The 57671-nt window shown below is 44.7% G+C and carries 52 protein-coding genes and 3 pseudogenes (1 of these 55 running past the window's edge); 24 read left to right on the forward strand and 31 right to left on the reverse strand.

What is annotated here, in order from left to right; all coding sequences use genetic code 11:
* Positions 1 to 122: 122 nt before the first annotated feature.
* Positions 123 to 365: pseudogene (locus H6F66_RS15215) on the reverse strand (IS701 family transposase); the annotation flags it as partial.
* A gap of 1088 nt (positions 366 to 1453) precedes the next feature.
* Here H6F66_RS15215 and H6F66_RS15220 point away from each other — a divergent pair.
* From H6F66_RS15220 to H6F66_RS15255, 8 genes and pseudogenes are all read left to right on the forward strand, one after another.
* Complete coding sequence (locus H6F66_RS15220; protein ID WP_190422744.1) at positions 1454 to 2737, forward strand: response regulator; 1284 nt, start codon at positions 1454 to 1456, stop codon at positions 2735 to 2737.
* A gap of 132 nt (positions 2738 to 2869) precedes the next feature.
* A complete protein-coding gene (locus tag H6F66_RS15225; RefSeq protein WP_190422746.1) occupies positions 2870 to 3235 on the forward strand; it encodes a response regulator in 366 nt (121 codons plus the stop codon).
* A gap of 34 nt (positions 3236 to 3269) precedes the next feature.
* On the forward strand, positions 3270 to 3857 hold the full coding sequence (locus H6F66_RS15230; RefSeq protein ID WP_190422748.1) for a chemotaxis protein CheW: 588 nt from the start codon (positions 3270 to 3272) through the stop codon (positions 3855 to 3857).
* A gap of 112 nt (positions 3858 to 3969) precedes the next feature.
* Positions 3970 to 9777 carry a GAF domain-containing protein gene (locus H6F66_RS15235; RefSeq protein WP_190422756.1) on the forward strand — a complete coding sequence of 1936 codons (5808 nt, stop codon included), beginning with the start codon at positions 3970 to 3972 and terminating at the stop codon, positions 9775 to 9777.
* 197 nt (positions 9778 to 9974) lie between these two features.
* Positions 9975 to 13928, forward strand: coding sequence for a response regulator (locus H6F66_RS15240; RefSeq protein WP_190422758.1), 3954 nt, complete (start codon positions 9975 to 9977; stop codon positions 13926 to 13928).
* A 54-nt stretch (positions 13929 to 13982) separates the two neighbouring features.
* Positions 13983 to 14465 carry a chemotaxis protein CheW gene (locus tag H6F66_RS15245; protein ID WP_190422760.1) on the forward strand — a complete coding sequence of 161 codons (483 nt, stop codon included), beginning with the start codon at positions 13983 to 13985 and terminating at the stop codon, positions 14463 to 14465.
* 147 nt (positions 14466 to 14612) lie between these two features.
* Positions 14613 to 15113, forward strand: a pseudogene (locus tag H6F66_RS29355) (flagellar assembly protein H); the annotation flags it as partial.
* Positions 15114 to 15172: 59 nt separating this feature from the next.
* On the forward strand, positions 15173 to 15745 hold the full coding sequence (locus tag H6F66_RS15255) for a thermonuclease family protein (protein ID WP_190422762.1): 573 nt from the start codon (positions 15173 to 15175) through the stop codon (positions 15743 to 15745).
* A gap of 259 nt (positions 15746 to 16004) precedes the next feature.
* Here H6F66_RS15255 and H6F66_RS15260 read toward each other — a convergent pair whose 3' ends face one another.
* On the reverse strand, positions 16005 to 16259 hold the full coding sequence (locus H6F66_RS15260; protein ID WP_190422764.1) for a LapA family protein: 255 nt from the start codon (positions 16257 to 16259) through the stop codon (positions 16005 to 16007).
* Positions 16260 to 16420: 161 nt separating this feature from the next.
* Positions 16421 to 17860 carry a phosphoglucomutase/phosphomannomutase family protein gene (locus H6F66_RS15265; protein ID WP_190422766.1) on the reverse strand — a complete coding sequence of 480 codons (1440 nt, stop codon included), beginning with the start codon at positions 17858 to 17860 and terminating at the stop codon, positions 16421 to 16423.
* A gap of 293 nt (positions 17861 to 18153) precedes the next feature.
* Between H6F66_RS15265 and H6F66_RS15270 the strand changes: the two genes are divergently transcribed.
* Genes H6F66_RS15270 through tsaB form a run of 3 tightly spaced genes read left to right on the forward strand, consistent with a single transcriptional unit; the run spans position 18154 to position 20167 of the window.
* Complete coding sequence (locus H6F66_RS15270; protein WP_190422768.1) at positions 18154 to 18714, forward strand: Npun_F5560 family protein; 561 nt, start codon at positions 18154 to 18156, stop codon at positions 18712 to 18714.
* Entirely contained in the window at positions 18707 to 19453 is a 747-nt protein-coding gene (locus tag H6F66_RS15275; RefSeq protein WP_190422770.1) for a hypothetical protein, read from the forward strand. Before H6F66_RS15270 ends, H6F66_RS15275 begins: the two co-directional genes overlap by 8 nt.
* Positions 19454 to 19489: 36 nt before the next feature.
* Positions 19490 to 20167, forward strand: coding sequence for a tRNA (adenosine(37)-N6)-threonylcarbamoyltransferase complex dimerization subunit type 1 TsaB (tsaB, locus tag H6F66_RS15280; RefSeq protein ID WP_190422771.1), 678 nt, complete (start codon positions 19490 to 19492; stop codon positions 20165 to 20167).
* Positions 20168 to 20250: 83 nt separating this feature from the next.
* Here the strand turns inward: tsaB and H6F66_RS15285 are convergent, their stop codons facing one another.
* From H6F66_RS15285 to H6F66_RS15315, 7 genes are all read right to left on the reverse strand, one after another.
* Complete coding sequence (locus H6F66_RS15285) at positions 20251 to 21396, reverse strand: ABC transporter permease (RefSeq protein WP_190422773.1); 1146 nt, start codon at positions 21394 to 21396, stop codon at positions 20251 to 20253.
* 322 nt (positions 21397 to 21718) lie between these two features.
* On the reverse strand, positions 21719 to 22591 hold the full coding sequence (locus H6F66_RS15290) for an Npun_R2479 family HD domain-containing metalloprotein (RefSeq protein ID WP_190422775.1): 873 nt from the start codon (positions 22589 to 22591) through the stop codon (positions 21719 to 21721).
* Between the two features lie 320 nt (positions 22592 to 22911).
* Positions 22912 to 23802: an alpha/beta hydrolase gene (locus tag H6F66_RS15295; protein WP_190422777.1), complete on the reverse strand. Its 891-nt coding sequence runs from the start codon at positions 23800 to 23802 to the stop codon at positions 22912 to 22914.
* Positions 23803 to 23916: 114 nt separating this feature from the next.
* The gene (locus H6F66_RS15300) at positions 23917 to 24261 is read right to left on the reverse strand and encodes a DUF1815 family protein (RefSeq protein ID WP_190422779.1); all 345 of its coding nucleotides are present in this window, start codon (positions 24259 to 24261) and stop codon (positions 23917 to 23919) included.
* A 503-nt stretch (positions 24262 to 24764) separates the two neighbouring features.
* Complete coding sequence (locus H6F66_RS15305; protein ID WP_190422781.1) at positions 24765 to 24977, reverse strand: DUF2839 domain-containing protein; 213 nt, start codon at positions 24975 to 24977, stop codon at positions 24765 to 24767.
* A gap of 160 nt (positions 24978 to 25137) precedes the next feature.
* Entirely contained in the window at positions 25138 to 26757 is a 1620-nt protein-coding gene (locus H6F66_RS15310) for an ATP-dependent DNA helicase (protein WP_190422783.1), read from the reverse strand.
* An 87-nt stretch (positions 26758 to 26844) separates the two neighbouring features.
* Positions 26845 to 28416, reverse strand: a complete 1572-nt coding sequence (locus H6F66_RS15315) for a pentapeptide repeat-containing protein (protein ID WP_190422785.1) — start codon at positions 28414 to 28416, stop codon at positions 26845 to 26847.
* Between the two features lie 300 nt (positions 28417 to 28716).
* Here H6F66_RS15315 and H6F66_RS15320 point away from each other — a divergent pair, with 300 nt between their 5' ends.
* Positions 28717 to 29553: a prephenate/arogenate dehydrogenase gene (locus H6F66_RS15320; protein ID WP_190422787.1), complete on the forward strand. Its 837-nt coding sequence runs from the start codon at positions 28717 to 28719 to the stop codon at positions 29551 to 29553.
* Between the two features lie 63 nt (positions 29554 to 29616).
* Here the strand turns inward: H6F66_RS15320 and H6F66_RS15325 are convergent, their stop codons facing one another.
* Entirely contained in the window at positions 29617 to 30435 is an 819-nt protein-coding gene (locus H6F66_RS15325) for a methyltransferase domain-containing protein (RefSeq protein WP_190422789.1), read from the reverse strand.
* A 497-nt stretch (positions 30436 to 30932) separates the two neighbouring features.
* Between H6F66_RS15325 and H6F66_RS15330 the strand changes: the two genes are divergently transcribed.
* Positions 30933 to 31190, forward strand: coding sequence for a hypothetical protein (locus H6F66_RS15330; RefSeq protein WP_190422791.1), 258 nt, complete (start codon positions 30933 to 30935; stop codon positions 31188 to 31190).
* A 129-nt stretch (positions 31191 to 31319) separates the two neighbouring features.
* On the opposite strand, the gene H6F66_RS15335 is transcribed toward H6F66_RS15330, so the two are convergent.
* Positions 31320 to 32327 carry a hydroxyacid dehydrogenase gene (locus tag H6F66_RS15335; RefSeq protein ID WP_190422793.1) on the reverse strand — a complete coding sequence of 336 codons (1008 nt, stop codon included), beginning with the start codon at positions 32325 to 32327 and terminating at the stop codon, positions 31320 to 31322.
* A gap of 184 nt (positions 32328 to 32511) precedes the next feature.
* A complete protein-coding gene (locus H6F66_RS15340) occupies positions 32512 to 33750 on the reverse strand; it encodes an HhoA/HhoB/HtrA family serine endopeptidase (protein WP_190422795.1) in 1239 nt (412 codons plus the stop codon).
* Between the two features lie 364 nt (positions 33751 to 34114).
* On the opposite strand from H6F66_RS15340, the gene H6F66_RS15345 reads away from it, so the two are divergent.
* The 4 genes from H6F66_RS15345 (at position 34115) to H6F66_RS15360 (ending at position 38308) form a co-directional block, all read left to right on the forward strand.
* Entirely contained in the window at positions 34115 to 34864 is a 750-nt protein-coding gene (locus H6F66_RS15345; protein WP_190422797.1) for a hypothetical protein, read from the forward strand.
* A 339-nt stretch (positions 34865 to 35203) separates the two neighbouring features.
* Positions 35204 to 35347, forward strand: coding sequence for a hypothetical protein (locus tag H6F66_RS15350; RefSeq protein WP_347269392.1), 144 nt, complete (start codon positions 35204 to 35206; stop codon positions 35345 to 35347).
* 169 nt (positions 35348 to 35516) lie between these two features.
* Complete coding sequence (locus H6F66_RS15355) at positions 35517 to 35906, forward strand: hypothetical protein (RefSeq protein WP_190422798.1); 390 nt, start codon at positions 35517 to 35519, stop codon at positions 35904 to 35906.
* Between the two features lie 152 nt (positions 35907 to 36058).
* Positions 36059 to 38308: a fused MFS/spermidine synthase gene (locus H6F66_RS15360; RefSeq protein WP_199294978.1), complete on the forward strand. Its 2250-nt coding sequence runs from the start codon at positions 36059 to 36061 to the stop codon at positions 38306 to 38308.
* 277 nt (positions 38309 to 38585) lie between these two features.
* Here H6F66_RS15360 and H6F66_RS15365 read toward each other — a convergent pair whose 3' ends face one another.
* Positions 38586 to 39668, reverse strand: coding sequence for an AI-2E family transporter (locus H6F66_RS15365; protein WP_190422802.1), 1083 nt, complete (start codon positions 39666 to 39668; stop codon positions 38586 to 38588).
* 196 nt (positions 39669 to 39864) lie between these two features.
* On the opposite strand from H6F66_RS15365, the gene pdxH reads away from it, so the two are divergent.
* The 3 genes from pdxH (at position 39865) to H6F66_RS15380 (ending at position 42178) form a co-directional block, all read left to right on the forward strand.
* A complete protein-coding gene (gene pdxH / locus H6F66_RS15370; RefSeq protein ID WP_190422804.1) occupies positions 39865 to 40509 on the forward strand; it encodes a pyridoxamine 5'-phosphate oxidase in 645 nt (214 codons plus the stop codon).
* Positions 40510 to 41091: 582 nt separating this feature from the next.
* Positions 41092 to 41601 carry a hypothetical protein gene (locus H6F66_RS15375; protein ID WP_190422806.1) on the forward strand — a complete coding sequence of 170 codons (510 nt, stop codon included), beginning with the start codon at positions 41092 to 41094 and terminating at the stop codon, positions 41599 to 41601.
* A 151-nt stretch (positions 41602 to 41752) separates the two neighbouring features.
* Positions 41753 to 42178, forward strand: a complete 426-nt coding sequence (locus H6F66_RS15380; RefSeq protein WP_190422808.1) for a translation initiation factor — start codon at positions 41753 to 41755, stop codon at positions 42176 to 42178.
* A 116-nt stretch (positions 42179 to 42294) separates the two neighbouring features.
* Here H6F66_RS15380 and H6F66_RS15385 read toward each other — a convergent pair whose 3' ends face one another.
* The 4 genes from H6F66_RS15385 to H6F66_RS15400 all read right to left on the reverse strand — a co-directional run bounded on the left by H6F66_RS15385 (position 42295) and on the right by H6F66_RS15400 (position 45998).
* A complete protein-coding gene (locus H6F66_RS15385; protein WP_190422810.1) occupies positions 42295 to 42963 on the reverse strand; it encodes an HAD family hydrolase in 669 nt (222 codons plus the stop codon).
* Positions 42964 to 43102: 139 nt separating this feature from the next.
* The gene (locus H6F66_RS15390) at positions 43103 to 45115 is read right to left on the reverse strand and encodes a hypothetical protein (protein WP_190422812.1); all 2013 of its coding nucleotides are present in this window, start codon (positions 45113 to 45115) and stop codon (positions 43103 to 43105) included.
* 282 nt (positions 45116 to 45397) lie between these two features.
* Positions 45398 to 45760: a hypothetical protein gene (locus H6F66_RS15395; protein ID WP_190422813.1), complete on the reverse strand. Its 363-nt coding sequence runs from the start codon at positions 45758 to 45760 to the stop codon at positions 45398 to 45400.
* A gap of 7 nt (positions 45761 to 45767) precedes the next feature.
* Positions 45768 to 45998 carry a hypothetical protein gene (locus tag H6F66_RS15400; protein WP_190422815.1) on the reverse strand — a complete coding sequence of 77 codons (231 nt, stop codon included), beginning with the start codon at positions 45996 to 45998 and terminating at the stop codon, positions 45768 to 45770.
* A 189-nt stretch (positions 45999 to 46187) separates the two neighbouring features.
* On the opposite strand from H6F66_RS15400, the gene H6F66_RS15405 reads away from it, so the two are divergent.
* The 3 genes from H6F66_RS15405 (at position 46188) to H6F66_RS15415 (ending at position 48128) form a co-directional block, all read left to right on the forward strand.
* Complete coding sequence (locus H6F66_RS15405) at positions 46188 to 46454, forward strand: helix-turn-helix transcriptional regulator (RefSeq protein ID WP_242019038.1); 267 nt, start codon at positions 46188 to 46190, stop codon at positions 46452 to 46454.
* A gap of 162 nt (positions 46455 to 46616) precedes the next feature.
* On the forward strand, positions 46617 to 47441 hold the full coding sequence (locus tag H6F66_RS15410; RefSeq protein ID WP_190422817.1) for a hypothetical protein: 825 nt from the start codon (positions 46617 to 46619) through the stop codon (positions 47439 to 47441).
* Between the two features lie 204 nt (positions 47442 to 47645).
* Entirely contained in the window at positions 47646 to 48128 is a 483-nt protein-coding gene (locus H6F66_RS15415; RefSeq protein ID WP_190422819.1) for a hypothetical protein, read from the forward strand.
* A gap of 174 nt (positions 48129 to 48302) precedes the next feature.
* Here the strand turns inward: H6F66_RS15415 and H6F66_RS15420 are convergent, their stop codons facing one another.
* Both H6F66_RS15420 and H6F66_RS15425 read right to left on the reverse strand, forming a co-directional pair.
* Positions 48303 to 48629 (reverse strand): transcriptional regulator, encoded by a 327-nt coding sequence (locus H6F66_RS15420; RefSeq protein ID WP_190422821.1) that lies wholly within the window; start codon positions 48627 to 48629, stop codon positions 48303 to 48305.
* Positions 48601 to 48945: a type II toxin-antitoxin system RelE/ParE family toxin gene (locus tag H6F66_RS15425; protein ID WP_190422823.1), complete on the reverse strand. Its 345-nt coding sequence runs from the start codon at positions 48943 to 48945 to the stop codon at positions 48601 to 48603. The genes H6F66_RS15420 and H6F66_RS15425 overlap by 29 nt, the downstream gene beginning before the upstream one ends.
* A 3-nt stretch (positions 48946 to 48948) precedes the next feature.
* Between H6F66_RS15425 and H6F66_RS15430 the strand changes: the two genes are divergently transcribed.
* Positions 48949 to 49098 carry a hypothetical protein gene (locus H6F66_RS15430; RefSeq protein WP_190422825.1) on the forward strand — a complete coding sequence of 50 codons (150 nt, stop codon included), beginning with the start codon at positions 48949 to 48951 and terminating at the stop codon, positions 49096 to 49098.
* 43 nt (positions 49099 to 49141) lie between these two features.
* On the opposite strand, the gene H6F66_RS15435 is transcribed toward H6F66_RS15430, so the two are convergent.
* The 11 genes and pseudogenes from H6F66_RS15435 to H6F66_RS15485 all read right to left on the reverse strand — a co-directional run.
* Positions 49142 to 49348 (reverse strand): hypothetical protein, encoded by a 207-nt coding sequence (locus H6F66_RS15435; protein WP_190422826.1) that lies wholly within the window; start codon positions 49346 to 49348, stop codon positions 49142 to 49144.
* A gap of 365 nt (positions 49349 to 49713) precedes the next feature.
* On the reverse strand, positions 49714 to 50589 hold the full coding sequence (locus tag H6F66_RS15440) for a manganese catalase family protein (protein WP_190422828.1): 876 nt from the start codon (positions 50587 to 50589) through the stop codon (positions 49714 to 49716).
* 338 nt (positions 50590 to 50927) lie between these two features.
* Positions 50928 to 51269: a cupin domain-containing protein gene (locus H6F66_RS15445; RefSeq protein ID WP_190422830.1), complete on the reverse strand. Its 342-nt coding sequence runs from the start codon at positions 51267 to 51269 to the stop codon at positions 50928 to 50930.
* A 154-nt stretch (positions 51270 to 51423) separates the two neighbouring features.
* On the reverse strand, positions 51424 to 51606 hold the full coding sequence (locus tag H6F66_RS15450) for a hypothetical protein (protein ID WP_190422832.1): 183 nt from the start codon (positions 51604 to 51606) through the stop codon (positions 51424 to 51426).
* 9 nt (positions 51607 to 51615) lie between these two features.
* On the reverse strand, positions 51616 to 52785 hold the full coding sequence (locus H6F66_RS15455) for a zinc-dependent alcohol dehydrogenase (RefSeq protein WP_190422834.1): 1170 nt from the start codon (positions 52783 to 52785) through the stop codon (positions 51616 to 51618).
* A gap of 250 nt (positions 52786 to 53035) precedes the next feature.
* Positions 53036 to 53464, reverse strand: coding sequence for a hypothetical protein (locus H6F66_RS15460; RefSeq protein ID WP_190422836.1), 429 nt, complete (start codon positions 53462 to 53464; stop codon positions 53036 to 53038).
* A 72-nt stretch (positions 53465 to 53536) separates the two neighbouring features.
* The gene (locus H6F66_RS15465) at positions 53537 to 54706 is read right to left on the reverse strand and encodes a zinc-dependent alcohol dehydrogenase (protein ID WP_190422838.1); all 1170 of its coding nucleotides are present in this window, start codon (positions 54704 to 54706) and stop codon (positions 53537 to 53539) included.
* Positions 54707 to 55095: 389 nt separating this feature from the next.
* Positions 55096 to 55500 carry a hypothetical protein gene (locus H6F66_RS15470; RefSeq protein ID WP_190422840.1) on the reverse strand — a complete coding sequence of 135 codons (405 nt, stop codon included), beginning with the start codon at positions 55498 to 55500 and terminating at the stop codon, positions 55096 to 55098.
* A gap of 81 nt (positions 55501 to 55581) precedes the next feature.
* Positions 55582 to 56298 carry an SRPBCC family protein gene (locus tag H6F66_RS15475; RefSeq protein ID WP_190422842.1) on the reverse strand — a complete coding sequence of 239 codons (717 nt, stop codon included), beginning with the start codon at positions 56296 to 56298 and terminating at the stop codon, positions 55582 to 55584.
* Between the two features lie 88 nt (positions 56299 to 56386).
* Positions 56387 to 56614, reverse strand: a pseudogene (locus H6F66_RS15480) (SDR family oxidoreductase); the annotation flags it as partial.
* A gap of 95 nt (positions 56615 to 56709) precedes the next feature.
* On the reverse strand, positions 56710 to 57671 hold the 3' portion of the coding sequence (locus H6F66_RS15485; RefSeq protein ID WP_190422844.1) for a DJ-1/PfpI/YhbO family deglycase/protease. It continues 139 nt past the right edge of the window; 962 of the gene's 1101 nt are visible here — the last part of the coding sequence; the start codon falls outside the window, past its right edge; the stop codon is at positions 56710 to 56712.

Consider the following 57671-nt stretch of genomic DNA (forward strand, 5'->3'; position numbering starts at 1 on the left):
AATTACTGGGGTAAGCTTTACTCATAACGCTCTCTCAGTGCTGTGTACTACATATTCGCAGCTTACACTGAGTGAGCTTTTTTGCTATCTAACCGACTTTTAAAACATCCTCTTAATCTAGCAAGTCTTAATTGCTCCAATTTCCAAGGCGACTCGGTGAGGAAATGTAAGAGTCCTTGCTCATTGCTTAATCCGACTATACGTGATATTGCTGGTAGTGTTTTACGTTTAATATCGGAAATCATCCCAACGTGTAGATATTTAAACGCCTCAAAACTTCTTACCTCTGGAAAGAGTTTTCTATACCATTGACAATAATCGTCAACAAATTTTATTGTCGATGCAGGTTCTCTTGCCCCAAACATACTCTAGCAAAGAGTTTGCGATACTTTACTCTATTATTCTCTCATAAGAGTGATGGAAGAGCGATAGTTAGAATGTGACTAATAAAAATTAAGGAATCAGTAGCTAACTGGTTTATGTGTTTGTAGGTTCAGGGTTCAAGAGTCCTGCCTTGCATACGCTTTGCGTGAAGCTATCTTCGTAGCGATCGCTCCCATCCCATAGCGAGCCAGAGCAAACGCATCTTATTTCTGAAATGCCTACTAGACAAGGGCTTCAAGCATTTAGTATTTATCATTATCAAGTTATCAAATCCTTACGGGAAGGAAATCCAGAATTTAGATGCGTTTGCCCTGCATAGCGATCCGAGTAGAGCGATCGCTATTCCACTCTTGAACAATGAACAACTGATACCATTTCCCTGTCTGCCATGAATCCGTCTATTGCCCCTTTTGTTTCTACCGTTAGGGAAGCGGTGCCTTAGCACGGGGTTGGGGGCTCGTAAATGTGGCATCAAAACAGTGATTTGGTATGACAACTGATAACTGTAGGGGTGCGGCATTGCCGTACTCCTACCAACTACAACTCTCAACCAATAGTTTAAGTTCACTCACCTGTTTATAACTTCCAGTTCTTGGCTTTTGCGTTCCCAGTCTGCTCGCCTAGCAGCAACCCTAGCTTCTACAATCTCTGCAAACCATGTCGGGTAAGGCTTTTTCCTATTGGGTTTGCTCAGCACTAACAGTCAATTACCTACCTAAGCATAGTCTGGACGCAAGAACGCAATTCTTAGGCTAGGGTTAAGTTTTAATAAACTATTTAAAATTGTATGTCACAAAACTCGATCGGCTATAGTTTTTAGTATTAATAAAGATTTAATAATTTTCAATATTGTTTCTTAATTGGTGTAAAGCAAGGTTTTTAGCTTGAGTTAAAATACTCGGATGCTCAAATGGAACCGTAATTTTATAAACTTTTTATAAAGTTATTTTAGTTATTTTATATAAAATTTATATTACGAAATTAAAATCAGAAAATTTACTGATGAAAAAAATCTCATTAATTCTGTATACTTCGTGACATAGGCAGTATTTGAACTAATTTAATAAAAATGAAAGCCACTACATTAAGTTTGGCAAAGATTGTTCAGTTAATAGATTTAGTCAGCCAGCGACAAGGAACGGGGAAATTGCTCCTTGTTAGTGGCGATAAGTTGCAAAACAATACGCCAAGCGATTCGCCGACCGAGGTGCTAAGCCAGAGCGATCGCCAATGGCACTTATACTTCTTTCAAGGGCATCTTTTTTATGCCACTGACAGCCACCACTGCTTCCGCCGTTGGCAAAGGGCGTTGAAGCAATCCTGTCCTGAGTTTGCCCCTGAGGTGTCTTTTGCTAATCAACCTTGGGAGTACCAGGTGCTGGAGGAAGGCATTAAAGAAGGTAGCCTAAATATAAATCAAGTCAAGGCTATTGTTCAAACCAACGCTTTAGAGGTGTTTTTTGAACTGGTTAGTTATCCAGCCCCTCTTACCAGCCATTGGCAACCCTCCAAACTATCAACTGCTCCCATAGCTTTGCTTCCAGCAAAACAAGTTTTTCAAAAAGCTCAACAAATGTGGGAACAGTGGCAAGCGAAAGATTTAGGACAAATTTCCCCTAACCTGGCACCTGTTTTAAAACAATCTCCTCAAAAACCAAATCAAGATTCTAAAGAAGCTTCTTTAAGCCTAATTCAGTTGCTCAATAGTCAAAACACCCTTTGGGATATTGCTTATCAGCTGCGGCAACCTGCGTGGGCAGTGACACTATCTTTACTTACCTTGGTTCGTAAGAATCTTGTGGAATTCAAAGAAGTTCCAGATTTACCCAAACCCGTTTCACAAAAGCAAAAGCCTGCTGCTATAAAAGTGGGTGCATCTCCAACGCCAAATCTCTCCGGCCCTTTAATTGCCTGTATTGATGATAGTCCAGTTATTGGTCAGGTATTAGAAAAAATCCTCATACCCGCTGGATATCGGCTGTTGAAGATAACTGAGCCATTGCAACAGATGGGTATCCTCGCCAACCAAAAGCCAGACTTAATTTTCCTAGACTTAGTAATGCCGGATGCTAACGGCTATAGCCTTTGTGCCTTCTTACGCCAGACGCCAATATTTCAGAAAACGCCGATTATTATCCTCACCAGTCGGGATAACCTAATTAACCGCAGCCAAGCCAAACTTACTGGTGCTGTAGATTTTTTAAGCAAGCCACCAGAACCGAAAAAAGTGCTGCAAGTCATTCAAAAGTATCTGGCTCCAGAAAAAACACCAAAATCTGCTTTGAAATCATCAGCAGCCAACGCAGGTGGAGCGGGAGTAGTGATGAAACAAAGTTTAAACGGCGCTAGTTGAAAACCGTATTAAAGAAAAAATTTATTAAAAGTAAGGCTTGTAGAAATTTGTACTTTTAATAATATTTTAATGCTGGTTATTCTGATAGATGTAGTAACACGCTAGAATCATCTTTCCTAAGAGGTTAACACCATGCCTACTGCTTTAGTTGTTGAAGATACTTTAACTGAAAGAGAAATTTTTAGTAGCTGTTTGCGACGGGGCGGATTAAATGTTTTGACAGCTAATAATGGAGAAGAAGCCTTAGAAAAAATTCTGGCTTATAAACCTGATGTCATCATTCTAGACGTGGTGCTGCCAGGTCGTAGTGGATTTGAACTATGCCGCGAGCTGAAAGCTGATGCAGAAACTAACAAAATTCCAGTTGTAATGTGTTCCACCAAAGGAACTGATATGGATAAATTCTGGGGACTGAAACAAGGAGCAGATGCTTACATCCCCAAGCCGGTGGATCAAGAAGAACTGTTGCGTACTGTTAAGCAATTAATTAAAAATTAGCGTTCGCCCTTACTAAAGGGCAAGGAGACAAGCAATGGAATCGGAGTTGTTGCCCACAAACACAACTTTAGCTGAACTATCTAAAACTCATATCCCAGGACATACAGCAGTTGTGGGACAGCAGTTTTTGCGGTTCCATCTTTTGCCTGATACTACAGCGCTCTTACCTGTGCATCAGATGACGGAAGTATTGACCATTCCCATAAATCAAATTGTGCCTATTCCTCATCTGCCAGCTTGGATAATGGGAGTTTATAACTGGCGTGGTGAGATTTTATGGATGGTAGATTTGGGGCGCTTGGTAGGACTAACCCCTTTATATCAACACGCAATTAGCCGCTCAACCTACACAGTAATTGTGATTCATAGCGCACAGCAAGTGTTAGTAAAACAGCGAATAGGTACCCAAATCACGGGTAGAAAAATGCTGGGACTGGTGGTTAATCAAGTGGAAGATATGGAATGGTGCGATCCAAATTTAATCCAATCTCCCCTTCAATCCGCTGTAACTCTTGAACTGCTGCCATTTTTACGAGGTTACTGGATAAAATCCACTGGAGAGATGTTGGTAGTTTTAGACAGCGAATCAGTTTTTGCGGGAATGCCCAACCAAAAAGGTTAATCTTTTTAACCAATTTATTTTTTGAATTTAGTTGGTTTTACCCTATTAAATTCTCAATTTATTAGCCCAGTCAAATAGCCATAATTCTCTATAGCTGAGAGAACTTTCATATATGCATCAACCATCCGATCCTCAACCTAACAAAACAAAAGTCACAACTAACGGTCGCGGTCGCCTAAATGGTCGCAAAGTAACTGCTAAGCATCAAGATCCTATTCCTCTTAAACTAACTGCTACTCAACAAGACTTTAACGAATCCCAGAGCCTTGAGCAAAATGCAGATAACTGGGTGAGGGATGGACTAGAGCAAAAAAAGCAAGAAAAACCTAGTCAGCAGCCGCAAAAACTAAGTTTACCAAAAAGCTCCACCCTCCGCAGCCAATTGCTAACAACAATCCTACCTGTGGTATTGGCACCTCTGGCTATAGCTGGAGCGGCGTTCTGGGCAATAAATAACTATCAGGCAGCTCGTAGCATTGACTCAAAGTTATGGAATGACGCTATGCTATCCTCCGACCTAGCTGGCAGCAAGGTTAAGGATGCTTTTACCGTTCCATCCTCTTTAGCAGAAAATCCTTTAATTATTAATGCTGCTCGCGCTGCTACTAAACCAACCCAAACCGTTCAACTTAATCAGTTAACACCTTCTCAAGCAAAGGTGAATTTGGCAGTTCCAAAACCACCCCAGCCTAGCCCAACATTAAATTATTATTTGCAGGCAACCGCGAAAAAACAGAATTTTCCCGAATTATTGTTTACCGACCAAAATGGGTTAGTTGTTGCTTCAGCGGCTCCTGTTGAAAATACTGTCCAGAGTGGCAATGAATGGTGGCAAAAAGCAAAAAGTGAAGGTCAGTGGATTAGTGAATTTAAGCTTGAGCAAGGCAGAAATCCTAGTATTGAATTGAGCAACGCAATTAAAGATCCAAATTCAGGCGAATTTCTAGGTGTCATTAAGAGTGTAATGACTGCTGCCAACTTTGACGATTTAGCAGTGCCTTTAAAACATATAGGCCTCAGCGCATCGGAAAAAATTCAGATTTTAGCTCCTGCAAGCAAAGCCGTTATCAGCACAATAACGCCTAATGGCACTATTGGCAACGCAGAGCTGCTAGGGGGTGAGGCGATTTTCCAAAAGGCAACAGCTCTGTTAGAAGAACTAAAAGCACAAAAGGCTGTTTTTGGGGAAAAGCCAAGTTTAGGGAGAAAGCCTAGCTATTTTACTACCAGAGATCAACTCCAAGGACTAACTATTATTCCCTTTGTTCACGAACAAGGACAGTTAGTTTTAAGCACCTCCTTCAATCACGACGACAGAAAGTATACCCTTGCCGTAGTTCCCGGCATAGACTTAGTCAGCGTAACCTCGATTGATCTTTCTGAGATTGGAGCCGCAGGGAATGAGCATGCCCTAATATTTGTCCTAATTTTCCTCACCCTAGGAGCAGTTGGTACAGGGATTGTAGTGAGTTTAGCACGCCGTTGGTCTGCACCTTTAAAAGAATTAACGGGTACATCAGAGCAGCTAGCGGCTGGAAATTTGGATGCCTACGTTGAACCTCGCGGTACTGCGGAAACCCAAACTTTGGCTCTTAGCTTTAATAACCTGGTGGCTAGAGTCAAAGACTTGTTACGCAAACAAGAATTTGAAGCAAAACGGGCAAAGTTATTTGCTGAGATCGCCACCAGCGCTAGAGAATCGCTAGATGTCAAGGAGGTATTTGAAAAAGCAGTTACTGGCGCTCAACAAATCCTCAACGCGGAACGAATGTTCCTGTATCGCTTCAACCCGGACTGGAGTGGGAATGTAGTTGCTGAAGCAGTGGCACCCAGTTGGCCTTCGTGCTTGAATAAGGTAGTTAATGACACCTATTTTACACAATCAGATGTAGGAGTAGAACTATACCGCAATGGTCGTGTCTTTGTCATTGATAACATTTACAAAGCCAATCTCAATCCTTGCCATATCAGGTTGTATGAGGAATTTGGCATCAAGGCTAATATAATTACGCCAATTGTCAGCGGCGACAAACTACTAGGCTTGATGTGTACCCAGCAGTGTTCATCTCCTCGAAATTGGCAGCAATATGAAGTCGATTTCTGCACGCAGTTGTCCACTCAAGTGGGGCTAGCTTTAGACCGGATTAGCTATTTAGAAAAGAAAGAAGCTGAAGCCAAACAGCAAAAAGTTGAAGCCAAGCGCATACAACTGTGTGCTGATATTGCTACCAGCGTGAGGGAAACTTTAGATGTCAAGGAGGTTTTCCAGAAAGCAGTTACTGGCGCTCAACAAATTCTCAATGTAGAACGGGTGTTTCTGTATCGGTTCAACGCTGACTGGAGTGGGGATATTGTCGCCGAAGCAGTTGCACTTGGTTGGCCTTCTTGCCTGAAGATGCAAGTTAGTGACACATACTTCACCGACTCTAATGTGGGAGTAGAACGGTATTGTAATGGTCGCATATTTGTCATTGATGACATTTACAAAGCCAATCTCACGGATTGTCACGTAGAGTTATATGAGCGACTAAAAATCAAGGCTAATATAATCACGCCGCTAGTTAGTGGCGACAAGTTATTAGGCTTGATGTGTACGCAGCAATGCTCATCTTCTCGGAATTGGCAGCAGTATGAAGTTGACTTTTGTACGCAGTTATCTACCCAAGTAGGCTTAGCTTTAGACCGGATCAATTTCCTCAAACAGAAGGAATCTGAAGCCAAACAGCAAGAAGTTGAAGCCAAGCGCATACAGCTGTGTGCTGACATTGCTACCAGTGCGAGGGAAACTTTAGATGTTAAAGAGGTGTTTGAAAAAGCGGTGACAGGCGCTCAACAAATCCTCAATGCAGAACGGGTATTCTTATATCGTTTCAACCCGGACTGGAGTGGAATTGTGGTCGCTGAAGCGGTGATGCCAGGTTTGCCTTCGTGCCTGCAAATTAAGGTGACAGATACCTACTTTACCGACTCTAATGTGGGAGTAGAACTGTATCGAAATGGTCGCGTATTTGTCATTGATGACATTTACAAAGGCAAACTCACCCCTTGTCACATTGAATTGTATGAGCGATTAAAAATCAAGGCAAACGTAATTACGCCGATTGTCAGCGGCGATAAACTACTGGGATTGATGTGTACCCAGCAGTGTTCATCTGCTCGGAATTGGCAACAGTATGAACTCGATTTCTGCACTCAGTTGTCTACTCAAGTAGGATTAGCTTTAGACAGGATAACTTTCCTAGAACAGAAGGAATTTGAAGCCAAACAACAAGAAGTCGAAGCCAAGCGAATACAACTATGTGCCGACATTGCTACTAGCGCTAGGGAAACTCTAGACGTAAAGGAGGTTTTTGCGAAAGCAGTTACTGGCGCTCAACAAATCCTCAACGCGGAGCGAGTATTCCTGTATCGATTCAATCCAGACTGGAGTGGAGATGTTGTTGCTGAAGCAATGATATCAGAATTGCCGACCTGTATGAACCTGACCGTTACTGACACCTACTTTACCGATTCACAGGTGGGGATAGAGAGGTATCGTAAGGGTCGTGTATTTGTCATCAATGATATTTATCAAGCCAATCTGACGGGTTGCCACATTGAGTTGTATGAGCGATTAAAAATCAAGGCAAACGTAATTACGCCGATTGTCAGCGGTGATAAACTACTCGGCTTAATGTGTACCCAGCAGTGCTCAACGTCTCGCAATTGGCAGCAGTATGAAGTTGACTTTTGCACGCAGTTGTCCACTCAAGTCGGGCTAGCTCTAGATAGGATCAATTTCCTGAAACAAAAGGAAGCTGAAGCCAAACAGCGAGAAGTCGAAGCCAAGCTAACACAACTGTTTGCAGACATTGCCAATAGTGCGCGTGAATCTCTAAATGTCCAAGAGGTTTTCGACAAAGCAGTTGTTGGCGCTCAACAAATTCTTAATGCAGAACGAGTGTTCCTGTATCGCTTTAACCCGGACTGGAGTGGAATTGTGGTTGCGGAAGCGATGATGCCGGGATTGCCGAGTTGCATGAATATAAAAGTTGCTGATACCTACTTCACCGACTCGCAGGAGGGGGTAGAACTGTATCGTCAGGGTCGTGTATTTGTCATTGATGATATCTATCAATCAAATCTCACGCCTTGTCACATTGAGTTGTACGAGCGATTAAAAATCAAAGCCAATGCGATCGCCCCGATTGTCAGCGGTGACAAACTATTGGGGTTGATGTGTGTCCAGCAGTGTTCATCTCCTCGGGTTTGGCAGCAGTCGGAAGTCGCCATCTGCACGCAGTTGACTACTCAAGTCGGCTTAGCGATAGACCGGATTGGTTACTTGGAACAGAAGGAAGCTGAAGCCAAGCGATCGCAACTTTTATCAAATATTACGCTTCGCATTCGCGAATCTCTTAAGCTGGAGGACATCCTTAGCACAACAGTCGAAGAGGTGCGACACGCATTTAACACAGAGCGATTGATCGTCTATCGCTTCGATGCTAACTGGGATGGGACAGTGATCGCAGAATCTGTGGAAACGGGTTGGATGCCCACTCAAGGAGTCAAAATTGAAGACACCTGCTTGAAAGAAACGAGCGGGGGAAGCTACAACAAGGGGCGCATCCGTGCCATTGACGATATTTATCAAGCTGGTTTGAACGATTGTCACATCAAGATGTTGGAGCGCCTTCAAGTCAAGGCCAGCTTGGTCGCGCCGATTATGTTAGACAACGAGCTATTCGGCTTGATGATTGCTCATCAGTGTTCCAAAACTCGCACTTGGCAGAAGGGTGAAATCGATTTGTTCATGCAGTTGGCAACTCAAGTAGGTCTTGCACTGAACCAAGCAACTCTTGTAGAACAGATTCAAACTTTGCTGGCAGCTCAAGAGGAAGCTACCCGTCAACAAGCTGAAAATGCCCAACAGCAAAGGTTAGCGAAGGAATCCCTACAAAAACGGGCGCTGGAACTGCTCTTGGAAGTAGATCCCGTGAGTAAAGGGGATCTCACCATTCGGGCGCAGGTGACTGAGGATGAAATCGGCACTATTGCTGACTCCTATAATGCGACGATCGCTAGCTTGCGGAAAATCGTCAATCAGGTGCAAACCGCCGCTAAACAAGTGACAGCAACTACCAGTAGTAATGAAGTTTCTGTCCAAGAGCTATCGGCAGAAGCCCTACGGCAAACTCAGGAAATTTTAGCAGCACTGGATCGAATTCAGGAAATGTCCAACTCAATTCGAGCGGTTGCCGCTAATGCTGAACAAGCGGAGGCTGCTGTGCAACAAGCTACCCAAATTGTGAAAGAGGGTGACGCTGCCATGAACCGGACGGTAAACGGAATGTTGGCAATTCGGGAAACTGTAGCAGAAACGTCTAAAAAGGTCAAGCGTTTGGGTGAATCTTCGCAAAAGATTTCCAAAGTGGTGAACCTGATTGGCACCTTTGCTGCCCAAACCAACTTGTTGGCGTTGAATGCTTCTATCGAAGCTGCCCGAGCTGGGGAAGAAGGTCGAGGCTTTGCTGTGGTTGCGGATGAAGTGCGATCGCTTGCTCGACAATCTGCGGCAGCAACGGCTGAAATTGAAAAGTTGGTAGCAGGCATTCAGGCGGAAACTAATGAGGTGGTTGCAGCGATGGAATCTGGCACCGAGCAGGTGGTAACAGGTACTAAGCTGGTGGATGAAGCCCGCCAGAACCTGAATAAAATTACTGCTGCCAGTGTCCAGATCAGCGCCTTGGTGGAGGCGATCGCTCAAGCTGCGGCGGTGCAGTCCAAAGCTTCCGATGAAGTTACTCAAACCATGAGCAACGTAGCAGCGATTGCCAATAAAACTTCAACAGGAGCTACTGAAGTATCCGCCTCCTTTAAGGAACTGCTGGCGTTGGCTCAAGAACTGCAAGCTAACGTTGGTAAATTCAAAGTGCAATAAGGGTTGAGAGTTGAAAGGTTGAAGGTTTTAAATAGTTGAGGGTTGAAGGTTTCAATGTTGAAGGTTCAAAAGCCAACCTGCCAACCTACAACCTTCTAACCTGCAACCTTCAACCTTGTCACTTGCAACCTGCAACCTGCAACCTGCAACCTTCTAACCTGTAACCTTCAACCGTTGAAAACCTTCAACTCTTTGATATGGCGATCGACTCTGATATCCGCGACCAAGCCTATCAGTTTTTTATTCAAGAAGCTTCCGAACTGTTGCAACTAATTGAAGCCGAGTTGCTGACACTGAAGACAGAGCGCAGTACCCCTAAAGTTCACAACCTAATGCGTGCTGCCCACTCAATAAAAGGTGGAGCTGCTTGCGTAGGACTGGAAACAATCAAAATCTTAGCTCACCGCCTAGAAGATTTCTTTAAAGCACTCTACAACGAGGAAATTCAGATTGATGATGAATTAGAAACCTTGCTGTTGCAGGCTTATGATTGTCTCCGCCTGCCTCTAATGGATGAAATTACCACTGGTTATTTCAATCCAGAGCAGGCAATGGCAATAGCAGAACCTGTGTTTGCACAACTTGAGGGGCAATTAGGAGATTTTCTGGGAGGAGAAGACCCCATTCTCAATTCAGTTGAATTGGGAATAGATATTACCTTATCTATATTTGAAGTGGACGTAGCGCAGGAACTGGATCGCCTTACCAATGTTGTGATCTATCCTGAAGGCAACGAAGTAGCAGGAGAATTACGTGCAATAGCAGACGTATTTACCGGAATCGCAGAACTATTGAATCTGCCAGGATTTGGAGCGATCGCCCAAACTACTATAGCGGCTCTCAATGCTCATCCAGAGCAAACTCTACAAATTGTACAACTAGCATTAGCTGATTTTAAGGCAGGTAGGGAAGCAGTGCTGGCAGGCGATCGCGCTGAAGGCGGTGTCCCCTCCCCTGCTTTAGCACAACTTGCTGTACCCACACCCACGGTACTTACAGTAGCAGAGCTACTTACTCAAGAGAAGACAACAGAGGCAATTCCTTCTGTGGATGAACTTTTTGAAATCTTTGACCTGACATCCCAGACGGAAGAACTAACAACCCGCTCCAATTTTGATGTATCAGATCCGATTTCCGTCACCTCACCAGAGGAAGTCCATGCGATCGTTTTAGTTCCTCAAGAAGAAGAGACATTAACTCCGATTCCTTCTGTGGATGAGATTTTGGCTCTCTCTGCCTCGCCACCCAAAACTACAGAGATTTCCCAGGTTTCTAAAAGTAGCAAATCAGACTGTAGTGCGGTTCTTTCAACAGAAAATAATTTTCTAGGAAGTGAGTTATTGAGTCAAGAGGAAACTATTGATTTCACCTATTCTTTAGAAGACCTCATTGATGATTTTCTGTCTAGCCAGCAACCTCCAGAAAATTCAAATTTATTGGAACTTGAAGAATTAGAGGTAATGACGATTGCAACAGAAGAAGTTTCAGAAATTGATTTACTAATTCAAAAAACTATATTTGATGAAGTTCATTGCTTAGAAGAGTATTTAACTAACGGTTTTTCAGAATTACCAAGTACAGAAATTGCAGATATAGTTGGTGTAAAAACTTCTAGTGACATCACTCCAGAAGAGCAAATTACTACAATAGAGCTAGCCCAAGAAGAAACTGAGTTGGTTAGAATTCCGCCGCTTCCAGCCACACCAGTTTCAACACCACCTCAAGAACTGTATTCGGACTTAGTTGAAGCGCCATCCCCAGATAAAATTAAAAAGTTAGTTAAATCAATTGAGCAGGTATTTGACAGTTTGCCTCTGGTTGAAGAGTTTCCTGCTACTTATATCGCACAAAAAGACTCTTTAAAGGAAGTTTCTAATACAACTACTCCCAATTCTGAATTGGGGGATGCTGCCAACAATCAAAAATCTAACCTTCCTGTACCCCCACTATCCAAATCCGCCCGCCAAAATCCAAAAACGATTCTTGAGCCTGCTGTCCAAGAAAACAATGAAGCCACTTCATCCCCCACAAATCCTACCCATCACCTTTCCGTCAGAGTGGATCTAGATCGGCTAGAACGAATGAATAATTTGGTGGGTGAATTATCCATCAATCGAAATAGCCTTTCTCTACAAAATGAGCAATTGCAGGGGACTGTTCAAGAGCTGCTGCGTCGGTTTGGGAAATTTCAGGAAATAGCAAATCATCTTCGCGATTTATCAGACAAGATGCTAGTAGCTCCTTCGAGGGTGCTGTTAGCTGAGCGGCACGAAGTGCGTGACCAGACACGAAAGCTGACTCAGGAAAAGAAAGATTTATCTCTAAACTTTAAAATTTCAGGGGAAGGCAAAGAATCCTTACTCAGCAATGCCAGTTCGCTCAACGGCGGCAGCCCACCCACGAGGCCGGCTCCTCAGGACGCACTTCGTGCTGAGGAGCTAACAACACTCAGCACTCAAACTGAGTTTGACTCTCTAGAGATGGACAGCTATGGAGAACTGCACTCCCTGTTGCAAGACACTCTCGAAGAAATGGCGCAACTCGAAGAAATAGTGGGTGACGTTGCACTGCTAGCTGGGCAATCCAGCCAGACTATAGAAAGCCAACGTCAAATGGTCACACATCTGCGGGACGATCTGATGTGGGCGCGGATGCTTCCCCTTGGTGAAGTTTTGACTCGCTATCCTCGCACATTACGCGACTTATCCACGACTTACGATAAACCAGTCGATCTGAAATTGAGCGGGACAGGAGTTTTAGTTGATAAAGCAGTCTTGGAAAAACTCTACGACCCTTTATTGCACTTACTTCGTAATGCCTTCGATCATGGCATTGAGCCACCAGAAGTGCGCCGTCAGCAAAAAAAACCGGAGCGGGGTCAGATTGAAATTCGCGCCTACCACCAAGGAAGTCAAACAGTTATTGAAGTGCGGGATGACGGTCAAGGCATCAATTTGGAACGCATCCGCAATCGAGCAGTAGATTTAGGGTTGCTGTCATCAAAACAACTAGCTACAACTCCGACAGATCAACTTTTTGATTTGTTATACGAGCCAGGATTTTCAACAGCAACTCAAGTGAGCGAACTTTCTGGTCGAGGAGTTGGCTTGGATGTGGTGCGATCGCAATTGCGATCGCTCAAAGGCACGGTCACGGTGACATCTACTCTCGGACGAGGTACCACCTTTACCTTACGCATCCCACTGACGCTGACTATTGCCAAATTACTCGTTGGTTTGGTGGGTTCAACTGCGTATGCCTTACCCTCTGACAGCATCGAAGAAATTTTAATTCCTAAATCTGACCAGGTGAAGCGATCTGGGAAACAGAGATTCTTGCACTGGAGGAAGCGAATTGTCCCTGTCTATCATTTATCTGAACTACTAGATTATGCAGTTCCATTGCCGGAATCAATCCCTAGCCAAGCATTGGTAGCCGTTCCTTCTCCAGAAGATTGGGCATCACCGATGCTGCTGCTGCGCCAAGATAATCAATTTCTAGCTTTAGAAATCGACCGCTTAGTCACAGAGCAAGAACTGGTAATTAAACCCTTTGGTGGAGCGATCGCGCCTCCGAGTTATATCTATGGCTGCACTATTTTAGGGGATGGTAGTTTGATTCCAGTGATTGATGGCGCAACTCTTATCAACCAGTTTATTGGGCAAGGTCAGAATGCGCTTGTCAGCACCACTTTACCCAATTTGCCAGCTTCTACCCCAATTAAAACTGCATCGACTGACAAAACTAAGGTATCAACCAATACTGCCAAATCTCCCCTAATTTTAATCGTAGATGACTCAATCGCCCTGCGACAAACCTTAGCCTTGACTCTGCAAAAAGTAGGTTATAGAGTTTTGCAAGCAAGAGATGGTCGTGAAGCTATCGAACACTTGCAGCAAAATTCAAGCATCCAAATGGTAGTTTGTGATATTGAAATGCCTAATATGAATGGCTTTGAATTTCTCAACCATCGTCGTCAAGAACCACTGCTATCACAAATTCCAGTCATCATGCTGACGAGTCGCAGCAGTGATAAACACCGACAACTAGCGACTCACTTGGGAGCCAGCGCCTACTTCACCAAGCCTTACTTAGATCAAGAATTTTTAGCAGCAATCAAAACTCTTATTGACAAAGAGGGTAATAGGTAATTGCTAACTATCCCTCCCCTCTCTTTTTCTCCCTCTCCCACTCAGCCAAGAGCAATGAGTAATCAACCGGAAACAACATTAGACGCTTCCCATGCTGCACCTCCTCTCAAAGTGCTTGTCTTTAGTATGGCTAGCCTAAACTTGGCTTTGCGCGTTGAGTTAGTCTACAAAGTCCTCAATTCTACGCCCATTTATGGTAGTGGTGTCAATGGGGTGGGGATTGTCCATATGGGCGATCGCGAAGTTACTGTTTTGAATCTACAGCAGCGATTATTTCAATCCTCTAACACTAACGAAAACTATAAACAAGGCTACCTAATCGTTATCCAAAATACAGTAGGTGAACTTTATGGTATCCCCGTTGAAACCGTCCCAGCTTTGATGGATGTACCATTATCCAGCATCCGAGTTTTACCAGAATCTTTCCGTAACGCTGATACTCTAGGGATAGCCAGCCATGTCGCTGTCATTTGTCAATTAGAGACTAATCTAACCTTATTTTTGTTAGATGTTGATAGTACAACCAAACTTTCTTGAGGAATATAGTTACCAATGGGCGCTCTCAAATTCGCTTGAAAATGGACAGCACTGCCTCTGCGAGTGTTTACCTTGCGGTTGATATCCGTTCAGGACAGAATTGGATGTAAATAAAGTAATTAAACCCAGCAACTTCGACAAACACGGATGATTGACCATGACCGCTTGTTTAAAGAGCTTCTTACCACCTTTTTTGTGGAGTTTATAGACTTATTTTTGCCAGAGGTAGTAACTTATCTAGAACGCGATTCGATAGAGTTTTTAGATAAAGAAGTCTTTACTGATGTAAGCGCTTCATAACGTTATGAAGCTGATTGAATCGTCAAGGCTCAATTTCGAGGACAGGAATTTCTTTTCCTAATTCATGTAGAGAGCCGAGCAAAAAATCAAACTGACTTTGGCAAGCGGATGTTCCGCTATTTCTCCCGCTTGTCTGAGAAATTTAACGTGCTTGTCTATCCTGTGGTGGTATTTTCGTACACTACTCCCAAAACTCCAGAACCTAGCGTTTATCAGGTGGCTTTTCCCAATAGAATTGTTTTGCAGTTCAACTATGATGCCATTCAGCTAAATCAGCTTAATTGGGGAGATTTTGTGCGGCAACCCAATCCAGTTGCTAGTGCGTTAATGGCGAAAATGAACATAGCTATGCCAAGATAGAAAACATCTGTGCTGCTGAAAGCTTCATTATTTATAAATACTTGACGATGACTCGCACGCGAACATTATTTCAGAACTCCCTCAAATTGACTGGTGCTGCTGCCCTTATCCTTAGCTTGGTGGCGTGTGAAGCTATTTTTGGCCCTCCCACGTACCCAGTTAACAACGTTAGCGATGGGGATACTATTAATGTGAAGGATGATGGTGGGAAAAACATCAGCGTGCGCTTTGCTTGCGTGGATGCTCCAGAAATTCCTCACACCAACAAGGAAAAGCAAAGCAAAAAAACAGCGGACAAAAACCAATTTCAGTGGGGATTTAAAGCACAGCAGCGTTTGCAAGAACTGGTGAAACAAGGTGGCGATCGCGTCCGCTTAACTATCACCGATACTGACCAGTATGGGCGCAAAGTGAGTGAGGTGCGCCTGCCTGATGGCACTTTTGTTCAAGAAGTTTTGGTCAAAGAAGGGCTGGTGCTGGTGTATCGCGAATACATAAAAGATTGTCCCAGCGTGGCTATTGTTGAGCAAGCAGAAGCTGAGGCAAAAAAGGCGAGACGCGGTGTCTGGCGAGACACAAAATTCGTGGAACCTTGGGACTGGCGGAGTGCAAGTAAGTAGCGCAATATGCCCTCAGGCTAAAGCCTTGATGCTCCACAAACTCGTGTCCGCCTGCACGGACTTTATAGCGTTTCTCAGTTGGGTGGAATACATTGCAGTTCTAACGTTTGGTAGGGGCATGGCATTGCCATGCCCCTACAGATGTATCGCACCAACCCTTGAATTGCTTGCGGGGAGTAACAGAAAAAGGAAGCATTTTGAAACCTGCTCCCAACAGGTTTTGTTTGAATAGCCGCGCCTACAGTCGTCGGGGCAATAGCTATTCAAAATCTTCTTCGGCGTACTCAGATTGCAGCTGCCTGTTGCCACGCGACCAGAAAAGAGGCGCGATCGCACCGCCAATTGCTCCCACACCGGCGCTAAAAGCCAGCACAACGCCCACGGGCATCTGAATTGACTCAAATGTGAAAAATTTCAGCGACACTGATGTGGCGTTCTGCACGGCAAGGATGGCGATCGCGCCCGCCCAAATCGCTAAGATTATGGATGTGAGTAAATTGGTAAAGGTTTTCATTTATTTTGTTAAACCTTGATTTACCGTAGGTAGGACGTCTCGCCTGCTATTATAAAACAGGCGAGAAACCTGTTTTACGAATATTAAGAAAGGCAAGACACCTGTTCTACGGATATTAAGAAAAGTCCCACATCGCGGACACTTCTAACTCTTGCTTTCGCCTAAACTTCTGCTGGTTCCAACTGGTTAATCGTTTGTTCCATTTGTTGAGCGATTTGGCTTTGTTTTTCGGGAGAGTTTGTTTCCAGATAAACGCGCATCAGTGGTTCTGTACCAGATGGACGCAGGAGTACCCAACTGCCATCTTCCAGATAAAGTTTGATGCCGTCTTTGCGCCCTACTTCTTGGACTTTAATGCCCGCAACTTCTGTTGGGGGATTTTTGGTGAAAGAATCGATGACAGCGGCTTTGTGGGCATCCTCTAAGTGCAAGTCTAGGCGTTGGTTGTACAGAGGGCCATCAGCTTCAGCGATCGCTTCTTCTACCAATTGCGACAGTGGCTTGCCTTCGTAGGCGATCGCTTCTGCCACTAGCATATCGGCTAAAATCCCATCTTTTTCGGGAATGTGTCCGACAATGCTCAATCCGCCTGATTCTTCACCGCCAATCAGCACCTGCGTCTCGCGCATTTTCTCGCCGATGTATTTGAAGCCTACAGCAGTTTCGTAGATTTCCAAACCGTATTTTGCAGCAAAGTTATCTAGCAGGTGGGTAGTAGCAACTGTACGGACAATTGCCCCAGTTTTGCCTTTATTTTTGATCAGGTGACGCGCCAGCAATAGCAGCACCGTGTTGGGTGTCAGCACGTTGCCTTGTTCGTCTACAATACCGAAGCGATCGCTATCTCCATCAGTCGCCAAACCCAAATCCGCTTGATCGCGGCGTACCGCTTCGACCAGTTCCTCCAGCTGTTCCCCTTTCGGTTCTGGCATTCCGCCGCCAAATAGTACATCGCGGTGTGTGTGGAATGACTCAGTTTCGCAACCGCAGTGTTCTAACACGGTATCCAAATATCCGCGAGAGGTGGAGTACAGAGCATCGTACTTCACCTTTAGCCCGGCGCTCTTGATTCGCTCTACATCCAGCAACGTGTAAATAAACTGGAGATAATCTGGCTTCGGGTCAAAGGTAGAAATCTTATCGGTATTTTTGCCCGAAGCAGGCTCATCTGATGCCCCTTCAATATTGGCTACAATCGTGTCTGTAATTTCCGGGGTCGCTGGCCCAGCATAGTCGGGGATATACTTAATGCCGCAATAAGGTGCAGGGTTGTGAGAAGCGGTGAACATCAGCGCCCCTGCTGAGTTGAGAATTTTGGCGTTGTAAGCAATTACCGGAGTCGGACAATCCCGATCGACAATTTTTACCGTCCAGCCTAAGTCTACAAGAACTTCAGCAGCAGTACGGGCAAACTGGTCGGCTAGAAAGCGGGTATCGTAAGCAATTAAAACTGGTCGGTCTTTAGAATAGGCGGTTTCGAGATAACTAGCGATCGCCCTCGTTACCTTACACACATTGGAGAAGGTAAAGTCCGAAGCGATAATTCCCCGCCATCCATCGGTGCCAAACTTAATTTTATTGGAACTGCTGGCTACACTCATCTTGACCACTTCCTCTTTATTCCACCTAAATACTACAAGACACCCATCGCTTTGAGATGTCGCCGCCAATCACAAATAGGTGTGTTTACACAAGTTATTTGAATTTGACGGTAGAAAATCCAGATGGATCTGAGAATACGATAGAATTTACCCTTAATTTCAAACAAGAGTAGCAATCAGGTGTCAATTGCCCTAGCAAATGGTAAATTAGCTGCAACAGCAATATGAGTAATATGCGATCGCATCGCTTCCTCGTATGGGGAAAATCATCTCAAGAGGAGTTCTAAGCCATTGTGAGCCAGACTGACACCCCCACCCTACAAACACTTCAATCTGACGTAACTCGCCTGCGCGAAGAGTTGCAAATGCGAGACCAATTAGTTCAGCAGCTCTCTCAAGAACTATTCCGGCTGGTTAAGGGCAATGCCAACTTTATGCCCAAGCCGGAAGTTTCTGAGCGTCACATGGCTCAAATGAGAGCGCTGCGAGAACAACTGCAAGAAGTTGAACAGCAGGTAACTTTTTATCAAGAGCAGATTACTTCCCGTGACACGGAAATTTATCAATTGCGGCAGTCAGTACAGGAATTAACTGACCGCAGCCGGATGTTAGAGCAGGTGGTACAGGAGTTACCGCAAATTTATAAACAGAAATTTGCCGAACGCATGGCACCAGTCCGCGAGAAAGTGGCGATGCTGCAACGGGAAAACCGTCAACTCCACGCGGAGTTGCAAAGTGTCAGCTATCGTCTAGCGATCAGAACCCGCCGCACGACAACAACGGGCATTGATTTGCCTAGTTTCCCGCGCATGGGTAATGCTCCTGGCCCTATTCCTACGTTTGGTCATGCGTAAAGTTGTGATTGTGGTTGATGCGGAGGTTGATGAAACTGGGGAAATAATCGCAGCATCGCCCACAACAGCGCAAATGGTGTCGGCGCTTAAGGCAAATAGCCCGACGATAGGCGCAACCGCCCAAACTAAGCCCGCCAAGGCGGGCTTACAAAACCAAGCAGAAGCGCTACCAGCAGCAGTAAACGTGCAAGTAGTAAGCACTCAGTGGTTAATTATCAACAAACAACTGACCAGTGACAACAAACTAATTTGGTGTCCTTTGACGTTGAATTTGCCGGAATTGGATTTTCCAGCTCAGAGCGTCTACAATGCTTGCCGCGATGTAACAGGTTTGCGCCAGCTGGTTGAGCAATTAGGATACGCCACAGGGGTCGGAAATTTCTGGTTAGCAGTGGTTCTCACCGCGAAAGGGCCGCTCTACGGCGAGGTAATTGGTAAAGATGAGGCGAGTGAAGGTTTAAAATACCGGATGCCGGTGCATCTATCCGACTCGCAGCGTCAGCCACTTTACCAGTTAGGGTACAAGCTGCTGCAATATTTATCAGCTCCACCAAGCGTTTATTTATTACAGTTTGGTTTTAGCGATCAAAATCTGGTTTTTGACCGACTTTTGCCGTTTCCAGCCCCAAGCGCGATCGCCAGCATCGGCATCCAAAAGCCAGATTTATTCGCTTGTCACTGGCACTGCTTGACTCGGCAGCCAATTTATGACCTAGAAATTATCGCTTCAAAATTATAAAAATGTCGAGCGATCGCTCCTTGTAGGCTACTGAGTATGGATTCCGTGCAGTTTAATTCCAATAAATACGGCTTAGCACTCCACACTAGCAGCCCTGAACTGGGTTTAGCCTTAAGCAATTTTGCTCTGAATACCCGTTCTTCTACCTGGGATTTAGGGCGGGATTTATCAAGTCATTTACATCAATATCTAGCTGAGTTTATCCAGCCGCAAACCTGGGCAGATTTGGCGTTTATTGCCGTAGCAATTGGCCCCGGTAGTTTCACCAGCACTCGCATCGGTGTCGTCACTGCCCGTACACTAGGGCAACAGTTGAATATTCCCGTGTTTGCCATTTCCACATTGGCAGCTGTTGCTTGGTCGCATTTGGGATTGGCAAAGGACAACGGAAAAAATGCGATCGCTATCCAAATGCCAGCCCAACGCGGTCAATTATTTGCCGCCATTTATCAAGTTTCCCCATCCGGTTTAGGACTTACCCAATTGTTGCCAGATACGGTGCTAACACCGACAGCATGGCACCAAGCCCTAGAAACGCAGTCTAATACCTCCTATCAGCTAATTGACATCCCTGCTGGCGCTGGACTGGGTGCCTCAGTTTCCAGCGTATTAGAACTTGCCTATCTAGATTGGCAACAAGAAAAGCGCCCCCACTGGTCGGAAGCGCTACCGTTTTATGGTCAACATCCAGTTGAAGACAAACCAGCTGGGTAGGTCTAACAACAAACCCAACCAAAAATAATCACCGGCTCTAATTCTGATAAAGATGTCTCACGCAACTTGCTTGAATACTTAAACTACCGCCGCAAACTCCGGGGATCGAGGGCATCCCGCAAGCCATCTCCCAGCAAATTAAACGCCAACACCGTGAGGATAATCAACAGGGCCGGAGGCCAGATCAACCAAGGCTGCAACACTAAAATTGAAGCATTAGTCGCCAACGACAGCATATTTCCCCAAGAAGGGTCGGGCTGCTGAATGCCAAGCCCAATCAAACTCAGCACCGATTCTGCCACGATAAACCCAGGCACCGCCAGCGTTGCTGAGATAATTATGTAAGTGGCCGTCTGCGGCAAAACGTGACGCACAATAATGTAAAGCGGTTTCGCGCCCATTGCTCGCGCCGCTTGCACAAATTCTCGCTCTTTAATTGACAGCACCTGTCCCCGAATCACCCGCGCTAACCCAGCCCAGCCGATGAACGAGGTAATCAGCACAATCAACAAAAACCGCTGGGCGCTGCTGAGTCCAAGTGGCAGCACTGCGGCAAGGGAAACCAGCAGATACAGGCTGGGAATGGTCATCAGCACTTCCACGGCACGCATTAAAATGCCGTCAACCCAGCCACCGACGTAGCCAGAAATCCCTCCCGCTAACATACCCAGTGGAAAGGAAATGATAATTCCCACTAAGCCGATGCTGAGGCTAATTCTGCCACCATGCAGCAGGCGGCTGAACTGATCGCGCCCCTGTTCATCGGTGCCTAATAAGTTCAGTTTGCCTTCTCCAACAGCGCCGAAGAGGTGCCAATCCAAGGGGATGCCCGGAAATATTTCTACCTCATCAAATTTGGGTGGCAATGGCAGACGCAGCTGAAACAGTTGGTATTTTGCTCCTCGGACAAAAAAGCGTACTGGTGACGGTTTTTGGAAGTTTACAGTTAATTTGCGATCGCCTGTCTCGATATCTGTTGGGCCCTGAGTCGTAGGATAAACGTGAGGCCCAATAAACTCTCCTGCTTGGTTGCGCCAGTATATCTTGGTAGGTTCCAACAAGGAAGTATTTGGCTGCACGTCACACAGGCCATTAGACAGGTCATAAGTGTCACATGGACGGTAAGGAGCCACAAAATCAGCGAAAATTACTGCAAAATAGAAAACTATCAGCAACACAGCCCCTGATCGTGCCAAGGGATTATTTTTTAATTTTTGCCACCAGTTCATAAAGTTATGAGTTATAAATTATGAGTTCTGAATTAAATGATAAGCCAGTATCTAGAATTTCATAGTTTATTCTGATTCCTAACTTATAGCCGTTCTCGGTTGAGTTAAATACAGTCGTAACCTAACGCTCAACGCCCTTCCCACCTTTCCCTAGCCCTCCCCTTGAAGGGGAGGAGAAAGGAAAAATCTTGTTCTTGGCAGGGGGCTAATTTGAAAGCCTCTCTCCGGAATTGGAGAGAGGTTTAGAAAGGTCAAAACTGTACCGCATACCAATGAGAACCGTTATATTTGCTTCTAACTCAAAATTCAAAACTTAAAACTCTTACCTAAGCTGCCCCTCCAGTTGTCTCCGCTCATCTTCAGCACTTTCGTGTTCAACAACAAACACATTCGAGTAGAGGTTAGCAATGATTTGTTTACCTTGCTGTGTTAGCTGTAAGTAACGGAGCGCATCCTGAATATACGGGAATACTCCATGCCAGTAAAACTTGGGATAGTTCCGCCGCAAATCTCCCGGATGCTTATAATTCAGGGCTTTATTCACGCCTGTTTCTTCAAACTCATAATACAGCGCCCCGATTTTCTTCAGATAGCGGGGATCGCTGAGCTGACCAATCAAGTCAGAGGCACGAACCAAGCCTGGATAATTGACAGTATCTTGATGATCCTCTGCTGTTGGCACCGGGAAACGGGTTAGTTCGATATTGTGCTTTATCACCTCAGCGTCAATCAGCTTATGACCGCCAAAGCGTTCCTCAATAAATTGTTTTGCTCGATCTACATGGTAAGGTGTCAAAGAAGCATCGCTCGATCCGCGAGGCACAGAAACCATTTCTCCATCTTTCCCGGTGGAGTAAAGTCGTTCTTCGTCTCTATCTTGGCGACACACTCCCTTAACGTAGCCGATGTCATGGCAAACTACGGAGATGATGAAGTGTAACCAGTCTTCACAGGACACTCCACCCTCACGAATGTGTCTCCCGCGTAAGATTTCCTGTCCCACCAGAGCTACTAAGATCGAGTGTTCTACGTTGTGATAGAGGGCATCGCTGTTAGCAATGTTTTCCAGAGCCATAGACCCCGCCCAGGCGATGATGTCTTCGTAGTCGGGCTTATAGCCGCCGTAGGTGCGACGATAGCCTTCACGAATGCTTTGAACAAAACTGTCAATTAAAATTTCTGTTGCGTTAAACATTCTGGGTACTCGCGCTTTTCTCAGTGCCGTGAGAGGGGAGATACTGAATCATGGAATAATTGAGCTGCGAGACTCTAACTTTACAAAAGACGTGATCGCTTTTAACTTGGCACTAGGCCAACAATACAGCGCATCTGAGAATAAAGCATTTGTCTCTGTCTTACGGAATAGATACACCCCCTACACCTTCAGGATGCACTAAATTTGGGCGGTTGGTGTTGTCAACTGTCATGGTGCTTTGTGTTTCTCATCACAACCGCAAGCTTTGGTTTTGAAAGGCTCACAGATGAGGTGGGAATCTAGATTCTTCGATTCCTACCTTATCCTTTTAGAATAGGGGGGCGCAAAAAGTTTAATAGTTCTCGGTTGACAGTTTGGGGAACTTCCTGCTGCATCCAGTGACCGCAGTGACTAACGAATTTGAGCTTGAAAGGCGCATTTATCAAGCGTTCCATGCCTTCGGTGAGTTTGTGGCCAAAAAAGGCATCTTCTTCGCTCCACAGCATCAAGGTGGGTACGGTGATCGGTTCGGGCGATCGCCCCCAATGGTGCAACCAACTCTGCGGCGACAGGGAGGAGCGATAATAGTTCATCGCCGCCGCCAGCACCCCAGGTTTTGCCAATGCCTCTTGATACCGCTGGGTATCTTCTGCGGTAAACGCTCCTTTGCGAACCGCTTGTTCCCGAAACACGTTGTTCACAAAATCTTTTAAATTTTGTCGAATCAGCCACTCTGGTAAACCAGGAATTTGAAACGCCAGCACATACCAGCTGCGACGCAGTTGATCTAAGTTTCCAGCAAGTTCCTGCCAAAACCTGTAAGGGTGCGGCGCATTCAAAATTGCCAGTCTATTCAGAACTTGGGGGAACTTCTGGGCAAGATTCCACGCGATTAATCCACCCCAGTCGTGACCTACAATATGCGCCCGGACATAGCCTAAATTTTCAATCAATCCCCGAATATCAGCACTCAGGGTATCCAGGTCATAACCGCTAAGCGGCTTATCCGAATCGTTGTATCCCCGCAAATCGGGAACCACTACTTTAAAATGACGGGCTAGTGCTGGTATTTGATGCCGCCAGGAATACCAAAACTCTGGAAATCCGTGCAGCAGTATCACCAGCTCCCCCTGTCCTTGGGTCACGTAGTGTAAGTGAATGTCGTTCGTCTCAATAAACTGGTGTTGCCATTCAAAATTGACAGCAGTCATAAACAGTAGCAGCCGTCCCTCGCCTGCGGATAGGACATAGGTTTCCCCTTTTTCAGATTAGCAGTCCCAAGAGCCAATCTGTCTAAAGATAGTAGCGAAACCTTGGCAACGAGTTTATCTCCGCTGCGGCACAACGGGACGATACTCAGAGGGCTTGATTTTATATTTGACTAGATTGGCTAAGTCTTGCAGCTGAGAAATGGCTTCAGCGCCCTCTAGCTTCATCAGTTCGCGGTCATCCCGCATTTCTGTCCAGGTGATGCCGTAATCTGACACCAAAAAGCGAATCAGATGATTCTCCCCCAGACTGACCATAAATGATGCGCTATTCATTTGACCTCCGCAGGTATAGCAAGAAGCCAAATATCCCCGTTGCTCTAGCACAATTGCCATAGCTTGGAGGTTCATCACTAGATCATGTACAAATTGACGGTGTTGCTCTGCAAGTCGTAGAAACACGGTTGTCCTCCAACCACCACACCTAAGTGTAAACGTTTTATACTTTCTTAAGATTTTTACCCTCAACCTATGCGCTATGTTAGGTTAAGAGAATTGAGACTATGAAGAAACTGAATAATACCAGCTTTGCACCAAGTTAACTTAAGTATCTAGGAATGCAAAGTATCAACAGTAACAATGAGCTTCACTCAAGAGCATTGTAAACACCCTGAGTGACGATTAAAATTGTATCTGTCTCTGGCTCGGTAACAATAAGCTTCACTCAAGAGCATCCTAAACAACATAGAGAAAGCTTAGTTCTACCTAAAGGATGACTTGGGGCTGAAGTGGTGCGATGTTTCAAAAGGACAAACCTTTTAGCGAGGTTCGCGCCGAATAAGAATTACAGAGCACAATCATAAACTCAGCTTATATAAGCTGAGTTTTTGTCAGGGAAGCATTAAGGCAAGTCTGGCAAATGCTTCACCGCTAGAAACTTCACCCAAGTAAACTGTTACTAGACTCTAGTTGACTTGCCACCAACCAAAGGAAGGGCCGATGAAGCGGATAGTTACCCAGGTACCTATCAGGAAGCTTATGCCAATCCAGGCCCCCCGGTTGCTCCATTTGACGAACTGTTGTGCTTGAGTTTTAGTAATCGGTAGCCAGGGAAGAATGTAAGCCTGTTGACCGTAATTCTCTCCGAGTGCTTCTTTACGACGCTTGGAATCACCCATAATTGATAGTTTTAGAGACTTGTTAATAATAACGCTGGGGTTAGGCCTGTTGCCGGAATTGTTTATAGAAATTACGAAATCGGGGAGGAGGGGCTAGGGATTAGGGATTAGAAGCTGGGGATTAGGTAAAAGATTCTTTCCAATTCGCAATTCCCAGCCCCTAGCGATCGCCTGTAAACCAGTTGGTGTCCAAATAGTTGATTCGTGCTAGAGGACTAAGCGCTTCCAGTACCTGAGAACCATAGCTGCGGTGATTTACGCGGCTATCGAGTAGAGCAACAACGCCTTGAGATTCTCGCACAGGCGCGATCGCTCGCTGTAATTCACTCAACGCCACCGGCAACAGATACAGACGAAACCAGTCTTGACGCTGCTGTTTATAATAAATTACCCGGCCAGCTACTAAAGGATTTTCTAGAGAAGGTATTGGCAAAGTCGCAATTACTAGCAACTGGGGAGCAGGTAACGTCTCCTGATGATGTCGCCAGAATTCCCAGCCTGTTACTAAAATGCCATTGTTTGACACGCGAGTTTTTTCTACTTGTACGCGGGAGCCAAACTCACCAGCCAGAGCAGCTGCTACCTGCGCCCTGAGTGGTGTATCCTCGACTAAAATCACAGCTAGTTTGTGGATGTCCGTATTATTTACGGGCAATTTATCAATTTCTTCGATTAACCTCCGGACTTCTTGAATCAAAAACCCCTGAAATTGGGGCGTATTTGGAAAAGGGAGGCGATCGGGGAGGTACAGATGAATTAATTCATTTTGCCTGTCTGGAGAAAATTTTATGCAAGTTAAATCTTTTAGTCCTACGCGCTGACGATAGACTTTAGCTTCCGTCTCCAAATCCAGCGCTGCACCAATTAACACTACCGGATCTTGATGCCAAATTTTTTCTAAGGCGGTTGCGACTTCAACCGGGCCACAATACAGAGAAAACTGCCCTTTGGCTCTCTTCATTTCCGCCCACATGAGTTGGTTTGAGGAGCGCGATCGCTCCCAGAAATTCTGCCATGCGGGGGGTAGTTTGTCTTCCGCTGTCTGCTGTCCGTTGTCAGTAGCGATCGCGCCTAGCACTGAAGTGATAAAATCCGCATTTCGGTCTACTGAACCGTTACTAGGAGGCATTGTTAATGACTCGTAGAGATGCTGCAAAATTCCTTGTTCTGATCGAGAAATCAGATAGCATTCATAGGGATTTACTGGATGCTGGAAGAGTTCTTTTGTCAGTTGTACTCGCGCATCCAGAATCGGCTCTGTCTGGTGAGGAAAAGCCCGCATCAAATCGTCCCAGTCTTTGGGTTGCAAGCAAACTGTTAACTGCTCCCGTGCCAATTCTTCCAACTCATCAGCACCATCAAAGATAGTAGGGATGCCAGTTGGTATGCTTCCCAAATTTTTTAAGCGATCGCTTAACCAAATTTCCGGAGATGTCAGCAGCAACCCTTGGAAGTTCTCAGGCAAAGCGTAATCTGTAATTATCGCCTTATCCGTTTTCATCCATTGTTGTAGCTGGGGAATTTGCACTTCTATCAAGCGCTGTTGCACCAATTCTGGAGCTACCACAATTACTGGGCCCTGCCACAACAAAGCAGGGCTGAGGTAACTCAGACGGTAACTTCCCATACTCTGGGGTGATCCAGTTTGTATCAGGGCAGAACGCCCCAATCGCAAAGCCCGCGCTACCAGCCTCGCCATTGTTAGATGATGCGGCCAAGCTCGGTTTCCCTGCTCGCGTAGGAATGCACGTAGTGAGGAATGAACTTCTACCTCTATCACTTTAGTTAGATGCTAATTGAAGGATTTTTAATTGCTAATTGAAGGATTACTAATTGCCGCCTTTAGCAACTAGCCAATCTACTTATATTAGCTCTGCTGAGATTTTTCCAAATAATTAAATTCTTTGATAAATTCAATTACCGTACCTACAGGAGGCAAAGTGGAGTTTTGTATTTCTATGGAGGGATTTTTTGGAGGGCTGCCTAAGTTAGACAAATTCATAAACCGTTTGCCAAAAACCGGGTGATGATAAACGTTTAAAGTCTGATCGGTAGAGTTGTTTAAAACGGTTTGGGTAGGAGCGTGAAAGAAGTTTACTTTGTCTTTGAGTCCTGGTACTTGGAAAATATCTATAGCGCTAACCTGGTTAATGGTTTTACTGAGGGCTGCGGTTAATTGCTTGATTCGATAATTATCTTTAAGGCCAAGGGTGTCTATATTTTGGGATTGGAGGATGTGCAATAGGGCGATGATATTTTTGTGAGTAGCTGCTGCATCGTAAAAGGGAAGAATCGCAACGTAAGCGAGGGGAAATAATTGATCGTTGCTGTCCATTCGGAAGGTGAGAATGGTTTTTCTTGAGCTTACCTCCAAACTTGGGGGATTGCCGATACCGGGATAGTGCTTAGCGATGTGATGATAAGTGGTGGCTAAAGCTAAATTTGCCTCCATATCTAATGGTGCATCAACGATAATCCGAACGGTGGGGAGGGTTTCATTAAAGAACTTTTTTGATTCTTCGGTGGTGAGGCGGAAAATTTCAGTGCGATCGCCATCTGGACTCAAATCAACCCACTCGCAAGTCATTCCTTCTGTTTTTAGCCCGAAGCGCGACACTGCATAAAGTTTTGCTCCTGTCAAGATAGCACCTGTCAAGTCGGCTCCGATCCAATCAGCTTTAATCAATCTAGCTTGAGTGAGATCCGCATGAACTAAGCTGGCATTAAGTAAATTAGCGTTGCTTAAGTCTGCCCCGATTAAGTTGGCTCCACTTAATTTAGCGCCGCTTAAGTCCGCCCAGCGCAAATTCGCGCCGCTTAAGTCCGCCCAGCGCAAATTCGCTCCGCTCATGTCTGCGCCGCTCAAGTTGGCGCGAGAAAGATTAGCTTGTCTGAGTTCAGCTTCTCGGAGATTTGCCCCGCTCAAATCGGTTCGGCTTAAGTCGGTTCCATTCAAGTTAGCCTGTTCCAAGTTAGCACCAGTCAGGAAGGCTCCCCGGAGATTGGCTTCATTCAAACTGGCGCGAGAGAGGTTGGCTTGTCTGAGGGTTGCTTCTCTCAAATCGGCACCGCTGAGGTTAGCCGATCTGAGATTGCATCCACTGAGTTCGGCGCGAATTAGTTCGGCGCGAATTAGTGCCGCCTGAACCAGTTCGGCTCCCCCCATGTCTGCCCGAATCAGGTTAGCTACGTTAAAGTTTGCCTGGTTTAAGATGGCTTTGCTGAGATTGGCACCACTGAGTCTGGCGACATTGAGTTTCGCGTGACTCAGGTTGGCACCACTCAGATTGGCACCACTGAGGTTGGCAACACTGAGGATGGCGTTACTCAAGTTAACACCACTGAGGTTGATGCCACTCAAGTTAGCCTCGGTCAAGTTAGCCGCCACAAAGTTTCTGACCCCGGCTGCATATTTTACTATCAATTCATCGACATTCATTGGAGCCACCTCGCCAGCATTCTCATTTTATGGTTAGGAGTAGTGTGCTAAAGCCAAGCCTTGCGGGTTATTTTCCATTTTGAGTAGCTGGATGGGTGTGCAGCAGATGAACCCTCGCTTTGCTTCTATTATTCTGGCTTGTTCTAGCATTTATCCAAAGTTGTACAAAGTTGTACAAGCCTTAATCTAGCGTGTCTATCTGTAAATCTTAGTTAGAAGTTTGGTGTGAGTATCCTCAGGATGATGAACGATGAATAAAGAAATCCATTATGCCGCGTCATAATAGCGGCGGGAAGGGCGATGAATATTGGTATTGTAGGGCTGGGACTGATTGGCGGATCGCTGGGCTTGGATTTACGAGCGGCTGGCTATCAGGTTTTGGGAGTGAGTCGTCGAGACAAGGTTTGTCGGGATGCGATCGCGCGTGGCGTTGTGGATGATGCGACTGTGGATATGGCGCTATTGGCAGCAGCAGATGTAGTTTTTGTTTGTACGCCCATTAGCGCGATCGCATCCACTGTACAGCAGCTAATTCCCCATTTGTCTGGTGATGCCATCATCACTGATGTTGGTTCGGTGAAAAAGTCGGTGGTTGAGGCAATTACACCACTTTGGGCTAATTTTGTCGGGGGACACCCGATGGCTGGTACTGCGGAAAGTGGTTTAGAAGCAGCAGTGCAAAATTTGTTTGTTGGTAAGGCTTATGTGCTTACACCAGTGGCGACGACACCACCAGCTGCTGTAAAAACGGTTGAGGAAATTGTGCGAAGTCTGGAAGCTGAAATTTATCATTGTTCTCCAGAGAACCACGATAAAGCTGTGGCTCGGATTTCTCATTTGCCAGTGATGGTGAGTGCTACTTTAATTGATGCCTGTATAAGCGAAACCGATCCGGTTGTGTTGGAATTAGCGCAACAGTTGGCTAGTTCTGGTTTTCGGGATACCAGTCGCGTTGGCGGCGGAAATCCAGAGTTAGGCTTGATGATGGCGCGGTACAATCGCCTTGAGTTGTTGCAAAGTCTCCAACAATATCGTCACTGTCTCGACGAAATTATTTCCCAAATTGAGCAAGAAGATTGGAACGGTTTGCACTCAAAACTGACAACTACTCAAAGTAAGCGATCGCAATTTTGTTAAAAAGCTGACGGGGTTGATCACCCCGCTAGTTTGTCACCTCCAGGCGTTGTCTTTTAATAGCGTCTATACTTTTTGGGCAATGTGAAAAGCAGAAATATAGGATGCCTGAATACTTCCTGTGTGCCTTTCTAGCGTTTCCCTCAAACCTTTAAACAAAGAATCCCTCTTATGCGGTAAAAGCGCAATGTATGGCGATAACGTACTTAAAAGCATCAAATAATCATCAATACTATAAGTGATTTCACACGCCATCTGTTCGTACACTACGTTCTTAAATCGACCTAAGTCAATGAAATTGTGTCCCAGCTCTCTGAGGATTTCTCCCTGAGTTTCCCTGTCTTCATAACGTCCAAGCTCCGGAGCCTGAGCCTGATAGACTTCATTCAAAGCTTGGTAAACTTCATACGGGGGTTGGGGTTCTTTGTTCCACAGCAAAATCAGAGAACCGTTGTCTTGTAGCGCAGCAGCAGCTTTTGGACACCTAATTTCTGATGAAACCCAGTGAAACGAATTTGCTGCAAGAACGGCATTAAATATCTCAGGCTCTAGCTCCCACTCTTCAAAGGTGGTATTTCTAATCTCTACAGCCGGATAGGTTGCACAGTTGTGTCGCGCTAGTTGGCAAGCCTCCTGGCTTGGTTCCAGGCATACCATTGAGAAGCCCAATTTGGCAAATTCTACAGTTGCAGTCCCAGGGCCGCATCCGATCTCAAGAGCGATCGCGTCTTTATCAAGTTGAGCTAACTCTACAACACGACCAATTAGTTCTTTAGGATAGCGCGGTCTTGCTTTGTTGTAGGACTCTGCTACCTCGCTGTACCAGGTTTTTCTTTGCTGCAAGTCTTTGTCATACCAGGTTTTTGCTTCTTCTGAATCTCTCACGATCTATCTGTCCAAAAGCAAAGATTGCTCCCTCCGCACGGAGCTGATGAATAAAGTGTAGGGCTTTCGGTAAGCAAATATAGCAATTCAAGAGTTTGGTGTGATACATCTGTAGGGACATGGCAATGCCATGTCCCTTCCACCCATCTGAAAAACCCTATAGTGTCGGGAAATTGCTTTTTTTAACTTCGCCAGCAGTTGTGACAGTTAGAGAACTGTCTGCCTTTAGAAGTGATGCTGTCTAGATTGGCTAAAGCGATCGCTTTTGAGTTTTTGAGGCTATAAGACCTGACCAGTAAGGGTTTAGCGGGTTCAGCCGTAAAAAGTCAGCCTTGTAAAGACGCGATCGCCTCTGTCTCAACCTCTAAAAGTGACACAGAAGCATCCCAAAGATTCTCAAGAGTTTTTTAATGTAAATCCAGAACGAAAACTCGGTATCAAACCAGCATAAACGGTCTTTTGTGTCAACACACTTTGAATAATAGGGCGTCAAACTAATGCAAAAAGATATGAACTTCCCAATGGTGGCTATTGTTAACGATTTAGATGCTCTGATCGCAGAAATCGATGAAAACCCTCACCTTTCTTCATGGGTAGTTCGTCTGGTACTCAAGTCCATTAAAGATAAAGCTAAGAGGATGGCTACTGAGATACCTCAACCAGAATACTTGAATCAGCCAATTCAGAGCAAATCTTTCAAAAGTTCAAGTAATATTAGCTACCAAAAAATCAAAGTTTTACGGCAAGGGCGGTAGATTCTGCCGGAATGCGATCGCATTCATCACTTCATGTCAACTTCCAAAAATAAAAGAAACTGAAATTTTCTCCATCTCCCCTCTCCGCCTGCGGAAAGGGGCTAAGGGTAAGGTGAAATTTCTGCCGTCTTACTTATTGTTAACAACATTTTGAGGTTTATTTTGAGTAAACGCCAAAATGTTTTCCACGGTTGTCTTGATAATTCTTTCTCTCGCTTCGCGGGTATTGAAAGCACTATGAGGCGTGACAATTACATTAGGCAGACGCATTAAAATCAAGTCTGCTAACAACGTTTGCAAGTCGTCTTGCTTCCGGTCAACAGCCTGTAGCAATTCAGAATCTTTCCGCAAAACAAGTTCTTGTGGCAATACATCCAAACCCGCAGCAGCCAACTTACCTTCTATAAGTGCGTGCAGCAAAGCTTGAATATCTACTACACTTCCACGGGCTGTATTAATTAAAATTGCCCCATCTTTCATTTTAGCAAATTGCTCAGCGGCAATTAGGTGATGGGTATTCTTGTTAGCTGGAACATGCAGCGTGATAATATCAGAAGTTGCCAATACCGTTTCTAAATCAGCATATTCAAATTTCAATCTAGCGGCTAACTCCTGATTTGGATGCACATCAAAGGCAACAACTTCCATCTGAAATCCCTTGGCAATCTGAATTACATATTGCCCAATGATTCCCGTACCAACTACACCCAAAGTTTTACCGCGTAGGTCAAAACCTTGTAGCCCTTTGAAGGAAAAATAACCTTGACGGGTGTTATGGACTGCCTCAATAATATTGTGGCTGATTGCCAGCAATAATCCAAAAACGTGTTCAGCAATAGTATTTTCCCCATAATTGGGAACGTTGCAGATTGTCACGTTCTGAGTTTGACAATATTCTGAGTCGATGTGGTCAAAACCAGTTGAACGGGTGGCAATTAATTTGATCTGGGATAACTGCTGGAGAACTCCCGCATTAAGTTGGGAATCGATGAAGGTGGAAACAACATCGGCATCTGCATATTGTCCAGCATTTGCGCTTTTTAGTTGCTCGTCCACGAACTTAAGTTCATGTTCCTTACTCAAATCATTGAACGCCTCTTTTTCCCAATCTTCGACTTCAAAAATAACTACTTTCATCACTTTACCTCTGACGTGTAATTAATTCAATTTCGTTTGATTCTTAAAAGTCATTCAGAGTGCCGTGCCGTTCGCTCAAGAATAATTGTAAGTTGGGTTTAGCCACCAAGCAAAAAAAAAGGACGGGTTTCTTAACCCATCCCTTGTAATCTGTCTTACTTATCTTATGGAACGCTACAGCCTACTAACGCTCAACCGGAAGCGCAGCGGTTTGGATGGGTACGTTGAGATTCTGCCCATTCCGACGTAACTCTAGCTGTAAATTGCTGCCTACTTGAGTCTTTTCTACTTGCTGTTGTACGGTTTCCGAGTCTGCGATCGCTTGCCCATTGATTTTTTGAATCACATCTCCAGGGCGTAACCCCGCCCTAGCAGCTGGGGAATTTCGCATAACTCTAAGAACGAGGACACCTCGATCTGCATCTACGCTCAAGCCACTATTGGCATCTTCATTGATTTGCTGTCTCACGTCAGGGGTAAGCGTCGTCATCTGAACGCCTAAATAAGGATGTTCTACCCTACCTGTAGTCACCAGCTGGTTAGCAATGCGTTGAGCGGTGTTGATGGGAATTGAGAAACCAAGTCCTTGAGCGCCCCGGATAATGGCTGTATTTATCCCAACTACCTCACCTCTGGCGTTGAGCAATGGCCCGCCAGAGTTACCCGGATTAATCGCCGCATCAGTTTGAATGAAGTTTACTCGCTTATCGGGAACGCCAACTTGAGAGCTAGAACGTCCGGTGGCGCTAATGATGCCCGTAGTAACGGTATTATCAAGACCAAGGGGATTACCGATAGCGATCGCCCATTCCCCAGGTCGCAACTGCTCGGAATTACCTAAACGCACTGTCGGCAAATTATCAGCCTCAATCTTAACCACAGCCACATCTGTTACTGGGTCAGTTCCCATCACCTTACCTTTAAAGGTGCGCCCATCCTTGAGGATAACGTTTACAGTGTCAGCACCATCTACCACATGGGCATTGGTGAGAATTTGACCATCAGTGTTGATAATAAATCCAGAGCCAGTACCCCGTTCTACTCTCTCTTGGGGGCCAGTGGGTAATTGCCCGCCAAAGAATCGCCGGAAGGTAGGATCGTTGAAGGCATCGGGAATCTGTCTGCTTACTGTACGGGAAGAATTAATCCGCACTACCGCTGGTCCCACCCTTTCAACAACATCTGTAACAAAGTTTGTATCTGTATTTCCTGGTAATGCCTGAGCTATGAGACTCTCTGGAAGGGGAGATGCTTGTAGGGGTTCGGTTCCCACGCCCTTAGTTACTAGATAGTTGCCTGAAAAAGTGACACCTGCTCCCAATAGCACCAGCGACAGATAGGTTGCTGTCTTTTGCCAGGGTTTGGAAGCTGAAGCGTCAAATCGCCCGGAATTTTTATCTCTATCTTGCTGTCTGCTTTGCATTTGAAACACCTGTCACAAGGAAGTTAAAACTTAGTACGCTTGTTAATCAACGGCGTCCGCGTAAAGACGCTATCTAGATTCACCTGTAGAGAAGAGAACCTTCACCTCTCTACTCTTCTCACTGTAAACACCTGATATGACGTACTTGTGACATTGGTGTTGCACTCAGATGAAATCTTTGTATTGTTAAAGCAATGCTGCTGTCGTGCTTACCTCTTATCTGGCAGCATTTTCATGTAGCTACAGGCAGATTATCGCATATACGCGATCGCTTAATTTGCTCCTTGTGAGATTTTGCTAGGAACTTGGGCTATTAAAAGCGGTCTACTTATTAAGTAGTTGTTATTAACTCAAAAATAAATTTATGAATCGGCTAAAACCTGAAGTTTTCCGCCTAAATCAACTCCCAGAAAACTTAATTAATTCTATGTACGATTTGTATTATCAGTATTATGATAGTACAAATCAGGATATGTTTTACAAAGATTTAACTCAAAAAGATTATGTAATTCTCCTGAAAGACGACACTGAAAAAATACAAGGTTTTTCTACACTAGCTGTTCTTAAATTTGAATTTGAGGAACCACACCAAGCTATTTTTTCTGGGGATACAATTATTAATCATGAGTATTGGGGAGAGCAAACCCTATCTTTGGCATGGTGTCGTCTGGCTGGGCAGATTAAAGCCGAAGCCCCAGAACAACCTTTATACTGGTTTCTAATAGTCAAGGGCTATCGTACTTATCGCTACCTGCCAGTATTTGCCAAAACTTTTTATCCGACTTGGCGATATCCTACGCCAGAAAAGTATCAGGCGTTGATGGATTACCTAGCTAAGAGAAAATTCGGCAACTACTACAATCCCCAAACAGGATTAATTCGATTCCCTACGTCGCAGGGACATTTGCGAGAAACCTGGGCTGAGATTAAAGACGGATTTGCCAGTAAACCGGATATAAATTACTTCTTACAGCGCAATCCGGAATATTATAAAGGGGATGAATTGGTTTGTTTGATGGAATTGTGCGATAATAATATGCGATCGCACGCCCGACGAGGATTTCTGGAAGGTTTTGATATGAAACCAGAACCCGCTTTACAATTTATAAAATAATTAATAGATTTGTAGACTTTTGGCTAGAAATGCACTTTAAGGTGCAATACTTAGTTATCCACTAGAGACGCGATAACCGCCAGACTTCTGCGCTTAAGTAATCCAAAATCATTGCCTTTTCTAAGCCGCGAATTCTGAGTTTGTGGAAAACTTGAAAAAGCTTTCTTTAAACAGGAGAATAAAAAAGTTAGCATCTAAAACAACCGTTCGCGTATTGCCTCCTTTTGTCGCACTTCCCAACACAATGAAGAAGTGAAATTGGCGCTTATGGAGTAAATTGAACCGACGCGAAAAGAAAATGGTTGCATCAGTTACGAAGTGTTACAAAATCGTAACGATGTGACCGATTTTACCTTTGTTGAAAATTGGAAAAACGATGCTTTGCTAGAGGCACATTTGGCATCAGCCTATATTGAGGAAACTGATGTAATGAACGGATTGGTAGCCAAACCAGATATTTGCTTTTATCGTTTGCTAGGATAAGTTGCGTTACATTGATGAAAGAAGCGGTGGTACTCGCGTAACTCCTCAACTAGACACGCGAGAACTGCGTTCTTGGGTTATGTGGGATGTCGGGAATAGGGAGTAGCGAGGACGCGATCGCACTCAAATGAAGAGATGCTGACAATTTTATGGCAAGAGAGTGCATACCATGAGCGAGCCAAAAAACATAGCGTCTCTGATCAATACGTGGCAAACTATTATTCAATGCGAACAAAAAACCTGGGTTCTGTTTGAAAATGGAACTTGTCTGATTCTCACGGAACCCCAACAGGATCTAGCAACTCAGGCAAAAGCGATTATGTCAGAGTGGGGGCCAGTTTATTATGGCAGTTGTAGTGGAGATTTTATAGTTATCAACCTCCTAAATTGTCCAGGCTGGGTTGTTACAGGGGATCACCCTGATATGCTTAGCTATGTGAGTCCCGATGAATTTGAAGAGGACGAACCTAGTGATTTTATCATAGGACTCATTGGAAAAAAGAAACAAGATGCAGATGCAAAGTATCTCAAAATTATTTACATTGAAGACAAGCGATAGGACAGAGTTATTTCCTTGGGTCGCGGACTTTTATTCTATAAACGTACTTAATCGCGTCTGAAACACTTTTCAATATTTCGTTTGGAGACATGATATTTCTTTTTTATTTTACCCTTTTTATTAGTGCTTTTCTACTTTTCTGGGTGCAGTTGATGGTAGCAAAAATGATTCTACCTTTATTAGGCGGCGCACCCTCAGTATGGAACACTTGTTTATTTTTTTTTCAAGCCGCTTTATTGCTTGGTTATGGATACTCCCATTTAACAACAAGTTGGTTTAGCGTTCGTCGCCAAGCCATCATTCATAGTATTTTACTGTTACTTCCACTCGGATTTTTACCGATTTCTGTGGCTAAGAGTTGGGTTCCTCCTCAAGAGGCTAATCCTATTTCTTGGTTATTAGCTTTGCTGCTTTTATCTGTCGGATTACCATTTTTTGTTGTTGCTACTTCTGCACCTCTAGTGCAAAAATGGTTTGCTGATACAGGACATCCAGCCAGTTCCGATCCTTATTTTCTATATACTGCCAGTAACCTTGGCAGTATGTTAGGAGTTCTGAGTTACCCTATATTAATTGAGCCAAATTTTTCTTTAACACAGCAGAGTTGGTTATGGGCGATCGCTTACGGATTACTGGCTTTATCGACGCTGGTTTGTGCAGTATTCTTGTGGCGATCGCCTGAAGAAGGTAACAGGACATCCCCCCAACCCACCACCAATAAAATACCCTTATCTTTCCCCGCCTGGAGGGGGTGGGGAGCAGATAAAGATAACAGTGAAGAGGAAGAGTTAAATAATTTAGCTGAAAACTCAAAATTCATAAATCCTAACTCTTTCCTCCCTCCTACTATTCAACAAAAAACTCAGTGGGTATTACTTTCTTTTCTGCCTTCCAGCTTACTTTTAGGAGTCACCACCTATCTAACAACAGACATTGCCGCAATTCCGCTTTTGTGGGCTATTCCCTTAGCAATATATCTGTTGACCTTTATTTTGACTTTCGCCCGAAAACCGAGACTACCGCACAATCTTTTTGGGGCAATTTTGCCTGTATTTTTAGCTATACTAACTATTTTATTTTTGATTCAAGTAATGCAGCCGATTTGGGTTTTATTTCCCTTGCATTTGCTGGGATTTTTTGTGGCTGCTTGTGTTTTTCATGGAGAATTAGCTAGAAGTCGCCCTAGTACGAAGTATTTAACTAATTTTTATTTATGGATTTCTGTCGGGGGCGTACTTGGCGGATTGTTCAACGCGATCGCAGCCCCGTTGCTGTTTCAATCTGTCTTAGAGTACCCTCTAATTATGATCCTCAGTTTGCTACTATGGCAAACTCCAAAAGACGCAGACGATTCTTTATCCAGCTTACAGAGGCGCTTCACCTTCCCGATTAGCCTCGGTCTTTTAATTGGCACTTTACTCGTCGGTTTTTCGGGAAATCATTTAACTAGCAATTTGATAGGAAATTTTCTGGCATTTAGCCTACTTATTATTATATTTTACTCCTTTAATTTACACCCTATTCGCCTTATAATCGGCTTATTTTTAATTTTCTTTATTAGTCAATTTTCTATAGGAAGTCTGGGTGGTATACTCGACACAGAACGCAGCTTTTTTGGTGTTTACCGCGTCTTAAATGATAGACGCGGAGACTATCATAGTCTGCTGCATGGCACGATTTTGCACGGTAAACAAAGTTTAACTCCCGAACGCCGCCACGAACCCTTAACTTATTTTCATCCCACCGGGCCAATTGGACAATTATTTAAGTCTTTTAATACTAATAAACATCCCTCTCGCGTTGCCGTTTTGGGATTAGGCGTAGGGACACTTGCTGCTTATTCAGAACCAGAGCAACAATGGACATTCTACGAAATAGATCCGACTGTTGAAAAGCTGGCTCGCGACACTCGTTATTTCACATTTTTGCAAGATTCAAAAGCTCCATTATCTGTTGTTTTAGGCGATGCTCGTTCACGATTTTCGGAAGCTTCAGATAATACCTATAATTTAATTTTCATGGATGCTTTTAGCTCTGATTCAGTCCCAATTCACTTAATAACGCGGGAAGCTATTCAGCTTTACTTGAGCAAGTTAACACAAGACGGTTTAATTGTTATTAATATTTCTAACAGATTTTTGAATTTAGAGCCTGTTTTAGGTGCTTTAGCGCAAGATTTAGGATTATCCACTCTGAGGCAGAGGGAAGTGAATATTTCTGAATATGAGCGAGAAATCGGTAAATCGCCTTCTCATTGGGTGTTATTTGCCCGTAATGAAAGAGATTTTGGCAACCTGATTAATGATTCGCGCTGGCAACCGATTCCGCAAACAAAACAAGTACCTGTGTGGACAGATGATTTTTCAAATATTTTTCGAGTTTTACGTGCTTTTGGAGCTTGAAAATATGAAGTTTCCAAGTTTCGGTTGAGGAGCGTGGATGCGGTAACGAAACGCGACGTTTTGTGGAAGTCCTAAATGATTCGTGAAGGCGAGCTCCCCGACTTCTTTAAGAAGTCGGGGAGCTGAAGGGCGCAGGGTTGGCATCTCACAACTCAAATAGGATTGCCATATACCTTTTTTAGAACAACTCCCAGACACACAGGAAGAGAAGAAAGAGAGTTTTATAAATAGATTAAGATTGCTAGACTTGGATTATTTTTTATACACTTCCCATCATTTAAGTATCTTGGGGTTCACGGTATGCCTCGGTAGTGACCACTGGGGGCTGACGCAATCTGCGAATAGTATCAATAGTGTCTTTAATAGTTCCAGCAAGAGGTACTGATAAAATTACACCTAATAGTCCAGCTATTTGACCTCCCATCAATAAAGCAATGAAAATCCAAATTGGATTAAGTCCGGTAAAATCGCCCATTAATTTAGGAGCCAAGAAATTATCTTTTATCTGCTGCATGAAGATAGCTGCACTCAATACGCGAATGGCTAACCAAAAATCTTGCAGCATGACCAGAATTGTTACTAAACCAATTCCCAAGGTAGCACCGATAAAAGGAATCAATTCGGCAACACCGATTAGCAAGGCAAACAATAGGGCATATGGTATCTTCAAAACCAAAAAAATTGGGGTCAGTGTTGCCACCATGAACAACCCTAAAATCAGTTGGGTAAGAAAATAGTTCTGAAAATTCAGCCGCAGAGATTCGCTTAAGGGTAGCCCGATTTGAGATGGTAATAGATTAATCAGACCGAACCATAAGCGATCGCCATAAAGCAGCATATAAAATGCCAGAACCACCACGAACACTACATCTACTAATCCCGACACCGTTCCCAAGGCAACTCCAAAGGCCTGACCAGCCAATGCTTGCACTTGATTTTCAACGCGAACGCTGACGCGATGGCTAAATCCTTTGAGATCCAGTGGCAAACGCCGATTTTTTGCCCATGTGTCCAAATAATCTAGATTCTGATTACTTTCCTGTAACCAATCTGGTATATTTTTTAACAGTTGGACGCTTTGATCAACCAAAATTGGCACCAGCGTTACGCCCACGACAGCCAAAAATGTTAAAGTCAAAAGCAAAACGACTATGACGGCTTGAGCGCGACTGAGCCTAAACCGCTCGAAAATCCGGACTGCATAGTTGAGTAAAAACGCTAAAATCGCCGCGATGGTTAGCACCGCGAATAAATGCTCGAAATAGCGAAATATCTGAGACAGAACCCAGATATTTAGGGCGATGATTGGGCCGCTCAGACCCAAAATTAGGAGGCGTTGAAGATTGGCTGAACGGCGCATCGTGAAAAACCTGTAGCATTTGCACACTGAGGCACTTTTATCACCAGAGCTGCCTAGATATTAGACTCTGAGGTATCGACAGTCTATAGTCTATAGACTTATCGGCAAATTGGTATTTTTTTTAAAAGCTAAAAAATTGGAGTCAAGGGCTGCGAGAAAATACCTATTAGGAAATGAAGTTAATTGAGAAACCAAAATGGATATAAGTGTAGCGGATCTGCGTAAAGATTACAAAAGATCCGGGCTTGAGCGAGCTGATGCTGACCCCAATCCCTTCAAACAATTTCGCAAGTGGTTTGACCAGGCACGAGAAGCCCAACTTCCTGAACCCAATGCGATGACTCTTGCCACGGCTACGGCTGTTGGCAACCCAAGCGCCAGAATGGTGTTACTCAAGGACTTCGACGAACGAGGCTTCGTCTTTTACAGTAATTACGAGAGTCACAAAGCACAGCAACTTCAGGAAAATCCGTGGGCATCTTTGGTTTTTTGGTGGGCGGAACTGGAACGCCAGGTGCGAATTGAAGGGCGGGTGGAGAAGGTTTCAGACGAAGAGTCAGATACCTATTTTCACAGCCGTCCGCTCTTAAGTCAGATGGGTGCTTGGGCTTCGTACCAAAGTCAAGTCATTGACAGCCGCGAGGTGCTTGAGCAACGGTTAGAAGAATTGAAAGTGAAATTTGAAAACCAGGAGATTCCCAGACCGCAGCACTGGGGAGGCTACCGAGTGATCCCGACAGGGATTGAATTTTGGCAGGGTCGTCCGAGTCGCCTGCACGATCGCTTGTTTTACCAGCTTTGCGATGATGGTAGCTGGGTAATTGAGCGCCTGTCGCCTTAGAAACGAACTACAGGCTTGGGGTAATGAGCCAATAGATCGGCTGGCTCCTGATGTAACAATCCTCGGCAGAGCTGTGAGCCAACCCTTGAGATCCCCGACTTCCTAGAAGTCGGGGATTTTGCCTTCAAGAATCATTTAGGACTGCTATAAATCAGTACGGTTCACAAAGAAGTTAAAAATCTAAAACTTGTAACTATTCTTAATTGGGCTGTATTGTTTTATAGATAGCGATCGCATCTTTTAAACTCAGCTTTCACCTCGAAGATAAGCTTAGGCTTTTATTTGTATGGCTACCTATTAAATATTCCCATAATTTATTACTCATCTTTGTGAGTATTCCTCTGGAATGAAGTAATTGATAAAACTTCTATCTGAAGCTGTAGGGAATTATTTAGAAATTTGCTCATTATTAAATGAAAACAATAAGGCTGTAATTGTGGTGTTCTACATCATTTACAAAACCATTGTTTCCAAGGCGCTTGTACAAATTAATTAAATAGCAAAGTGCTTTGACAACAGCGCAGGTTCGTAAAACACTTTTAGGAAAAAACGTCCTGTAACAGAGGGAGGACAGGAAATTCAATGAATAAAATTGACCGACAGCGTAAAAGATTTTCCCGCTCAATGGCGCTGCTGCTTTCAGTGCTACTCATGGTTCCGTTTATAGGAGCCTGCGGACAATCGCAGAGTTCTGCCCCACCTCCACCTATTGACGATACCCGTGTTGGCACTGTTAACAATCCTCCTCCTGCAAACCAACCTCAAGCGAAGAAAGGATTGTCAACGGGCCAGAAAGTAGCGATTTTGGCGGGAGCAGCCGCACTCTACTATCTCTACAACAAGCATAAGAACAAGCAACAGCAAGGGCCCGAGGGGCAATATTACCTTTCCAAGAACGGGCGCGTTTACTACCGTGATGCCCAAAAGCGCGTTCACTGGGTAACACCGCCACCTGAAGGGATTCAAGTTCCGGAGGCGGAGGCGCGACAGTACCGTGACTTCCAAGGCTATAACGGCAGCGCCACAGGCCGGGATCTCCGGGATCTGGCAGGTGCAGGCCCGGCCCCAGCAATTCCAGCCCCAGCACAGTAACCCTAATACATTGGGATTGGAAAGTGCGATCGCATCGCGCCTAATGTCCGAAAGGCAAGGTAACGAGAAACATTCAGAAACATAACGGCGTTGTGGAATAGGTTTATATCCTCTACACACCCGTTCCACAACTTGAGAAAGGAGATAGATCATGGTAGATGGATTTTTCCGAAAGCTGACCGAGGTCTTTACTGACTCTAACGATGAGCAAAACGTAGAAAACTACGATCAACGGGTACGTCCAGCTAGCGAAGATCCCTACGGCGATCCGGCATATCAGGATGGTTATCAGGATCAGTTCGGCAATTTTATCCCAGCCAGCCAAGATCCTTATGGCGATCCGGCGGATCAAGATCCCTACGGACAGTTTGGCAATGTTATCCCAGCCAGCCAAGATCCTTATGGCGATCCGGCGGATCAAGATCCCTATGGACAGTTTGGCAATGTTATCCCAGCCAGCCAAGATCCTTATGGCGATCCAGCGGATCAAGATCCCTACGGGCAGTTTGGTGATGTTCGCCCCGCCAGCGAAGATCCCTATGGCGATCCGGCTGACCAAGAAAACACCCGATGGTAAAGCTTTGTCGCTATTTGAGACGTTGGTTTTGATGAGGCGGTGTAGGTAAAAAAAAGGCAGTAGCGCGATCGCGTTACTGCCTTTTTTCATGGGAACCTTTGAGAAGAAAATAGACTTTAAGTAGTTTGGCTTAAGGGAGAAGTGTCATAATTTGCCAACAAATCGGCTGGGTGATCGTAGATAGCGATCGCATTCTTGAATTGCTCATCAGCAAAGCCACCACAGCGCAACGCAATTACATCCACACCAGCTTTATTTGCGGATTCAATATCGTAGGGCGTATCCGCAATCATCACCATCTGAGTTGGTTCCATCTGGATTTTCTTCAATGCTGCTTCCACAATATCTGGTGCTGGTTTAGAAGCTTCTGCATCGCTGGATGTTGTCGCCTGATCAAGCAAGTCATCAACTTTTGCAGCTTTTAATAAATGGGAAAGTTCTTCACTTGTAGCCGAGGTAGCGATAATTAACTGCAACCCTTCCTGCTGCATCTTTAACAGCAGTTCTCTTGCGCCCTGTGTTGGAGATAAATTCGGTGAAAATTTTTCGATAATCAGTTCTTTTCGCTTCTGAGAAATGGCTTTCCCATCACCTTCTTCGTCATTAAGTTCTGCCACCATTTGCGGTATGACTTTATCGCCACCCATACCAATAAGGGGTCGAACTTTCTCAAATGGTACGTCATAACCATACGCGGCAAATCCCTCAACCCAAGCTTGGGCGTGGGCATCATTGCTCAGAACCAACGTACCATCAACATCTAGAATTACGCCTTGCAATTTCATGGTAAAAACTCCTATTTAAAACTCTGTTTGGGAACGCATTCGCGGAGGCTCTCTCTTCGGTCAAAGTGTGGAATAACATGAGGCGCTGGCCCCAATTACGCATTCCCAGCCGGAGACTGGGAAGGAGAGCTGAAAATAGCTAATTTTTTGACGCTATAACGTCAGCAGGTAGAACTTCTGGGTCGTCATCCAACGACAGCAGGAATTGAATTAAATCGGTCTGATCTTGAGCATTAAAGCCAGCACTTTTGTCTACCCAATAATTGTGTCCGCTACCATCTACATTCGACTGTTTTAAGTCGGAATTAGCCCGGTTAGCTGCAACTGTTTGCTTACGCAATTTGCGATCTAAGAGCACTCGCAAACTTGCACTAGGATCGGGTTGAATGCCTTTAAGCAAGGTGCCTGCCATGCCTATTTCGTCACGCTTGACGATTCTAAAGCCTTTTTTATCTTGCTTCAGCGCTTGGGAAGAAGCTGCTACACCTCCATCGTGCAGATAAGGCGCGGTGACGGCAAGACCAATTAAACTAGGCACCTTGTAACCGCCTTTGGGGTTGTTGATGGCAAAGGCTAGTTCAAGCGATCGCTGCGGTGTAATATCAGTTGGCACTGGTAACACAGGCGGATCAGTTGGCAAGGGTACGGGGACATTACTCGGATAAGTTTTTGGTGGTACTAAGATGCGGGCAAAAGGAGCCTGCGCGGGGCCTCGTGAGGGCTGAGTGCGAATCTCTTGCTCTGCAATTACCTGATGGTTAGTGAAGTAGCGTCCGCTATGACATTCAACGCAACTAGCTTTTGCGAAAATCGCCGCACCCCGCTTTAAAGTTTCTGTGCTGGCAGTTTGAAGGGGTGGCGGTGCCAAGGTATTCTGAAAAGCTGACATTCCGTTGAGTTGTTCGCCTACTGGGTATCCTGGTGAGTTTGCCATTAACCCGTCCAGCATAAATAGAGAACCTTTGGGGTATTCTGGCATCCGAATCGTCTCATTCATCCCCGGTTCCCCCGGTGTCGGATCGATCTTGTTAAAGAATTGGGATGGTTTCGCCCCTTTTGGCAACCGGAAAGCTTTATTTGCTGAATTTTGGAAAATAATCCCTAAATAAGTTTCTTTGTCAATACCCAATAGCGGCTGACTGCCATCAGCTCCGGTTGTGGGGTCTGAGTTGGTAGCATGGACGTTGCTATTGAGGGTGGTCAGTCCGTGAAACCAGCCGACAGCAGAATGTCCACTCCAGCCATAAGGCCAAGCATCGTGGGTATAGGAGGATGGAATCTGGGAAGGATTGTTGGTCATGGTGCCAGTGGAATCAAAGTTGCCGGGAGGCCAAGTTAGTAAATCGGCATCGACGGCATCCTCTAGGGCTTTGGCATCTGGCAAACGTGCTTTTTCTCCATCAGCATTAATGTAAGTGCGATCGCCTAATGGAAGTTTGGTAGGATTTACACCCGTCTGGCGAAACATCGCGGCTGAGTTGGTAGCCATAGCCAACACTAAGCCAGTATTGAGATCGTTGTTTGGCGCACCTTCGATAACGCGCCCACTTTTACCATCTATTGCTGTATGACACAAGGCGCAGGTTATCCCCACTCGCACTTTACCCTTCTCGATGCTGGTACGCATTCCTAGGGGCAGAATTGAACCTGTGGGTACGTCCATCCCGGTGTTCAGTAAGGTGCCTGCTCTAAAAGTTCTACCACCGATGGTGACATCTTTATCGATTGGAATCTGGAGGTTAGTGGTATGTTTTCCTCCCAGCCGCGCGATCGCTTTCGTCATCGTCACGAGATTGATTGGCCCATTCAACGCCCCGACAACATCCGTCTGAAAGATTTGATCCTTAAAAGTTTCTGCGTAAAAAGCTTTACGTCCCAGGTTAATTAAGTCTTCTGTGACAGCAACAGCCCCATTTTCTGGTGAAAGTTGCTTGCGCCCTTCCTCCGTCTCCAGCAGCTTATCTGCCTCTTCTTTGTCAATTACAGATCCCAAGACATCATACGAGCCAATCTGTTGCGGTGCAGGCTTTGTGAGGGGTGTAAAAGTGTTGTAGACGCTGGGTGTGGCGGGAATGGCTATCTCAATTTGGTAAGCAAAGAAGCCGATTACCAGAAGAACTAAACCAAGTAGAAGAATTGGGCGCGATCGCATGATGCCTCACAGATAGCAGTCACCAGTACGCACTTTAAAGGTAAAAACGCCATCTTTCGTCTGTCTGGAGGTTGAAGCTCTGATTGTAGGGTTATATACGGTAAAAGGCTCGATTTTCTTGATTTTGAGAAAGCTGGCTAGGGTGGAATGGTGCTGGCGCAAGGAGTCCTGAACTAAAGTTCGGACTCAAAGCTAAAACCTGTTAAAACAGGTTAAATTTTATATACAGCAAGCATTTCAGTCCGTTTCAACGGACTTGAGCTTTGAGCCTCGAACTTTAGTTCAGGGCTTTAGTTCAGGGCTTCGGAGAGCGTCTCTGCGTTTAATCCAGATTCGGCGCAGGTAATCAATAATACGCTGGTCATAATCAAATTTCTGGCACTCCTGCCGAACCCACAAGCCCATTTGCCACAAATCTTCCAGGGTTGTGCAAGTTTGAATTAAAGACGCGATCGCTTGTATCCACAAAACAAGTTTGCGGTAACTAATGAATTGCCCGCCGCGATCGCGCCGATGAACAAACAGAATATAACGCCAGCATTCAGCGCGTACAATCTGGGATTGAGGAATGCCTAAAAATTTGGCAATTAGGTCAAAAGTGATCCGAAACTTGAAAGGTTTAATCCGGCGAAACAATATCGTCATAATCGCTTCAGTTGAGGTGAGGATTGGGTTGGGGTAATTGCATCTCGTTAGTCTGGTTGGCGGGTTCGGGTGTCACGTCGAAGATGATTTCGTAGGTCGCGCCTGCAACCATGCGCTGGAGGATTTGCAGATGTGCTTGTGCGTCGCTGCGACGACGAAAACGGGCAACGACAAGCGACTGTAAGCTAGGCAGTGGGTGGATGATGCACCAGGGATGCAGCTGGTTAAAGTAGGTCATAAATCTTTTATGGACACGACAAAGATTGCCAAGGCGAACGATTTGGTCGCATAGGCTGTTACACTTTTTGTTCTGAGAAACAACTATTCCGGGCAGCTAACTAGCCAAACGACGGCTTTTTAGGCTGTCTGCCCGTTGTTCTGTTTAAACTGGCGCTTAAATAAACCGCTTAATTTGAGTGGTTTTATCATGGTAATGGCAAGACCAAAGAAAAGTCAACCAGAGGAGACTGATTCTCCGTTTAAAAAACTGCGTTTGGCCGCTGGACTGTCTCAAGAAGACTTGGTAAGACTGATGGGTGTGTCAGTTTCAACCATTCGCCGCTGGGAACGGGGATTGGCAGAACCGACGATGACGGTTTACCAAATGAAGGCTTTTTGTAGCGCAGTTAACAAGAGTTTGGACGATTTGCCTAACTCGTTAATAACGCAGCGATCGCACTCAGAAGAAGATTAGGCGATCGCATGGTAGTGGTAAAGGGAGAATGCGATCGCATTCTTGAAAATGTAATTTTACAATGTGTATAATACTTAAATAAATATTTTTTAGAATATTTATTTAAATCGTCAAGGCAATTCAGGGATTTTCAATTGATGGGATTCGGCATAAGGTACAAACATGGAAGTTACACCTAATTATAATTCGGAAGGTCATTTAATAAGTTATCAGCAAGGCGATAAGTTCGTGCCGATTGCTGATGGCAACCAAGAATATCAAATGATAAAAGAAGCAATTGAAAATGGTACCTGCATTGTTAAAGAACCTATTATTGAGGAAGTTACTAGAACCTACGATCAGAAAAAGAACTGGTCGGGTTACAGATGGCGCGGTATGTTTGTCCCGATTGATGAAAACAATCATCTTTACCAAAGAATTGACAAAGCTATTAAAGATGCTACCTGTATTGTCAATGAACCCAAAGAGGAATATAGCGCTACTAGCTCAAAAATAAAAACTATTATTTTCTGCATTTTATTTGATCAACCTTGGCATCGTGTAAACGGTTGTTACGAAGGAAATATGCCTTATCGCTCAAACAGTAATGCAAAATATGTGGATTATAATTTTCGTTTGATTAACCTTCCTATAAACGAAAAACTAAATGCTGCTAACTTCTTGTTTGAGTATTATAAAATTGCAAAAGAAAAATTTCCAATAGAAATTCCCATGAAAATTGGAATACTTGAATTGGAAGTGCCTGTCAAGCATCTCCTTAAATTGTTCCGTACTGAAAAAGAATTATTAGAGGAAAATACTGCCAATTTAATTGAAGATATTTTAAAGCAAAATTTAAGAGAATTAGGCAGAAAAGAAAGTGAAGGGGCTAACATTTTAGTGTTAATACAATACGCAAAAAGTTACCTTGAAAATTTTATTATGGAGCTTGGCAACAGGATAATAGAAGCCTATGCAGGGGAATATAGAGAACTTCCAATCGGATAGATCAACAAGTGGAAGATTCATGAAAAAACTTTTGTAATTAACAAATTTGACGACGGAACTTATGATCTCGGTGCTATCGGGCTATCAGAAAGAGTAACTCCTAAGCTTAGAGGAAAATGGCAGCAAAATTTTAGTTTTTTACAAGTAGCCCAACCGGAAAAATATCTAAAATCTTCACAAAATAATGCTTTACGGAGAGTCAGAATGTTAGTTGACTCTGGATTTCATATGGAGGGATTATGTCTTTTAAATGCTTCTTTAGAAGTTAATGTTGAAAATGCAATATGTGAGTGTATCAAAGCTGATGATAAAACTGGAAAAATGATTAAGAGAATAGATCAGGAAATTTTACTAGAATTATTAGAGAAAATTGGAAAGTCTGCTGAAGATAATTACTACCATGAAGAATACCTGGCAAAGATAGTAAAAGCAAAAGAAATATATAAGCATAGAAATGCTTATGTACATGCGTTAGAATTACCAGAAAAAGAAAAAACTCTCAGTGTTAAGCAAAGACGAGAGCTAGAAAGCTTAATGTACGAATTTATTGACGAAAGGGAATCAAGATCGTGGTATGAAAGCCAGGAACGTCTTGCAAGTGGAAATGATGCCAGTGCCATCAGTATCATTGAAAAATTTATAACTGAGTGGCGGAAGAAAAAGGATAAAAACTCTGAAAATTGTTAGTAATCCAATAATAAATAAAACTAGCTTGCATCTTTAAAGAAATATAAATATGCCAAAAAATACCCGATGCGATCGCGCTTTTGCTCGTTTGTCTGTTTAGAGCGATCGTATCCTCCGCAAAAATCCAAATCTGCCAAAATAACCTGTACGGCGATCGGTTTGACGATGCCATTATCAATTAATCAACTTGGGAGCGATCGCAATCCGAAACCCCAGCGCATCCAGCAACTCAACCAAAGTGTAAATTTCAGCACCGCCAGTTTCAGACAGAATCTTGTCTAATTTTTGATAGCGAAATTTCGCTTCTTCCGAGAGATTATTGAGCTTTAAGCGAGCATCCACAATATCTTTAAGCATTGCTCTGAGCAATTCTGGTTCAGATTCGCCTTCTTCTAATTCCAACGCCACCTCAATATAAGCAGCAGCGTGTTCGGAGTCTTGGAGAGAAGAAATCAGATAGTCGTGGTAGCTCCTAGTTGTTGGCGTTTTCACGTCTTTCATAATCTCTCCAATATTCTTTAGCTCTCAGGATGTCTTGTTCTTGGCTGCTTTTATCTCCGCCACAGAGGAGAAATATGATTGTTGATCCTATTTGCCCAAAATATATCCGGAAACCAGGACCGTAGTCAATTCTCAGTTCACAAACTCCTTCTCCTACTGAGCGATAGTCTCCCAAATTACCTAATGCAACTCTCTTGAGCCTCTTCTCGATTTTGACTCTAGCTTTGATATCCCTGAGAGAATCAAGCCATTCTTCAAAAGGGCTTCTCCCCTCTGCTGTCAGGTAGTTCTGAATTTCTCTTGGTTGGGCTTCCACTATTTGATTGTAAACACGTCATGGCTTAATTTACACAGAAAGCGATCGCGCTTTTTGCTCGTTTTTCTATTTGGAGCGATCGCATCCTCCGCAAAAATCCAAATCTGCCAAAATAACCTGTACGGCGATCGCATCCTTATCGGCTGCAATTAAAAAGGGCGCGATCGCATAGGAGGGTAATTACTATTAGAAAACTTTAGAATCTTGAGCCGCAGATAGATTGAACAGCAGCTTCAGGCTGATTTCTATGTTGCTCTCGGCAAATTAAATTCTTAGCCAAACGTTGCTCAGCATAGGCGCGATGAGTAAACCAGCCTATCGGTGTACCAGCAATCGCGCCGATTAGCAGACCCGTCAGCAGACTATAAACAAGATGCTTTCGAGTAATCGAATTTTCTTTCATTTAAAAGTTTCTCCTAAATACCCATCTATTTTAAAGAAAGCAAAATTTAGGATAAACTTACGTCCCCCTCCCTGCTTATTTCCTAAGTAGCATCCGTGACAGTATGCTGTCTTTGCGCCTAATCCTATACCACACGAGAGCAAGCCATCAGCTAAGAGTATTCACAACGCGATCGCGCTTTTTGCTCGTTTATCTGTTTAGAGCGGTCGCCTAGCAACCTAGCAAGGAAATCACCTTACAAAAAAAATACACACCTGCAAAAATACAGGTGTGTTGAGAATTCTTAACCGCAATAACATTCGTTAGATTTCTGTTGAGAATTAGCTGACACTCTAGCAAGCTAGTCGCTAATTCTCAAGTCTCATCTATGTGTGTTTTGCCTTTTCAAAACCTGGTGTCCCGTGCAACTTAGGTTCAGCGGGTGGAGGTGTAGGTTCTGGGCCTAACGGTTGCGGATTCGCAATGTACTCAAACTGCCCTTTGCCGTCCATCGATTCACCCTTCGCCCAGCGCCCTTCAGCACTTTCGGTGCCGTCAGAGTGGCTCCAGAACTGATAGGCAAATTCCCGCTTCTCCAATTCCAGAGGGAAGGAACTTGGAACAGGTGAAGTTTCAAGTCCAGAATCTTCCAGATCCTTAATTGCCGCTATCCACTGATTTTGGTGCATCGTATCGCGAGCGATCATAAACGAGAGCGTATCTTTTACACCCGGATCGTCTGACATTTCATACATCCGTACCGCCTGCAAGCGTCCCTGTGACTCCGCATGAAGATTTGAGCGGAAATCTGCCAACAGGTTGCCACTGGAAACGATAAAGCGACCGTTCCAAGGGAAACCAACGCTGTCAGAGGGCATTGCACCTAAACCAGAAACAATGGAGTGCTGTGGATTCATCGCCGCCGCCATAATCTCATCGCGCACGTTACTACCGCCCATGACGGCACCCACTAACCGATCTGCGGCACCTTCTTCTTGGACTGATAGAGGCGCTTTATCTAACAGGTGGGCGATCATTGTAGCTAGCATCTCTACGTGGCCGATTTCCTCGGTACCGGTGTCAAGCAGCAGATCACGGTACTTAGCAGGCCCTCGGCAGTTCCAACCCTGAAACAGGTATTGCATCATCACGGTCATCTCGCCAAAGGTGCCGCCGATGAGTTCTTGAATCTTCTTTGCGTAAAGTGCATCCGGCTTTTCCGGTGGTTTGAAATACTGTAGTTGCTTCTTGTGATAAAACATTCAAATCTCCCTAGTTAAACTGAGCGTTAGGACAATATCTAAGGTTACAAATTAGTCATTTCCCAAGATATGTCATCGCTCAAAACTCAAAAATTGTGTCCTTTATGCCTTTTAGTTAACTATCGATTTTATGGCTGTACATCAGCCTGTAGGAGGACAAGTTTAAACTAATATTTTTTTTATTTCTTCACCAATATGTATATATTTATTGTTGAATTATTTAAATATTTAACTATACTAACAACCCAATTCTCAATGACATAAAAAAACCCGTCTTCTGGAAGAAACCGGGTTTTTTATTGTTACTTTTTCAAGTGAGCTTATATACAAGCCTTGGCTTAATTCTCGTCGCGTCCGTGAACTTGAGCGGGTGGACTGGTTGCTTCAACTGCTGTAAAGGGTTCGAGAATCCGGTAGGTGTGGGATGTACCTTTGGGAACTACCCAAGAATCGCCCGATTCCAGTAATACCATCTGGCTCTCAAGGTGCAACTCGGCGCGACCTTTGATTACGTAGCCGACAGTTTCATAATCGCGTGCAGCTGGTTCTTTGGGTTCACCTGGTTGCTCATCTTCCCAAAGGCGCATTGAGACAGATTTGCCTGATGCGAGATATTTTTGTCCCATCTCACCTTTAGGGGAATTAGTAGAGTCTACTTTCATTACAGTTGTATCGCTCATGTTTCGTTGCTCCTTATTTAAAGTTTGATTTTTTTGCCAAATCGGGCGGTGTAAATCGCCATCATCAGCTTTAGAGCCTGCACCAAATAAAAAATTTTATGGTGGAGAGGACAAGATGCCCGCTCCACTGTGCAAATTAAAGGATATTAGCAGCTTACTTAAGCCCTGAAGATTGACTTTCAGTGGTGAGAATTTCGGCTGCTTGTATCGCTTCTTTAAACCTTTGCTGATTGGCTTTTGCTTGCTGTTCTAGTTCTTCGATAAAGCGATAAATTTCAAGGAGGGATTTTTCGATCATCACCTTTTTTTCAAGCTTTATGCCTTGGTCGATATCCACCCTCTCACCTCACGGTTTTAGTACAACCTTGATGCAATTGTCTTTTTTATGCTTAAAAATCTCGTAACCGTGCTTTGCTTCATCTAAAGGCAAACGATGTGTGATTACGAAAGACGGATCAATTTCGCCGTTCTGCACACGTTCCAGCAACGGTTTTAAGTATCTATGGACATGGGTTTGCCCCATTTTGAATGTCAAGCCTTTGTTAAAAGCTGCACCCATTGGGATTTTGTCAAGGAAGCCACCGTAAACACCCGCCAGCGATACATGACCGCCTTTGCTGCAAGCAAGCATTACTTGGCGCAGGGCGGTGGGTCGGTCGGTTTCCAGACGCACGGCTTGCTTTACCTGGTCGTATAATGCCATAGGCCCTGTACCGTGAGCCTCCATCCCGACTGCATCCAGACAAGAATCAGGCCCGCGTCCGCCTGTCATTTCTTTAAGTGCGTCGCCAACCTCAATTTCTTCATAGTTGAGAACTTCCGCCCCACATTGCTCTTTCGCCATTTGTAGGCGTTCGGGAACGCGGTCAATAGCGATGACGCGCTCTGCACCTAGCATAAAGGCACTTTTGATAGCAAACTGTCCTACAGGGCCGCAACCCCAGACGGCTACGGTATCACCGGGTTGAATATTGCAATTTTCCGCCGCCATGTATCCGGTGGGGAAGATGTCGGTGAGGAAAAGCACCTGATCGTCTGTTAAACCGTCGGGAATTTTGAACAAGCCGACATCGGCAAATGGCACCCGCGCATATTCTGCCTGACCTCCAGCGTAACCGCCGAACAAGTGGGAGTAGCCGAAGAGTCCTGATGGCGAATGACCCATCATTTGTTCTGCCATCCAAGCGTTGGGGTTGGAGTTGTCACACAAAGACCACAAGTCGCGGTTGCAGAAGAAGCAGCTGCCGCAGGCGATGGTGAAGGGGACGACTACGCGATCGCCTACTTTTACATTTTTTACCGCACTCCCAAGTTCAACGACTTCCCCCATGAACTCGTGACCGAGAATATCTCCGGCCTGCATTGTAGGGATGTAGCCGTCATAAAGGTGCAAATCGGAACCGCAAATTGCCGTAGATGTAATTTTAATAATTGCATCACGTGGGTTGAGAATTTTTGGATCGGGTACTGTATCCACCCGCACATCATTTGCACCATGCCAGCAAACTGCTTTCATTAAATTTTTCTCCTTAAATCATTAGTTATTAGTCATTAGCTAGGTATAGCAGCCCTAAATGATTCATACAATTTTCTTTTTTCTCTCTTACCTTTGCGTCTAAGCGCTAACGCGCAGGCTCCGCCAACGCGGTTTGTTAAATTTTCTTTTTTACGAACCGCAAATGCGCGAAGTACACGAAGGAAAGAGAAAAAGAAGAAAGTTTTTAAAATCGATTAGGATTGCTATAGTTCTGGCTAATGACTGCGAATTACTTGTAATAAGGTTTGCTGCTGGTAACGTTATTAGCAGCATCATTGATACCTTGCTCTAAGCCGTCATCTACTCCCGTAGCGTCTTCAACTTGATTGATAAACTTCTTAGTGCTGGGGGGAAGCGGTTCGTCAAGATTCAGCTTCTCTTTGATATTTTCAGCAACATCTTCAATTTTATCAATTATGCTGCTGCCCGTATCTTCAGCCTGGTTAGTGGCATTTCCAATGTCAGTACGTAGCGAACTATCAGTACCTTTAACTTTGTAAGAATCAGCCTCTGGTGTCAATGTAGTGGAATTAGCTTGCGCTTGAATTTGGTTGCCGTAGCCGAAAGCGCTGCCAACCAAAAGTGCTACTGCGAGCAGAAAAGCACTTACAATCTGGCGCAAGCGAACATTTTGTAGAAAAGAGATTACTTTGTTCATCGAAAAAACTCCATTTGATAATGTGAATGCTGCTAATGACTAATTGCTAATTGTGGATTACTCTTAGCTATTTCAAGGCTTTAGCAGCACTTTGATGCAGTTATCTTTTTTGTGCTTGAAAATTTCAAAGCCTTGCTTCGTTTCTTCAAGAGGTAAGCGATGGGTAAACACGGCAGATGGATCGATTTCGCCATTCATAACTCGATCCAACAACATCGGCATATACTTCTGACCGAACATTTGCCCCATTCTGAAGGTCAAGCCTTTGTTAAAGGCTGCACCCATCGGCATTTTGTCTACAAAGCCACTATAAACGCCCATAATTGACAAGGTGCCGCCTTTGCGACAAGCCACCATCATTTGCCGCAGCACTGAGGGGCGGTCGGTTTCCAGGCGTACCGACTGTTTGGCTTCGTCGAAAAATCCCTCAAGACCCATACCGTGTGCTTCTAGTCCCACAGCATCAAGACAGGAATCCGGGCCGCGTCCTCCGGTCATTTCTTTAAGTGCTTCGCCAGCATCAACTTCCTCGTAGTTGATAGTCTCGGCTTTGCCGAAGTCTCTAGCCATTTGGAGGCGTTCGGGAACGCGGTCGATGGCGATAACTCTCTCGGCACCAAGCATATAGGCGCTTCGCATGGCGAATAATCCGACCGGGCCGCAACCCCAGATTGCTACGATATCTCCGGGCTGAATGTTGCAGAATTCTGCACCCATGTAGCCTGTGGGGAAAGCGTCGGAGATGGGCAGGATTTTTTCATCGGGGATGTCTTGAGGAACTTTGACTGCACCATGATCGGCGAAGGGAACGCGCACGTATTCAGCAAAGGCACCTGCGTAGCCACCGAATAAGTGGGAGTAGCCGAAGATTCCGGATGTGCCAAAGCCGAATACTTTCTCTTGCATCCAAGCGTTGGGGTTAGAGTTGTCGCACAATGACCACTTTTGCTGATTGCAATAGTTGCATTGACCGCAACCGATGATGGAAGAGACGACTACGCGATCGCCTTTTTTCAACGTTTTGACTTGACTGCCAATTTCGACGACTTCCCCCATGAATTCGTGACCTAGAATGTCACCCTGTTTCATCGTCGGGATATAGCCATCGTAAATGTGCAAGTCAGAACCACAGATGGTTGCTGATGTAATTTTGAGGATGGCATCGCGTGGGTTGAGAATTCTCGGATCGGGTACGTTTTCGACCCGCACATCATTTGCACCGTACCAACAAACAGCTTTCATATCTATTTTGGATTTGAGATTTTGGATTGTGCAAACGTTTCGATCTGCTTGTAACTACTCAGCACCCTTAGCCGAAACACTCAGCACTTTTAAGGAAGAAATCCGGTTTCTTAGTTTTCCTGATAACTCAGTTGCCCATTTATTCCCTTGAAATCCGGTTTCTTTCTTCTGATTGTCTAACCGAAGCGTCTTTAGTCAGCTCTGAATACCGTTCAGTTAAGGGATAATTGTAGGTTGGGTTGAATTCTATGGGAACCTCAACAAATGCTGCTCACGATTGAGGTTTACTCCAAAGACCCAACCTACAAGGGCTTTAGCTTTTTAGCCCTAAATGAAGTGTATTAGGTCAGTTCTCAGTTAATTTCACAACCAGTGTTGTAGAAGTCAAATTACCTGGGTGCGCGATCTTTAGTTACGGATATTCCCTCATAATTTTTGTCTTGAACAACACGAGGATCGCCCATATCAGCGCCTCGATCGTTATCAAACCTTTGGCTGCGGATAACGTCAGTTGTTTCGGAAATATTTTCTCCCAGCTTTTTGAGGTTCTTCAAGCCAGTATTGCCAATACTCCCTCTGTCGCCTACATGGTCTTCAGCCATGTCTTTGACTTTCTCAATCGTCTCGCTGTCGATTGCGTAAGGATCGGCGGGATCAAAGCGGGTTTCTGCTGCTTGCGCTTGCACCGACACGCTGTTGCTAAAAGCCGGAATGACTAAGAATGCGATCGCTGCCAGAAAAACTGTAACCAGGCGTAAGCCAATATTCTGTAGTCGCTTAATTGTTTGATTCATTTGGTTTCTCCATTACGAGTTTTAAAGTTTGAAGGCAGCAATTCAGCTGCCCTTTTTTAAGAATCCCATAGGATAAAATTCTTAACTTCTTCCGGAAGGTTGACCTTCTGTGGTGGCAATTTCGCCAGCTTCCATGAGCATTTTGAAGCGGCGGAGATCGTCTCCGATTTGCTGTTGTGGTGCTTCACCGAAAAGTTTAGTGATCGCTGCCCCAACCGCACCACCAGGCGGGTTATACTCAATGACGACTTTTACTTCTGTACCGCGATTGTTTGGTGCAGGCGTAAAACGAACAAAACCAGAGTTATCAATATCTGCGTCTTCAGCAGAAGCCCACGCAATAAACTCGTTTTCTTTCTGGTTAATTATGTCTGCATCCCACTCCACACTTGCGCCCAGGGGTGCATTAGCTATCCAGTGCGATCGCGTCTCATTGTAAACTGTCACAGACTTGAGATGCTTCATAAAGTTGGGCAGGTTCTCAAAGTTATGCCAAAAGCGATAAAGTTCGTCTGCTGGTTTGTTTATAGTTACAGTTTTTTCAACTTTAATGGTGTCACTCATGCCCGCTTTTTCCTGTATTGTGTCTTGAATGCTTTTATCTGCTTTTGCGCCGTGATAAACTAAACTGCCGCCTGCGATCGCCATCAAGGCTCCCCTCAGAGAACGTTGCCTTAAACCCATTAGCACCATTGCGCCGCCGCTAATTAGCGAACCCCAACGTTCGACATCTGAGACATTGCTACTGCCACTATTTTCCGGCTGATTACTGGGTACGATATCTTGACTTGATGCCATTTCTTAATTTCCTCAATTGGTAATAGAAAAGTGGGGATTGGGAAGAATCTTGGCCAGTACATAGTACCTAGTCCCCAGTCTCCAACCCCTAACTAACAGTTTGAACTTCTTTATTTTCTAGCCCTTCCCTAGAATGATCTAGACGAAGTTCTCCTTGCGGTTCAGCACGCAATTCTTCTGGAGTTTCTTCGCCTACGCCTACACCTCCTTTGGCGACTGTGACACCACCATCAGCTAACCACAAAGCACCCGTAACATAACTTGCTTCATCCGAGGCAATAAAAGCATAGGCATTTGCCATTTCTTCCGCTGTACCTGGAAAAGAGCCCCTCAAGCATCCCCTTGAAAAGGGGAAAAACACTAAAAATTAGGGTTGTAGGGTAGGTATTATCCACCCTACAAACTCCAAACTTACATCTTGACAGCAGGAGCGCTTGTCGGCTTGGCAGGCTTCACTTCTCCACTTGCCATGCGTGCTTTGTAGAGGGCTGCTAAACACTGCTCATACTTTGAAAGTTCCACTTCAATCTGCGTCAAAATTGCGGTTGTAACTGGATCGGTAAATTTCACCCGCAGGTTATTGACATCCACAACACCAGTTTGGAGATCGCCCATCGTCCGACGCAACAAATCGGTATCGTCACTACCTTGGAGGGCAGTTTTCAATTTGGCATATTTATCAGCAGCTTGCGCCGGGATCGAGAGGTTTTCGCCCAGTTCTTTGATGCGAGATTCCAGCATCAGGATGTGACGCTGTTTATTTTGAATCATGTCTTGCAGAAGCGATCGCAACTCCGGATCTGAAGTTTTTTCCGCATACTGCTCAAATGTTTCTTGCGAATAACGCTCACCCGTCAAAGCTGTATTCAAACCTTTAACAATATCGCCCTTTGTAGAGCCACCCCAAGAATCGGCTAGTTTCCACCATTCCGCAGTTATATCGTTCTCATTTGGTAAAGCCGCTTCTTTTCCACCGTAACCAAGACGGCTGAGAATTGCTGTGGTGAAAATTGGCAAATCTCCAGGTTGACGAGAAGTAATCAAGTTGCCATCAATTACCACTGGTTCATCTACATAATGTGCACCCGCATTGATTATGTCTTTGCGGATGGAAAAGAAGCCAGTAGCTTGTTTTCCTTTGAGCAAGTCGCCTTCAATTAAAACTTGCGGCCCGTGACAAACAGCAGCCACCAGTTTTCCTGCTTCCATTGCGTCTTGTACGAAGCGAACTGTATTTGGGTTTGTCCGCATTGTGTCGGGAGCCATGCCACCGGGGATAATCACAGCATCGAAATCAAGCGCGATCGCTTCTGTTGTCGTACCATCCGGTTTCATTGACAATTTGCCTTGTTTACCCATATAGTTCTCGTTCA

It is taken from the genome of Trichocoleus sp. FACHB-6, from assembly GCF_014695815.1.
GTDB classification, from domain to species: domain Bacteria; phylum Cyanobacteriota; class Cyanobacteriia; order Cyanobacteriales; family FACHB-T130; genus Funiculus; species Funiculus sociatus.

Bases quoted from the DNA above. Each gene is read 5' to 3' on its own strand.
- H6F66_RS15460 (WP_190422836.1), bottom strand. From the start codon at position 53,464: ATGAACAAAGTAATCTCTTTTCTACAAAATGTTCGCTTGCGCCAGATT.
- H6F66_RS15410 (WP_190422817.1), top strand. From the start codon at position 46,617: ATGGAAGTTACACCTAATTATAATTCGGAAGGTCATTTAATAAGTTAT.
- H6F66_RS15375 (WP_190422806.1), top strand. From the start codon at position 41,092: ATGAATAAAATTGACCGACAGCGTAAAAGATTTTCCCGCTCAATGGCG.
- H6F66_RS15385 (WP_190422810.1), bottom strand. From the start codon at position 42,963: ATGAAATTGCAAGGCGTAATTCTAGATGTTGATGGTACGTTGGTTCTG.
- pdxH (WP_190422804.1), top strand. From the start codon at position 39,865: ATGGATATAAGTGTAGCGGATCTGCGTAAAGATTACAAAAGATCCGGG.
- H6F66_RS15255 (WP_190422762.1), top strand. From the start codon at position 15,173: ATGACTCGCACGCGAACATTATTTCAGAACTCCCTCAAATTGACTGGT.
- H6F66_RS15355 (WP_190422798.1), top strand. From the start codon at position 35,517: ATGAGCGAGCCAAAAAACATAGCGTCTCTGATCAATACGTGGCAAACT.
- H6F66_RS15245 (WP_190422760.1), top strand. From the start codon at position 13,983: ATGAGTAATCAACCGGAAACAACATTAGACGCTTCCCATGCTGCACCT.
- H6F66_RS15445 (WP_190422830.1), bottom strand. From the start codon at position 51,269: ATGAGCGATACAACTGTAATGAAAGTAGACTCTACTAATTCCCCTAAA.
- H6F66_RS15240 (WP_190422758.1), top strand. From the start codon at position 9,975: ATGGCGATCGACTCTGATATCCGCGACCAAGCCTATCAGTTTTTTATT.
- H6F66_RS15235 (WP_190422756.1), top strand. From the start codon at position 3,970: ATGCATCAACCATCCGATCCTCAACCTAACAAAACAAAAGTCACAACT.
- H6F66_RS15420 (WP_190422821.1), bottom strand. From the start codon at position 48,629: ATGAAAGACGTGAAAACGCCAACAACTAGGAGCTACCACGACTATCTG.
- H6F66_RS15455 (WP_190422834.1), bottom strand. From the start codon at position 52,785: ATGAAAGCAGTTTGCTGGCATGGTGCAAATGATGTGCGGGTGGATACA.
- H6F66_RS15285 (WP_190422773.1), bottom strand. From the start codon at position 21,396: ATGAACTGGTGGCAAAAATTAAAAAATAATCCCTTGGCACGATCAGGG.
- H6F66_RS15225 (WP_190422746.1), top strand. From the start codon at position 2,870: ATGCCTACTGCTTTAGTTGTTGAAGATACTTTAACTGAAAGAGAAATT.
- H6F66_RS15335 (WP_190422793.1), bottom strand. From the start codon at position 32,327: ATGAAAGTAGTTATTTTTGAAGTCGAAGATTGGGAAAAAGAGGCGTTC.
- H6F66_RS15440 (WP_190422828.1), bottom strand. From the start codon at position 50,589: ATGTTTTATCACAAGAAGCAACTACAGTATTTCAAACCACCGGAAAAG.
- H6F66_RS15405 (WP_242019038.1), top strand. From the start codon at position 46,188: ATGGTAATGGCAAGACCAAAGAAAAGTCAACCAGAGGAGACTGATTCT.
- H6F66_RS15380 (WP_190422808.1), top strand. From the start codon at position 41,753: ATGGTAGATGGATTTTTCCGAAAGCTGACCGAGGTCTTTACTGACTCT.
- H6F66_RS15230 (WP_190422748.1), top strand. From the start codon at position 3,270: ATGGAATCGGAGTTGTTGCCCACAAACACAACTTTAGCTGAACTATCT.
- H6F66_RS15260 (WP_190422764.1), bottom strand. From the start codon at position 16,259: ATGAAAACCTTTACCAATTTACTCACATCCATAATCTTAGCGATTTGG.
- H6F66_RS15470 (WP_190422840.1), bottom strand. From the start codon at position 55,500: ATGAATCAAACAATTAAGCGACTACAGAATATTGGCTTACGCCTGGTT.
- H6F66_RS15345 (WP_190422797.1), top strand. From the start codon at position 34,115: ATGAATCGGCTAAAACCTGAAGTTTTCCGCCTAAATCAACTCCCAGAA.
- H6F66_RS15360 (WP_199294978.1), top strand. From the start codon at position 36,059: ATGGTAGCAAAAATGATTCTACCTTTATTAGGCGGCGCACCCTCAGTA.
- H6F66_RS15265 (WP_190422766.1), bottom strand. From the start codon at position 17,860: ATGAGTGTAGCCAGCAGTTCCAATAAAATTAAGTTTGGCACCGATGGA.
- H6F66_RS15315 (WP_190422785.1), bottom strand. From the start codon at position 28,416: ATGAATGTCGATGAATTGATAGTAAAATATGCAGCCGGGGTCAGAAAC.
- H6F66_RS15330 (WP_190422791.1), top strand. From the start codon at position 30,933: ATGCAAAAAGATATGAACTTCCCAATGGTGGCTATTGTTAACGATTTA.
- H6F66_RS15305 (WP_190422781.1), bottom strand. From the start codon at position 24,977: ATGGGTGATTCCAAGCGTCGTAAAGAAGCACTCGGAGAGAATTACGGT.
- H6F66_RS15295 (WP_190422777.1), bottom strand. From the start codon at position 23,802: ATGACTGCTGTCAATTTTGAATGGCAACACCAGTTTATTGAGACGAAC.
- H6F66_RS15340 (WP_190422795.1), bottom strand. From the start codon at position 33,750: ATGCAAAGCAGACAGCAAGATAGAGATAAAAATTCCGGGCGATTTGAC.
- H6F66_RS15415 (WP_190422819.1), top strand. From the start codon at position 47,646: ATGTTAGTTGACTCTGGATTTCATATGGAGGGATTATGTCTTTTAAAT.
- H6F66_RS15435 (WP_190422826.1), bottom strand. From the start codon at position 49,348: ATGAAAGAAAATTCGATTACTCGAAAGCATCTTGTTTATAGTCTGCTG.
- H6F66_RS15390 (WP_190422812.1), bottom strand. From the start codon at position 45,115: ATGCGATCGCGCCCAATTCTTCTACTTGGTTTAGTTCTTCTGGTAATC.
- H6F66_RS15290 (WP_190422775.1), bottom strand. From the start codon at position 22,591: ATGTTTAACGCAACAGAAATTTTAATTGACAGTTTTGTTCAAAGCATT.
- H6F66_RS15395 (WP_190422813.1), bottom strand. From the start codon at position 45,760: ATGACGATATTGTTTCGCCGGATTAAACCTTTCAAGTTTCGGATCACT.
- H6F66_RS15475 (WP_190422842.1), bottom strand. From the start codon at position 56,298: ATGGCATCAAGTCAAGATATCGTACCCAGTAATCAGCCGGAAAATAGT.
- H6F66_RS15320 (WP_190422787.1), top strand. From the start codon at position 28,717: ATGAATATTGGTATTGTAGGGCTGGGACTGATTGGCGGATCGCTGGGC.
- H6F66_RS15220 (WP_190422744.1), top strand. From the start codon at position 1,454: ATGAAAGCCACTACATTAAGTTTGGCAAAGATTGTTCAGTTAATAGAT.
- H6F66_RS15400 (WP_190422815.1), bottom strand. From the start codon at position 45,998: ATGACCTACTTTAACCAGCTGCATCCCTGGTGCATCATCCACCCACTG.
- H6F66_RS15365 (WP_190422802.1), bottom strand. From the start codon at position 39,668: ATGCGCCGTTCAGCCAATCTTCAACGCCTCCTAATTTTGGGTCTGAGC.
- H6F66_RS15275 (WP_190422770.1), top strand. From the start codon at position 18,707: ATGCGTAAAGTTGTGATTGTGGTTGATGCGGAGGTTGATGAAACTGGG.
- H6F66_RS15465 (WP_190422838.1), bottom strand. From the start codon at position 54,706: ATGAAAGCTGTTTGTTGGTACGGTGCAAATGATGTGCGGGTCGAAAAC.
- tsaB (WP_190422771.1), top strand. From the start codon at position 19,490: ATGGATTCCGTGCAGTTTAATTCCAATAAATACGGCTTAGCACTCCAC.